Genomic DNA, 49,720 nt, shown 5'->3' with positions numbered 1-49,720 from the left:
CTCTGCACGCGGAGACTCTGCACGCGGAGACTCTGCACGCGGAGACTCTGCACGCGGAGACTCTGCACGCGAGGACGACCCGGAATCCACCACTCCGCCGGGACTCGCCTCGCTCGACACACTGATCGCCCACCACCGCACCGCCGGACTCCGGGTGGACCTCGACGTCACCGGCCCCGACTTCGCGCTCACCGTCACCAACCCCGTGCGCGGCGCCCCTCACCGGGCGGACGGCCACGGCGTCATCGGCATGCGCGCGAGCCACCCTGGCCGGCGGCACCCTCGACGCCACCAGGCTGGAGGACGCCTACCGCCTGCACGCCCGGCTCCCCTACGGAGGCTCCCCGCCACGACCCGCGTCCTGATCGCCGACGACGACCACCTCATGCGGGCCGGCCTGATCGAGCTGCTCACCGCCGGCCCCGGCATCGAGATCGCCGGCCAGGCCGCCACCGGCCGCGAAGCCGTCGAGCGGGCCGGCCGGCTCGCCCCCGACGTCGTGCTCATGGACGTCCGGATGCCCGATCTGGACGGCATCGCCGCCACCCGGCACCTCTCGCGGACGGCGCCGGAGGTGAAGATCCTCATCCTCACCACGTTCGAGCAGGACGACTACATCTTCGGCGCGCTGCGGGCCGGGGCATCGGGCTTCCTGCTCAAGCGCGCCCGCCGGAGGAGCTGATCGCCGCCGTGCACACCGTGGCCGCGGGAGACTCCCTCCTGTCCCCCTCCGTCACCCGGCGCGAGATCACCGCCGCCCTCGTCGTCGAGGAGTCGGCCACCAGGACCCACGTGAAGCGCATCCTGATGAAACTCGGCCTCCGCGACCGCGTCCAGGCCGTGATCTTCGCCTACGAGACCGGCATCAACCGCCCACGACCGTAAACCCTGGGCGACCGTGCGGCGGGCGCGGGGCCTCGTCCGGACGTAGCGCCACGCGTACACCGGGAATCACCGCCGCGCGGAAGGCGGCGTCCAGCTCGGCGGGCGAGGCGCTGGTCTCGCCGTCCACCCACGCCCGCATCAGCCCCATGAACGCCCCCACCACGCAGACCACCAGCAGGTCGAGCCCCGGCGACGGACGGGCGCCCGCGGCGACGAGCTCGTTCCTGACGGCGGCGGCGAGCAGCTCCTCACCCCGCGCCTGCACCAGCCCGCCGCTGCGCCGGCCCAGCAGCGCCCGCACCAGCCGCTCCTGCTCGCGCACGTGCTCGAACATCGGCCGGCTGAACGCGAACAGCTCCTCCGCCTCCCGCGCCGCCGGCAGCCGATGCAGGAAGGCCAGCTCGCCGAGGTTGCTGAACAGCACGTCCTGCTTGTCGGTGAAGTGCGCGTAGAAGGTGGAGCGGCCGACGTCCGCGCGGGCGATGATGTCGGTGACCGTCACCGCGTCGTAGCCCTTCTCCAGGATCAGCTCCACCAGCGCCTGCTGAACGAGCCGCCGCGTGCGTCGCACCCTCCGGTCTCCGGACACTTTCCCGCCCTCTGTTCGGTACGGCACACCACGTCCGATCTGCTCGTTGACCACGCTCCACGGGGAACGCATGCTTCATACCGAACACATCGTACGGAAACGGAGCCAACCACCATGGGACTCGGCAAGCTGCTGCACGGCCACCACGAACATGCCGACGGGGGCGGCACCATCGACCGGCCGCGCGCCTACGACGCCTTCGCCACGATCGGTTTCCTCGGCGCCCGCCGCGCCGCCTTCACCCGCCTGGCCACCGCCGCCCGGCCCCGCGCCGGCGACCGCGTCCTCGACGTCGGCTGCGGCACCGGCTACCTCACCCGCATCCTCTCCCCCGTGGTCACGCCCACCGGCCACGTCACCGGCCTCGACCCGTCCCCCGCCATGATCGACCACGCCCGCGACCGCGCCTCGGCGAACTGCACGTATGTCGTCGGGGAGGGCCAGAGCCTGCCCTTCCCCGACGGCTCGTTCGACCTGGTGGTCTCCAGCCTGGCCGTGCACCACATGCCTACCGGCGCCCGGCCGGAGGCGCTGCGGCAGATGTTCCGCGTGCTGCGCCCGGGCGGACGCCTGCTCATCGCCGAGTTCCGCCCACCGGCCAACCCGCTCGCCCGGCGCGTCATCGGCCTGCTCTCCGGCCCCGCCATGCGCCACGACCCGCAGGACCTGCTCGGCACCATGATCCCCGACGCCGGCTTCCAGGTGGAGGCCGAAGGCGAACTCCCCCACCTGCTCTACTACGTCCGCGCGACCCGCCCGCAGTGACCGACCCGCTGCGCGAGCCCGCAGATGTTCCTGGCGCGACCACCGCTCCCCGAGCGGGCTACAGCTCCCGGGCCGTGATCTGGGCCGCTGCTTCGAGCAGGCGTTTGGCCGTGCGTTCGACCTCCAGGTCCACCATCGACACGATGCCGAGGCTGGCCTCCAGCGGGTGGCCGTCGCTGTCGTACAGCGGCACCGCGACGCCCACCGCGCCCGGGGTCAGGGTGCCGCGGGAGACCGCGTAGCCGAGCTCGCGGGCCTCGACCACCGCTGGCGGGTCGCCGGCCTGGGCGGGGCGGGAGAGCATGATGGCCAGGCCGCTGGCCCCCTGGTCGAGGGGGTGGCGGGCGCCGCTGCGCTGGGAGAGGTGGAAGATGGCGTCGGGTGGCTCGACGACCGCCAGGACGACGGCGTCGGCGCCCTCCGCCACGACGCACTGCGTGGTGGCGCCCAGCTCTTCTGCCAGGGTGCGCAGGTAGGGGACGACGGCACGGCGGAGCTGCGGGTTGGCCTGCCTGGCGAGCTGGATCACGCCCAGCCCGAGCCGGTAGCGCCCCGAGCTGCCCTCCGCGGCCAGGCGGTGCAGGCGCAGCGTGGTGAGCAGGCGGTAGACGGCCTGCCGGTGCATGCCCAGCGACGTGGCCAGCTCGGCGACGGTCATGTCGCGGTCTTCGGAGGCGAGCAGCTCCAGCAGCCGCAGGCCCCGATCCAGGGTCTGCGAGCCACTGCCCTGACTCCCGCCCTCGCCGGCGCGATCACCAGTGCTCACGTCAAGCCATCCCTACCGCCGTCGGTGCCACGGACATCTGCTGTGTCTGCATGGAGCCGGCCTGATCTCACTTCGAGCGTCAACTTCCACCTACCCGGTCGGCTGCCGCGTTGCGTCCAGCGATCCGGCCGAATGCCAGGCACTCGGCGATGCTGCCACCGCCGGTCGGATAGAGCAGGCCGTGTAGTGATCCTAGCTCTCCGGCGGAGTAGAGATGGCTGATCGAACCTCCCCGTATCGACGCGACCCGAGCCTTCGCGTCACGGCGTGGACCGCCGACGGTGTGGGACCCGCCGGGCCAGAGCGGGACCGCGTAGTAGCGGTCGCCGCCGAGGGGGGTCAGCGTGACGGGGTCGCGGCCGAAGTCGGCGTCGTGGCCGTTCGCGCAGTGCTCGTTGTAGCGCGCTACGGTCTGCTCCAGCGCGGCGGCGTCGAGGCCGCAGACTTCGGCCAGCTCCTTGACGGAGCCGGCCGGCTGGATCCAGCCCTTGCGCAGCTCGGCGACGTTGTCCTCGCTCCAGGTGTAGTCGCCGACCGGCCCGGCCGGGCCCGAGTACGTCGGGACGAGCGTCGCCCGTTCGAAACGCTCCTGGTCGAAGATCCACCAGGTGGGGATCCTCGGGTACGTGAGCGAGTCGGCGTCCATCGCCAGCAGCTCCAGGTTGGCGGCGTGCTGGCGGCCGGGCTCGCGGATGAAGCGCCGGGCCGTGCCGTCCACGAAGATCGAGCCCGGCGCCCGCTCGTCCCCCGGCCCGAACCGGCCTGATCCCCACAGATCGATGCCCGTTCCTCCGGTGTAGCCGTCTCCGGGGAACCTGGCCACGAAGTGCCCCGGCCAGACGTTCATGTGCCACAGCTCCGCGCCGGCCTCGATCGCCATGGTGATGCCGTCGCCGGTGTTGTGCTCAGTGCCGTAGAAGTGCGCGGGGGTGATCGGGAGGTACTGCCTCTTGAGTCGTTCGCTGGACTCGTAGCCGCCGACGGCCAGGACGACGCCGCGGCGCACGCCGATCCGCTCGATCCCGCTGTCATGCTCGGTCTCCACGCCGATGACCGCGCCCGTCGCGTCCGTGAGGAGCCATCGGGCCGCCGTCCCGTATCGGACCTCGATGCCGCGCTCGGCGACCAGGCCGCGCAGGAAGCCGTGCATCGGGCAGCCGGCGTAGCCCTCCGGCTCGCCCGCGGGCCGCGCCTTGTAGACCCTGATCGACTCGTGGCCGGGCAGCGACGGGTGCTCGCCGCGGATGTCCATCTTGACGTATTCGCCGCCGTGCCGGTCGAGCCAGGCGGGGTTGGCCGCCGTCTCCTCGGCCCAGGCGCGGATCAGGGCGGGATCGACCGTGGACAGCTCGCCGTTGACCGCGTACATCGCCGACAGGTATTCGACCGCGCCGTCCACGTCCTCGGGCACGCAGAAGAAGCCGGCCGCGTAGCGGCTGTTGGGGCGGTGCCCCGCGGCCTGCTGCTTCTCGACGACGAGCACCTCGGCGCCCGCGTCGTGGGCGGTCACCGCGGCGACCGCGCCGGCGTCGCCCAGGCCGAGCACGACGACGTCGACGGTCCGGTCAAACGGACCGGTGTAGTGCATGGCGACCTCCAGGACCGGGTTTCATGCCTTGCCGGTGAGTCCGAACAGCCGGGCCGCGTTCTCCTTGAGGATCTTCGGCCGGACCTCGTCGCGGATGCCGATCTTGGCGAAGTCGGCCAGCCAGCGCTCCGGGGTGATCATCGGGAAGTCGGACCCGAAGAGCACCTTGTTCCTGAGCAGCGTGTTCGCGTACTGGATGAGCTGCGGCGGGAAGTACTTCGGCGACCAGCCGGACAGGTCGATGTAGACCTCCGGCTTGTGCATGGCGACCGCGAGCGCCTCGTCCTGCCAGGGGAACGACGGGTGCGCCAGGATGATCTTCAGGTCGGGGAACTCGGCGGCCACGTCGTCGATGTGCATCGGGTTGGAGTACTTCAGCCGCAGCCCGCCGCCGCCCGGCGTGCCCGCCCCGGCGCCGGTCTGGCCGGTGTGGAACAGCGCGACCAGGCCGTGCTCGGCGATGACCTCGTACAGCGGATAGGCCATCCGGTCGTTCGGGAAGAAGCCCTGCGAGGTGGGGTGGAACTTGAAGCCGCGCACCCCGTGCTCCTCGATCAGCCGCCGGGCCTCGCGCACGCCGGCCGCGCCCCGGTGCGGGTCGATGCTGGCGAACGGTATGAGCACGTCGGCGTGCAGGGCCGCCTGCTCGGCGATCTCCTGGTTGCCCGGCACCTGCTCCCGCCCGCTGACGTGCATGGAGTCGACGCCGAAGACGATCGCGGCCATGTTCCGCCCGCGGTAGTACTCGGCGATCATCGGGACGGTGAACTTCCTGACCTCGCCGGCCTTGAAGTAGTCGGCCATCGCGGCGAACCGGTCGTTGCCGTCGCCGGGCTCCTGGGCCTCGTGGACGGAGGTGTGCACGTGGGTGTGCACGTCGATCGCGTCCAACGAGGTCACGTCGATGCTCATCGCTCCTCCTCGTCGATGATCGCGGTGGCGGTGCCGGACAGCACCTCCACGCCGTCGGCGTTCACCGCCGTGAGGGTGAGCTCGGCGCGCCGCTGCCCCTCCACCGTCCGGACGTCGGTGACGACCGCCGTCGCGGTGATGGTGTCGCCGGGCCAGACGGGGGCCTTGAACCTGGCACGGTAGCGCCGTACGTTCTCGTGCCCGAACCAGTCGGTCAGCACCCGGCCGGCCAGGCCCATGGTGAGCATCCCGTGGGACATCACGGTCGGATGCCCGGCGATCTCGGTGGCGAACGGCTCGTCGGTGTGCAGGGGGTTGTAGTCGCCGGAGGCGCCGGCGTACATGACGATCTGGGTGCGTTTGAGGTCCGTCACGACGACCTGGGACACCTGATCGCCTGCCTTCACCGTCATGAGGACTCCTCCTGGGTGATGCGCACCGAGACCGAGGTGGAGCGGGCCACCAGGTTGCCGTCGGCGTCGTGGAAGTCGACGTGGCGCTCGGCGAAGTTCAGCACGCCGGCCCGGCCGCTCTTGTGCCAGGTGCGGCCCTGCCGCTTGCGGGCCGTCAGCGTCTCGCCGACGCGGATCGGGCGGAAGTACTCGAACTCCTGCTCCGCGTGCAGGCCGCCGGTTCCGCCCGACGAGCGGCCCGCGTCGGCTCCTGAGCCGTTCCAGGGCTCGCCGGGCTTCATGCGCAGCGGCCAGTCCGGGTCGAACTGGGAGAAGGCGATCGGGAAGGTGGGCACGACCACGTCCGCGTCCTCCCCCACGGCGCGGGCGAACGCCCGCACGTGACCCTGCTCGATCGGGAAGGGAACGTCAGTCACTGTGTCGCCTCCTTGGTGGCCGGGCGCAGGTGGCCGACGGCCAGCTCTCTGGCGGACGGCCGGTTGATCTTGCCGGCCGGGCTGCGGGGGATGGCCTCGACCCGGACGATGGCGCGCGGGCGTTTGTACCCGGCCAGCCGCTCGCCCACGTGCCGGCTCAGCGCCTCGTCCTCGACCTCGGCGAGCGCGTCCGCCGGCGCGACGACGGCGACCACGATCTGACCCCAGCGCGGGTCGGGCACGCCGACGACCACGGCCTCGGAGACGCTCGGGTGGGTCACCAGCGCCTCCTCGACCTCCTCGGGGAAGACCTTCTCGCCGCCGGTGTTGATCACGCCGTCGCCGCGGCCGAGCAGGATCAGCCTGCCGTCCGCGTCCAGCGAGGCGAGGTCGCCGGGGACCGCGTACCGGACGCCGTCGATGGTCCGCCAGACCCTGGCGGTCCGTTCCGGGTCCTTGAGGTAGCCGACCGGCTGCGGCCCGGCGCTGGCCAGGACCCCGACCTGCCCGGTGCCGGGCTTGATGTCCTGGTCGTTCTCGTCCAGGATCCGGGCGACGGGGGCCAGCGTGAACCGTCCGTCGGCCACGTCGGCCTCCGAGCGGGCCAGCGCCTGGCCGAAGGGCCCGCCCTCGGAGGCCGAGATGTTGTCGATCAGGGTCATCCCGCCGCGCCGCAGCAGCTCCCGCTTGACCTCGGCGCTCCAGATGACGCCTGAGCTGGTCATCGAGCGCAGGCTGCCGATGTCGTACGGACTCCCCGCCCGCTCTGCGGCGGCCAGCGCGTCCACCAGCGGCCGGCCGAACGCGTCTCCCACGATCACCATCTCGGTGACCGCGCGCCGCTCGACGGTCCGCCACACCTCGTCCGCGTCGAGGGAGCGGGAGGTGCAGAAGCAGATCGTCCCTCCGGCCAGCAGGGTGCGCAGCGCGTGGAACAGGCCGGTGCCGTGCATGAGCGGCGACATCGGCAGCACGACCGGCGTGCCACCCTTCTCGCGCAGCTCGCGGACCCGCGTGCGCACCTCGTCCGGCGTCCGCGGCGGTTCGAGCCCGGCCTGGCGGAAGACGCCGCGCAGGATGCCGAGCAGGCCGTCACGGTCCCAGATGACGCCTTTGGGCCGGCCTGTCGTGCCCCCGGTGAGCAGGATGATGCCGTGCGGCGAGCCGGCGGCGGCGTCGCGGTGGACCGGCTCGTGCTCGACGGCCCGCTCGAACGGCACGACCGGCGCGAGCGGCTCCGCCTCGGCGCCGACCTCCAGGAGCAGCCGGTCACCCGGCACCTCGCGGACGTGGGCGGCCAGGCTCGTGTCGTGCACGAACGCCGCCGCGTCGGTGTAGTCGAGCACGTAACGCAGCTCGGGGGCGCGGTAGCGGTAGTTGATGTTGACCGGCCGCGCGCCCAGCTTGAACGCCGCGACGATGGTCTCCAGGTACGCGAAGGAGTTGTACAGGCCGATGGCGACGGTCGAGCCGGGGCCGATCCCGCGCGCGGCCAGCGCCCCGGCCAGCCGCGCCGCGCGATCGTCCAGCTCGGCGTAGCTGACGGCTCGGTCGCCCTGGATCATGGCGGGCCGATCGCCCGCCGCCTGCGCCGCGGCGCGCAGGGCGGTCGCGACGCTCATCTTCAGCTCGGCGGGTTCTGGCGGGTCGTTCGGCTCGTGAGCCATCCGGTCTCCTTCGATGCGGTACGCGGCCAGCCGCTCATCCGGCGCGGGGTGGGAGGTCATGGGTCCGTACATTGGAGATCATCGCAGCGTCCATCATCCAGTCGCGCGCCCGCTGCGGAGCCGCCGCGATCTCCGACATCTGGCGCTGGTACTTGCGCCGCTCCACCTCGTCCTGCTCGGCCATGGCGGTGGTGGTGCGGTGGGTGAGCTCCTTGACCGCCTCGATCGCGGCCTTGCGTCTGCGGTGCGCCCAGGCGTCCAGCACGTCCGGGCCGGCCTCGCCGGTCAGCACCGCGCCGAGCTGGATGGACAGGTCGAACGCGTCGTGGATGCCGCCGTTGAGCCCCATGCCCCCCATCGGGCTGTTGACGTGCGCGGCGTCGCCCAGCAGCAGCACCCGGCCGTGGCGGAAGGCGTCGGCCACGCGCTGGTGCACCGAGTAGATCTTCCGTTCGCGCAGCGGCAGCTCGGGGTGGTCGCCGAACAGGCCGCGCAGCCGTTCGGCCACGTACTTGCCGGAGACCGCCTCGTCGCTGGTGACGTGGGGCGGCACCGAGATGACGACCCGCCACAGGTCGGGCACCCGCAGCACCAGCAGGTGCTCCTCGGGGTCGGCGATGTAGTTGACGTCGCAGATGCCGGGCAGCAGGGTCTCCACCGGGTAGTCGATGCTCAGCACGAGATACCGGTGATCGTAGGTGAGCCCCTCGAACGGCGTGCCCAGCGCCTTGCGGATGGTGCTGCGCGCCCCGTCGGCGCCGAGCACCCATCGGGCCGCGACCCGTTCCCCGGACGCGGTGGTCAGCGCGGCCTCGCCGTCGCTCTGGCGCACGCCGACGACGCCGGTCCCGAGCCGGATGGCGACCCGGTCGTGCCGCTCCTCGATGGCGTCCTTGATGATCTGGGTGTACTTGTACTGTTCGAGCTGCAGCCTGAACGGGTACGCGGTCTCGTCGGCCAGCAGCCCGAAGTCGAACTCCGCGATCAGCCCGTCGCGCCGGTCGCGCACCTGGTACTTCCTGGCCACGATGCCGCTCGACAACATCGTGCCGACGACACCGAGGTCGCGGGCGATCTCGATGGTGGGCGGGTGGAACGTGGAGGCCCGCCACTCGGTGCTGAGCCGCTCGCTCTCCTCCAGGACGACGACCGACGCGCCGCGCCGGGCCAGGGCGAGCGCGGCGGTGAGCCCGACCGGCCCGGCGCCGACCACGGCCACGTCGTGAACGGCCATCATCGGCTCCACTCGGCGAGGTGGTCGCACATGGTCCTGGCCAGGTCGGGGCGGCCCTGGAAGTAGTGGTCCGCGCCCTTGATCTCGACCAGCTCGCGGCGGTCGTGGGCGACGGCCTCGTACATGGTGCGGGCGTGGCTGGGGAAGGCCGCGCAGTCGGCCGATCCGTAGACGACCATGACCGGCGCCTTGACATGGGGAAGGGCGCGGTAGGCGTTGGCCCGGCCGCGGTCGTAGCTCCACTGGCTCAGCCAGGAGCGCAGGCTGGTGAGGTGGCCCAGCGACGCCGGCTGGAAGTTGGCCACCCACGGGGAGCCCCACAGGGTGCCGGTCTTCCGGTCGGACGGGTCGAGGGCCAGGTCCAGGAAGCGCGGGTCGGCGGCGGTGCCGTGGACGACGAAGGGCAGGTCGTCGGGCGCCTCCTTCCGGCCGTCCTGCGACTCCCTGGTGTGCTCGCGCAGCGCCTCGATCTGCTCGGCGGCCCAGCCGGTGATCCGGCGGTTGCGCTCGATCTGGGCGGCGCGGTAACGCTCGACGAACTCCGCGCCGTACGCGGGGCCGTTGGCCGGGTCGAACATGTCGAGCGAACGGTGGCGGTCGAAGGGCCGCCGCTCGTCGGTGATGGCCGGGTCGAGCCCTTCTGTGTAGACGATCGCCCGGCCGGGGTGCGCCATGGCCATCACGATCTTGTCGGCCGGAATCAGGTCCGCGCTGGTCAGGTCCACGGGGTCGCCGGCCGGTGTGTGGGTGATGGTGGGGTGCTCGGCCTGCTCCTGGTAGAGCGCGGCCAGGCCGCCGCCGCCGGAGTTGCCGACCAGGACCACCCGCTCGTAGCCCAGCTCGCGCAGGCGCCGGATCGCCGCGCCGACGTCCAGGACGCAGTTCTCCATGATCAGCGCCGAGTCGTTGCCGACGTACCGGGTGGCCAGGCCGACCGCGGCCACGCCTCGGGAGGCCAGCTCCTCCAGTGCGTAGTGGCCGATGAAGTTGGAGGCGGGATGCACGATCAGCACGGCGGTCGTCGGCTGCCGCCGGTCGTCCTTCCAGAGGGTGGCCCAGATCTTCCCGCTCATCCGGGCGACGCCGGAGTTGATGTCCAGGCGTCCGCCTTGGGACATCGGGATGGGCAGTAGTTCGCGGGACAGCACGGGCGGCTCCTGATCAGCGCGAGTAGGGCAGGTGACGGGTCGGCGGCGAGCGCGCTACCCGCGTGCGGTCCACTTCCGCAGCGTCTCGACGCCCGCTTTCGCGTCGTCGTCGTTCAGCTCGCGGGTCTGGTACGTCAGCTCGATCCGCACGCCGTTGGGGTCGAAGATGTAGAGGGACTCCCAGACGCCGTCATGGTCGACGATGCCCACGGTCTCCACGCCCTTGGCGGCGAAGTGCGCCTTCCACTCGTGCAGCTCCTCCATCGAGTCGACGTTGAGCGCGATGTGCCGCACCCACGACGGCACCGAGTCAGGGCCAGGGTCAGGCATGTCGTCGACCTCGAAGAAGGCGATGGCGCTCCCGTCGCCCAGCCCGAAGAAGGTGTGCAGGTACGGCGTCTTGGCGCCGTTCGACGGGACCTCGTCGAGCTGGATCGCGGTGAGCAGCTCACACTTCAGCACCTCGGTGTAGAAGTCGTGCGTCGCTTGGGAGTCCCAGGTCGGATAGGCGATGTGGTTGAGCGAGCGCGGAGTGCGGAGATCGGCTGTGGCCATCATCTGATCCTGTCTGTGTCAATTATCGGACAAACAGTCCGAAATTTGAGTTGATTGTCGGTTGGTGGATGTCCGCTTGTCAACTGCCCTGAGGATCGGACGTTCAGATGACCACCACGCTGCGCAGCGCCTTTCCGGCCAGCAGCCGGTCGAAGCCCTCCTGCGCGTCGGTCAGGCCGAGCGATCCGGAGACGTACTCGTCCAGCGGGAGGCGGCCGTCCAGGTAGAGGCTCGCCAGGAGGGGCAGGTCACGGGAGGCGACGCAGTCTCCCCAGATGGAGACCCTGATCGAGCCCGCGTTCAGGAACAGCCGGCGCAGCGGCAGCTCGACCGTGTCGCCCCGCCGGGGCGCGCCGACGATCACCAGCCGCGAGCCGGGCCCGCGCAGCCCGTCGGCCGTGGCGAAGGTGGCGGGGCCGCCGACCGCGTCCAGGACGACGTCGGCGCCCGCGCCATCGGTCAGCTCCCGTACCCGTTCGCCCAGGTCCTCGCCGAACGCGTCGATCACGTGGGTGGCGCCGAAGCGCGCGGCGGCGTCTAGCTTGTCCGGGTTGGTGTCCACGGCGATGATCCGCCGCGCGCCCGCGTACGCGGCGCCGGCGACGGCCGCGATCCCCACGCCACCGCACCCGATCACCACCACGTCGTCGGCCGGCCCGACCCGCGCGGTGTTCACGGCGGCGCCGAACCCGCTGGGCACGCCGCAGCCGAGCAGCGCGGCGATCTTCGGCGGAACCCTCGGGTCGATGGCGATCGCCTGCCTGGCGGGCACGATGACCCGTTCGGCCAGGCCGCCGATGCCGAGCACGGGGGTCGCGGCGGCGCCGTCGCCGAGCCCCACCTTCGGCCGGCGCGGCAGCCTCGACGGACACGCCTCCGGCCGTCGCGCGAGGCAGTGACGGCACTCGCCGCAGGCCACCATGGGCGCGACGACCACGCTGTCCCCCACCGCGACGCCCGTCGCGTCCGGCCCCAGGGCCTCGATCACGCCGGCCACCTCGTGCCCGACCAGGTACGGGAAGTCCGTCCCCGACGTGCCGTGCATGAAGTGCACGTCGCTGTGGCACAACCCGCAGGCGCTCACGCTGATCAGCACCTCGTCGCCGGTCGGCGCGCGCAGGGGGATGTCCTCGAAGCTCAGCGGGCCGAGCGGCTGCCGGACGACGGCGCCTCGATAGTGTGCTGCGGGCATGGGCGGCTCCTCCAGATCGGTGCGGGTCACATCGGTACGGCAAACGGGGTTCGGGTCAGTACCAGCGGGGCGCGTCGGCGGCGGCGGTGTCCACGATCACCGTCTTGAGCTCCGTGTATGCCTCGTGGCCCACCCGGCCGAGCTCCCGGCCCACCCCTGACAGGCCGACGCCGCCGATCGGGGCGTCCAGCGCCAGCGCCCCGTAGGAGTTGATCCAGAAGTAGCCCGACCGCACGGCTCTGGCGGTGGTCAGCGCCCGGTCCAGGTCACGGGTCCAGCAGCCGCCCACCAGCCCGAACGGCGAGTCGTTGGCCAGTTCGACGGCCTGCCGGGCGCCGCTGAAGCGCTGCACGGTGAGGACCGGCCCGAAGACCTCGTCGTAGACGATGTCGGGCACCCGCGACAGCCCGGCGGGGATCTCCAGCACGGTCGGCGCGACGAAGGCGCCATCGGGGTGGACGCCGGGCGGCCGGTCTCCGCCGGCCAGGACCCGGGCCCCCTGGCCGACCGCCTTGTCGATCATCGCCCGCACCCGGGCGGCCTCCTCGGCCGAGATCAGCGCGCCGAGCCGGGTGTCGGCCGCGAACGGGTCACCGACCCTGATCGAGCGCGCCGCCTCGACCACCCGCGCGGGCGCCGCCTCGGCGACCGGCTCCTCGACCAGCAGCCGCGAGCCGGAGAAACATCGCTGCCCGGCGTTGCGGAAGACGCCGCCGACAGTGGCGTGCAGGGCGGACTCAAGGTCGGCGTCCGCGTAGACGATGTTCGCCGACTTTCCGCCCAGCTCCAGCAGCACGCGCTTCATCCCGTACGCCGCCGAGCCCATCACCTGCCGGCCGACCGCCGTGCTGCCGGTGAACGACACCATGCTCACCTCGGGGTGCTCGACCAGCCGGCGGCCGACGTCCCCCGCGCCCTGCACCACCTGGACCAGCCCGGCGGGCAGGCCGGCGGCCGTCAGGATCTCGGCGAACACGGGCACCGCCAGCGGGCTCAGCTCGGGCGCCTTGATCACGATCGCGTTGCCCGCGGCCAGCGCCGGCCCCGCCTTCTGCGCCGCGAACATGAGCGTGGTGTTGAACGGGATGACCGCCGCCACCACCCCCACCGGCTCGCGGAACGTCATGCGCAGGGTGGACCCGTCGGCCGGCAGCGTGACACCTTCGAGCGTGGCCGCCCATCCGGCCCCGGCGCGCAGGTGGGCCGCGGCGACGAAGACGTCCCCGCGCGCCTCGGCCAGTGTTTTGCCGTTGTCCAGCGCGACGAGGTGGATCAGCCGCCGGACCTGGGTCTCGACGAGGTCGGCCGCCGCGCGCAGGATCCGCGCCCGCTCGTGCGGGGAGGTGCGTGCCCAGTCCGGCTGGGCCGCGACGGCCCCGGCGACGGCCTCGTCCACGAAGGCGTCCGTGGCCGCCTCGACCGTCGCGATCACCGAGCCGTCGCCGGGGTGGCAGGTCGTGAACTCGGCCCCGCCGCCACCGCGCAGGGCTCCGGCGAGGAAGCTGTGCGCGGGCGGGAGGTCCGCGACGGCGATGTGATCGGACAGGTCTGGGCTCATGGAGCAACCTCCTTGGCAATGCCCGGGCGACCAGCGCTCTTTACCTCGCCTACGCGCCAACGCTACCATCAGTATTCACATATAGGACTCATCGTCCGATAAATGGAACTCCTAACGTCAGGGGACCCTCGTGGAATTCACCCACCTCGGCCGCAGCGGCCTGACGGTCAGCCGGCTTGTCCTCGGCACGGACAACTTCGGCACGCAGACGACCGAGGAGGACGCGTTCGCGATCATGGATCGGGCCCACGAGCTGGGCATCAACCTGATCGACACGTCCGACGTGTACGGCTGGCGGTTCGGCGAGGGCCTGACCGAGCAGATCATCGGCCGCTGGCTGGCCACCGGCGGAGGGCGCCGCGAGCGCACCGTGCTGGCCACCAAGCTCTACGGCCGCATGTCCACGTGGCCGAACAACGCGGGCCTGTCCGCCCTGCACATCCGGCGCGCCTGCGAGGCGTCGCTGCGGCGGCTGAAGACGGACCACATCGACCTGTACCAGATGCACCACATCGACAGATCGACCCCATGGGAGGAGATCTGGGAGGCGATGGACGTGCTGAAGACCCAGGGCAAGATCGTCTACGTGGGCTCGTCCAACCATCCCGCCTGGCACATCGCTGGCGGGCAGGAGAGGGCCGCCCGGCGCGGGCACACCGGCCTGGTCAGCGAGCAGACCATCTACAACCTGCTCGAACGCACCGCCGAGCTGGAGGTCCTGCCCGCCTGCGCGCACTACGGCGTCGGCTTCATGCCGTGGTCGCCGCTCGACGCGGGCCTGCTCGGCGGCATCCTGCGCAAGGAACGGGAGAACGCGATGGGCACGCCGCTGCCCGGCGCGAAGGTGGCCACGCACCGGGGCAAGCGGCTGATCAAGCTGGACCGGCACCGCGCCCAGATCCAGGAGTACGAGGACCTGTGCGACGAGCTCGGCCACAGCCCGGCGGACGTGGCCATGGCCTGGCTGCTGAGCCGGCCCGGCGTGACCGCGCCGATCATCGGGCCGCGCACGCTGGCGCAGCTCGACGCGGCCACCCGCGCCTTCGAGGTGAGCCTGGACGACAAGACGCTGGAGCGGCTGGACACCATCTTCCCCGGCCCTGGACCGGCGCCGGAGGCCTACGCCTGGTAGGCCCCCGGCCTGGGGCTCAGCGGAACGTCTGCTGGAGCCCCAGCAGCCGCCGGGCGCCCAGCTTGTCCAGGTATCCGAGGTGGTCGTCCACCGAGTACACGTACTTCTCCAGGTACTCCTTGGTCCGGTCCTGGGCCGCGAGGTCCCGGTACTCCACGAGCTGCTCCCGGTCGTAGCCGTAGTGTCCCGGCGAGGACAGCGGGTGCGAGCCGTACGGCGCGTGGGCGACGCTCTCGACGATCGCGCCGGGGATGGACACCAGGCGCGGATCGGGGGCCGGGGCGTACTCGTCCAGGATCTCGTCCGAGCTGATGATGACGTGGTCGCTCGCCTTGGCCATCACGTCCTCGAAGCGCCGCTGGCCGAAGATCTGCGCGTTGCCCTTCCTGTCGGTGACCTGGGCGTGGAACAGCCCGTAGTCCGCGCGCAGGGCGGGGATCGTGGTCACCGTGTTGCCCGTGTACGGGTCGGTCGTGGTCCTGATGCCGTCGTTGACCTTGGGCAGGTCGGTGCCCTCGTAGAGCGCGGGCAGCGGCAGGAACGGCAGCTTGCTCGCCCCCGCGCGGAAGCCGTAGACGATCCACGCCTCGTCCGCCTCGACGATCTCGATGGTCTTCCCCTCGGCGGCCCGCCGGTAGTTCGGCGCCATGCCGAGGAACTCCAGCCCCACGTACGACACGTGCAGCCGGCGGACGCAGCCGGCCGCGATGAGCATGTCCACCGGCGCGCCCCCACTCGGCGTCGGGATCAGCTCCAGGTCCTTCACCCCGCGCCGGATCAGCGCGTTGACCAGCGCCATCGGGCCGTTGTGCGAGTGCACGCCGCCCAGCGCGATCGTGGCTCCGTCCGGGATGCCGGCGACCGCCTCCTCCGGGGTCGTCACCTTGCTCGCGCTCATCGCCTGAGTCCCTCACCCTCGCTGGTCGTCGCCTCTCCGAGCAGGCGCGTACCGGTGACGCGCTTGAGCTCGGCCCTTCTGATCTTGCCGCCCTCGTCGACCGGCAGCCCGGTCACGAACTCCACCTCGCGCGGCCGCTTGTACCCGGCCAGCCGCTCGGCGCAGTAGTCGAGCACCTGCTGCTCGGTCAGGTCCGCGCCGGGCACCCGCTGCACGAGCGCCTTCACCGACTCCCCGAACCGCTCGTGCGGGACGCCGATCACGGCCGCGCGCTCGACGCCCGGGCACGCCTGCAGCACCGCCTCGACCTCGCCTGCGTACACGTTCTGCGCGCCGGAGCGGATGACGCCCTGCGCGCGATCGGCGAGGTAGATGTAGCCGCGCTCGTCGCGCCAGGCCATGTCGCCGAGCCGGAGCCAGCCGTCCTTGAGCACGGCGCGGGTCGCCTCCGGCTGACTCCAGTAGCCGGAGAACACGCTGGCGGCCCGGATCCGCATCTCGCCGGTCTCCCGTACGGCCGCCTCCTTGTCCTCCGCGTCGAAGATCTTGACGTCGGCGAACGCGGCCGGCCTGCCGACCGGGACGATCGAGGCGGTCTCGGCCCGCAGGAAGTTGCGGTGGTCGTCGGGGGTGAGCAGCGCGACGAATCCGCCCGCCTCCGTCGCCCCGAACGCGTGGTAGAACTCCAGGTCCAGCGCCCCGGCGAGGGAGCGGATCAGGCTCCACGACACCGACGCGCCGCCGTAGCCCACCAGCTTGAGCGGGCTCGCCCTGGTCAGGTCGAGGTCGGGCAGCGCGCGTACGAGGTCGACCAGCATCGTGGGCACCAGGAACGCGTGCTCGACCCCGTACTTGCCGACGTCGTCCACGAAGCCGGCCGCGTCGAACCGGCGGCGCAGCAGCAGCGGGACGCCCAGGTAGGCGGTGGTCGTGACGAAGGACGCGCCGACCCCCAGCGTCAGCGGCACCGAGATCCAGGTGGGGCCGCCGCGCGGGACGTCGACCTCGCACAGGTAGTTGGCCGTGCTGGCGACCTGCTGGTCGTGCGTGGCCATGCAGCCCTTGGAGGCGCCGGTGGTGCCGCTGGTGTAGCGCAGCGAGCGCAGCTCGTCGCCGGTGCCCGTCTCCGGCACCTCGTCAGGGGCGCCCGAGGCGACCAGGTCCGTGAACGACTCGCCGTCCATGCCGATGGTGTAGACGCCGCGGACGCCGGGCACCGTGCTCGCCGCCTCGGCCGCGGCGGGCGTGTCGCAGATGAGCAGGGAGGCGCCCGAGTGGGCGAGGATCCTGGCGATCTCGGGCGCGGTCAGCCTGGTGTTGATCCCGACGGTGACCAGGTTGGCCTTCCACGCGCCGTGGAAGCCCGTCACGATGTGGTGGCAGTTGGACAGCACGAGCGCGACCCGCTCCTGGGCGCGGTACCCGAGCGCGATCAGCGCGTTGGCCAGGCGGTTGGACTCGACGTCCAGCTCGGCCCAGGACAACCGGGTCTGGTCGCAGATGACGGCGGTCATCGGGCCGCGCCGCACCGCGTTCTGGCGCAGCAGTCGCTCGATTCGCATGATGGGTTCCGTTCGTCAGCGGCTGAGTGCCCGCTCGACCAGGTCGGCGACCAGATCGGGGCGTTCGATGTGGACGTCGTGCCCCGCGCCGGGCAGCACGGTGACCGGGTGGCCGAGGACCTCGGCCAGGTCCGCCGGGTCGATGCCGGGGTCCTGGTCGCCGCAGGCGAGCTCGACGGGGCAGGTCACCCGGCTGATGCGCGCGGCCAGCTCGGGGCCGCCGGCGGGGGCGGCCCTGGTGATGCCGGGGTCGGCCGACAGCCGGTAGCCGCCGTCCGAGCGGACGATCCCACCGGCGCGGTCCTCGTCGGTGAACGCCGGCCCGCGCACCCCCGACACCCGGCCGAACAGCTCGCGCGCCTGCTCCTCGTCGCCGAAGATCCGGGGCGCCTTGGCGGCCAGGGCGGCGCGCCGGGACAGCTCCTCCTCGGTCCAGGCCACCTTCATCGCGATCACGGTCAGGGAGGCGACGGCGAGTCCGCGGGTGCCGTCCGCGAGGGTCATGCCGACCAGCCCGCCGAGCGAGTGGCCGATGACGGTCAGCGGGGAGCCAGCGGGCAGCGCCTTGGCCACGGCGTCGGCGTACCCTTCGGGCGAGTAGTCCTGGCGGTGGGCCGAGCGGCCGTGCCCCGGCAGGTCGGCCACCAGCCACCGGAACGGGGTGCGGCGCCCGCGCAGCTCGTCCAGCACCGGTCTCCAGACGGCGCCCGAGGCGCCCGAGCCGTGCAGGAACAGCACCGCGGGCCCGTCGCCGCCGGATTCGACGTGCACCTCACCCATCACGCCTCGTCTCCAGCCGTGCCCTTGAGGAAGTCGAGCACCGCGTCGAGGAACGCGCCGGCCCGCTCGATCTGCGGGTAGTGGCCGCTGCCGCCGATCGTCACCGTACGCGCGCCGGGAATCTGCCCGGCCAGCTCCTCCCACGTCCGTGCGGGCACCAACTGGTCGTGCTCCCCCCGGACGAGCAGGGTGGGCACGGCGATGCCGCCGTAGTCACGGGCGGGCGGACGGACGTGCGAGCGCCGCTCACCGCCGTCCCGCCCCGGAGCGCGCAGGCCCGCCGCCGCGGCGGTCTCCCACGCACCGGGGACCATGCACGACTCGTGGCGGCGACGCAGGTAGCCCTCGCTGTCGCGCCAGCGCGGGTCGTGGAAGAGCACGTCCATGGAGGGCCGCAGGCCGTCGAGGGTGCCGTCGAACCGCTCCAGCGTCAGGCGGGCCGCCTCGGCAGGGGCGGCCAGGCCGGTGCCGACCACGGCCATCGCCCGGATCGGCCACTCGGCCGGGCGCCGGTTGGCGATGTCGAGCAGCATCCGCCCGCTGAGCGACGTGCCGATGAAGTACGCCGGCTCGGCGCCCAGCGTGCGCAGCACCGAGGCGACCTGCCGGCGCATGAGCCGCCGCTGACCGCCGCCGAAGTCGCGCAGCTTGTCGCTGAGGCCGAAGCCGACGAAGTCGATCGCCAGCACCCGGTGCCGCTCGGCCAGCGCCTCGATGCAGTTCTCCCAGGTGAGCAGGGCCGAGGCCCCGTACTCGCCGCCGTGCAGGAGGACCAGCGGCGGGCCGTCCCCTGCCTCCAGGTAGTGGGTGGTGCGGCCGTCGGCGCGGACGTACCGATCGGCCCAGCCGCGGGGGGTGCCCACGCTCAGGCCGCGGACGGGTAGCGGCGCAGCACGCCTTCGCGATCGACCTGGGTCCTGAGCAGGTCGAGCTCGTGGTCGTCCGGCGCCTCGACGATGTGCAGGTCGTCGGCGATCAGCAGCTCGAACCCGGTCGCCGCCTGGATCTTCTCGACGCTGGTCCACGGATGAACCTTGATCAGCCGCATCCGCTTGCTCTCCGGCTCGAAGTCGAAGACGCCCAGCGGGGTGAACACCCGGCGCGGCCCGTCGGACTCAGGGCGGAAGACCTTGCTGCGGGAGTCGCCGCCGTCGAGCCAGCCGGCGCCGCTGATGAAGTCGACCTTGTCGACGAAGATCTTCGGCGAGTGGTGCTCGGTGTAGATGTAGCTGGTCTTGAAGCCGCCGAGGAAGATCAGGCCGATCGTGCCAGGACCACGCACCTTCGGCTTGTCCCAGTCGCCGATCATGGCCATGTTCAGGTTGCCGTGCTTGTCTATCTGCATGCCGCCGAGGAACGCGAAGTCGAAGCGCATCGCGGTCTCGAAGTCCACCACGTCGTCGAGGCTGAAGTGATACTCACTGGTCACCAGGTTGCGGTAGTCGGCCGACGACTCGGTCAGCCGCTGGATCCTGGGGTTCATCGCGCCGCTGCCGCCGCAGAAGAAGGACAGGTTGGGCGCGTGGGTGAGCTGCGCGAGGCGCAGCGCGGCGGCGGGAATGTGCGACGCGGCGCCCACGGAGCCGAAGTCGCCGTCCTGCATCTCGTGCGAGATGGAGATCGCCATCATCTCGGCCCAGGTGTAGCTCGGCTCCGGCACGTGGCCCCCTCTTACTTCTTGTCAGACCATCGATTCACAATTATCGTACAGTAAGTCCGTAATTTGTAACAATGCTCTCGCAGCGGGGTCCATGTCAAGGGTCTCCGCCCGTGGCCGCGCAGGAGGAACAACCATGACCCGACCCGCCATCGAGCGAGTCCTGCACGGCCTCGTGGACCTGCACTGCCACTCCGGGCCCAACCCGCTGCCGCGCCGCTTCGACCACGTCGAGGCCGCCCGCGACGGCGAGCGCCTGGGGATGCGGGCCTTCCTGGCCAAGTCGCACCACCACAACACCGTGATGGACCTGCTGGCCATGGCCGACCGGCTGGCCGGCGTGAGCACCGCCGTGTACGGCGGCATCGCGCTGAACGCCCAGGTCGGCGGCATCAACCCGTACGCGGTGGAGATGTCCCTGCGCATGGGCGGCCGGTGCGTGTGGTTCCCCACCATCTCCTCCAGCGCCCACATCGACCACCACAACTCGGGCGGCGGCTTCCCCAGGCCGACGGTCCCGCTGACCATGTCGCAGGTGGACGTGCGCGGCCCGGACGGCGCGCTGCTGCCCGAGGTCGGCCGGGTCATCGAGATCATCGCCGAGACCGGGGCGCTGCTGTCGGCCGGGCACATGGCTCCCGACGACATCCGGGAGGTGTTCGGCGCCGCCCGGGAGGCGGGCGTGCGCCGGATGGTGGTCAGCCACCCGAACTTCGTGATCGGCTCCGACCCCGCGCAGTGCCGCGAGTTCGTCGAGCTCGGCGCCTACATCGAGCACGAGACCAGCATGTACGACCCCGAGGTCGCGCAGAGGAAGTGGGGCCCGGAAGTGCTGATGGACTGGATAGAAAAGGTCGGCCCCGAGCACACCGTCCTCGCCTCCGACCTCGGGCAGGCCGGCCGCCCGTTCCCCGTCGACTCCTTCATCCGGGTCGGGTCCGCGCTGCTCGACCTCGGACTGCCTGAGAAGGACCTGCAGCAGATCGTCCGCGTCAACCCCTCGTACCTGCTCGGCCTGGACGACTGACCTTTCGCCCAGGACCGGCCAACAGAAGGACGCATCGTATGTACAGCCCCAGCGACCCCCGTTCCGCGCTCAACACCGCCACCGCGACCACGACCGACCCGAACGCCCCGGTGGCGGCCTTCGCCACCTACGAGTTCCTGACCCTGCCGCCCACCGAGGAGAGCGAGCTGGGCAGCAGGACCTGGTACGTCCGCGGCCAGAACTTCGTGCTCGCCTTCAGCCGCCTGACCGCCGGCGACACACTCCGGCGCGGCGCGGCCGGCCAGCGCGACGAGTACGTGATCGTCCTGCCCCACGACGGCGCCACGGTCGAGGTGGCGGCCGGGGCCGACAGCCGGAAGGTGAGCGGGGCGGGCGTGGTCATCGTGCCGCCCGGCGACAGCGCCGTCACCGCCCACACCGACGCCGAGGTGGTCAGGCTGTTCGACGTGCGGACCGCCGACGTGCTGCCGCGCTGCGTCAACGCGGACGACTACGCCGAGCCCCACCCGCGGGTCGCGCTGCTGGAGCCGTGGCCCGAGCCGCCCGCCGGGCACCGCCTGCGGGTCTACCGCAACGCCGACCATCCGCTGGACAAGGGCCGGTTCGGCCGGATCTTCCGCTCCAGCGCCTTCATGGTCAACTTCGGCGACCCCAGGAACGGGCCGCGTGACCCCGACCGGCTCTCGCCGCACCACCACGACGACTTCGAGCAGTGCTCGCTGACCGTCGCCGGCGACTACGTCCATCATGTCCGCACACCCTGGACCTCGAAGCTGTCGCAGTGGCGCGACGACGACCACGTGAGCGTCGGCAGCCCCGCCGTCGCGATCATCCCGCCGCCCACCGTGCACACCAGCCAGGCCCTCGGCGAGGGCGCCCACCTGCTCATCGACATCTTCAGCCCGCCGCGCGCGGACTTCTCCGCCAAGCAGGGATGGGTGCTCAACGCCGACGAGTACCCCGCCCCCGATCACGTCACGGTCGGCTGAGCATGGGTTTCTTCGACACCGCGACGGCGCGGACGCCGCGCCTCGGCACGTGGATCAAGCTGGCGACCGTCGAGAGCGTCGACATCATGGCCAGCGCCGGGTTCGACTTCGTGGTCATCGACCTGGAGCACTCGCCGCTCGACCTGTCCATGACGGCGCGGATGATCAGCGCGGCCTCGGCGTACGGCGTCGATCCGCTGGTCCGCGTGCCCGACCACCAGGGCTCGACGATCGGGCGGATCCTGGACGCCGGGGCCAGGGGCATCCTGGTGCCCCGCGTGGACTCGGCGGCCGACGCCGAACGCGTCGTCGCGGCCACCCGCTTCCCGCCCCTCGGCCAGCGCGGGGCGGGCGGCACCAGCCGGGCGGGCCGGTGGGGGCTGACCCCGCGCGCCGAGTACGTCAGGACCGGCAACGAGGACGTCGTCTGCGTCCCGCAGCTGGAGAGCCCGGCCGCCATCGACGCCGCCGCGGACATCCTGGCCGTGCCCGGGGTGGACGCGGTCTTCCTGGGGGCCGGCGACCTGTCGCTCGCGCTGGGGGTCGGCATGAACGACCCCACGGTGCGAAGCTCGCTGGAGCGGGCCCGTACGGCGGCCGCCGCGGCGGGCAAACCCTGCGGCGCGGCCTGCGTGGACGCGGCGTCGGCTCATCGGGCCGCGGCGCTCGGGCACCAGTTCCTGATCATGGGCAACGACGCGACCATGCTCGCCCGTACGGCCCACTCGATGACGGAGGCGTTCAGGAAGCAGGCGACCGAGTGATCGTCGGCACCTGGCGGCTGGCGGACTACTACATGGAGGGCGCGCCGGGCGAGGCCGTCCGCCCGCTCGGGGACACCCCGCTCGGCCTGCTCATCTACGGCCCCGACGGCTACATGTCGGTCCAGTACATGGCCGGGGACCGTCCGCCCCTGGCGTCGGAGAACTGGCGCTGGACCACCGACGAGGAGAAGCTCGCCGCGGTGCGGACCTTCGGCGCGTACGCCGGCCGCTACGAATGGCTCGGGGACCGCATCGTCCACGAGGTGGAGGCCGGGATCTACCCCAACTGGATCGGCACCAAGCTGGTCCGCCTGGCCGTCGTGGAGGGCGACCGGCTGACCCTGCGCGCCGAGCGTTCGGACGGCCGGCCGCCCACCCCCGTCCTGCTCTGGGAGCGCATCCGATGATCGACTCACACGCGCACCTGGTGACCGATGACCCGGCCTACCCCTACGACCCGCCCGGCGGCACGGTCAGCGCCGCCGTGCGCGAGGACCCGATGACGGCGGAGCGGCTGCTGACCGCGCTGGACGCCAACGGGCTGTCGGCCGCCGTCGCGGTCCAGCGCGCGCACGTGTACGGCTACGACAACAGCTACGTCGTGGACGCGGCGGCCCGCCACCCCGACCGGCTGCGCGCCATGTGCGTCATCGACGCCCAGGCCCGCGGCTCCGCCAAGACCGTGCGGCGCTGGGCCGAGCGCGGCGCCGTGGCCATGCGCCTGACCTCGCCCGGCGGCAACCAGCACGGCGGCACGCCGGGCGCCGGCTGGTTCGCCGGGCCGCCGGCGCTGGAGGTGTGGCGGCAGGTGAGCGAGCTGGGCCTGTCGATGTGCCTGCACCTCTACCGCTGGAACCGCGACGAGAGCCTGCGCGCCCTGCCCGCGGTCGCCCGCGCCTTCCCCGGCACGCCGGTCGTCCTCGACCACGTCGCCAGCGTCGAGGCCGACCGCGCCGAGCCCTTCCCCGGCGCCGCCGGGCTGCTCGCGCTGGCCGACCTGCCGCAGGTGCACGTCAAGGTGACCACCTTGAACTTCGCCCGGATCATCGCCGCCGGCGTCGCGCCGTCGGGGGTGGTGGAGTGGCTCGTGTCCCGGTTCGGCGCCGAACGGGTGCTGTGGGGATCCGACGTCACGCAGACCGCCGGCACGTACGCCGATATGGCACGGATCGCCCGGGAGTCGGTCGCCGGCCTGCCCGAACGAGACGCCGCCCTGGTCCTCGGCGGAACGGCCGCCGCCCTCTACGGCCTCCCCACGCTATCGGAGACCGATGGCCAGGCCCGGTGACGACGTGCCGCCGGGGTCCGGGGACGACGTGCGGGTGAACGGGCCCGGTGGTGCGGTGCCGCTGGTGGACGCCCACGTGCACCTGTTCACCAGCGCGCTGCCGCTCGCGGCGCGTGCCTGGACCCGTCCCGACGTCGACCTGCCCGTCGGAAAGTTCCTGACGACGATGGACGAGTACGGCGTCGGGCGCGCCGTGATCTCGGCGATGAGCCTGCTCGGCGACCTGAACGACTACACGATCGCCGCCCTGCGCGAGCACGACCGGCTGCGCGGCACCGTCATCGTCGAGCCCGGCGTGGACCGGTACGTGCTCGAACGCATGCGCTCCGACGGCGTGCGCGGCATCCGGTTCCAGTGGCGGCGCCTCGCGGAACTGCCCGACCTCGACGACCCGGCCTACCGCAGGCTGCTGTTCCGGGTCGCGGACCTCGGCTGGCACGTCGAGCTGAACATCGAGGGCGAGCGACTGCCGCCGGTGCTCGACCGGCTCGTCCGCTCGGGGGTGCGGGTCGTCGTCGACCACTTCGGCGACCCCGGCCGCCGCACCGGATACGCCGGGGAGTCAGGGGCGGCGCTGCTGCGCGCCCTGGACAGCGGCCGGGTGTGGGTGAAGCTGTCGGCGGGCTACCGCTTCGGCGTCGGCACGGACACGCTGACCGGCTACGCGGCGACGCTGCTCCCCCCCGCCGGGCCCGAGCACCTGTTCTGGGGCAGCGACGCGCCGTTCGTCGGCGCGCGACAGCCGGTCACCTATCGCGACGCCGTGGAGTCGTTCGCCCGGATCGTCCCGGACGCGGCTTTGCGCCGGCGCATCTCACAAGCGGCGCACGCGTTCTACTTCGACTGATCGCACACCGCCCCCGCCACCCCCGCCGGCCCCGCCGGGCCGCGTGGATCCCCCACTGGGCCTGCGCTGGGCCCGCGCGCGTCGCTTCGCCGGCACGCCTGAGCCCACCCCGGCCCGTCAGAGCCGGGGTGGGCTTCAGCGTGCGGTCACCGGCCGGGCGGGGTGTGGCTCTGCAGGTGCTCCGCGAACCCGGCGAAGTCCTCCGCCAGCTGGTCGGCGCTCCACCCGCCGTCCCGATGCGTCACGAACGCCTCCTTCGGATGCGCCCAGATCGCGAACTTGTCGCCGCCGAAGCCGAGGTACTGCCCGGTGACCCCGGCCGCCTCGTCCGAGGACAGGTAGACCACCAGGGGCGCCACGTCCTCCACCGTGCCGATCCCGCGCCGCCGCAGGTCGGCCGGGACCGGGCCGCCGGCCTCGACCGCGGCGACGGCCTCGGTCAGCGCGGGGATGGTCGCGGCCATCCTGGTCAGAGCGGTGGGCACGATCGCGTTCACGGTCACGCCCAGCTTCGCCGTCTCGACCGACCACACCCGGACCATCGCGATGATGGCCGCCTTGGACGCGGCGTACGCGGTCTGCCCGAAGCCGCCGTACTGGCCGGCCGGCGAGCCGACCAGGATCAGCCGGCCGCCGCCGCCCTGCTCGCGGAAGCGGCGCACCGCCGCCCGGCCGCAGGTGAACGTGCCGCGCACGTGACTGTCCACCACGAGGTCGAACTCCTCGTCGGTGACTTTGACCAGCGTCCTGTCACGCAGCGCGCCGGCGTTGGTGCACATCACGTCCAGGCGGCCGAACTCGGAGACGGCCCGTCCCACCAGCGCGTCGGCCGACTCGGCCGAGCCGACCGCGCACACCTCGGCGACGGCCCTGCCGCCCGCGCCCCTGATCTCCTCGGCGGTCTTCTCGGCGACGTCCGCGTCGATGTCGTTGACCACCACGGCGGCTCCCGCGGCGGCCAGCGCCTGCACGTACGCGCGCCCGAGCCCTCGTCCTGATCCGGTGACGATCGCCACCTTGCCGTCCAGCCGCACTGGTTCCCTCTCCGTCATGTGCTGATCTTGATCGAGGCGAAGTCGTAGTCGCCCATCACCGGCGGCTCCATCCCGGTCACGCCCTTGCGGAAAGCCGCCACGTACGTCACGCCGCAGACCGGGATCACCGGCGGCCCCGCCTCGAACACCTTGGTGATGATCTCCCGCATGGGCGCGGAACGCTCGTCGTTCACGTCACTGACCCGCGCCTTGGCCAGCAGCTCGGGAACCCCCGGCAGGGTGAATCCCCCGGGGTTGTACGCGCCGCCCTTGGTGTAGAAGTCCTTGACGAACTGGGTCGGGTCGGGCCGTCCCGCCTGCAACAGCGCCACCGTGGCGGAGAAGTTGCCGGTCCTGCGGGCGGTGATCATCTGCTGGAACTCGAGGACCTTGATCTTGACCCTGATCCCCACCTTCTGCAGCTGCGCCTGCAGCGCCTGGGCCAGCGTCGAGAACTGGGTGTTGGGCCCGACCTCGATTTGGAGGTCCAGGCCGTTCGGCAGTCCGGCCTCGGCCAGGAGCTGCTTGGCCTGCTCCGGGTCGTAGTAGGGCTTGACGTCGTTCAGCTCGGGCACGTTCGCCCAGAAGCCGTTCTGGAACGGCTGCACCGCCGGCGAGCAGGCGCCCGCGTACAGGCTCTTGCTGATCGACTCGCGATCGATGGCGTACAGCAGCGCCCGCCTGACCTTCGGGTCGGCCAGCTCCTTGACCGCGGTGTTCACCAGGATCGCGTTGAACTGGGTGTTGGGCGCCTGGATGATCGTCATACCGGCCGCCTGCGCCTCCTTCATCTGCCCCGGGGTGATCGAGGTGCCGTCGGCCTGGCCCGACTTCACGGCCCGCAGGCGGGTCGCCTCGTCGGAGTAGACCGCCATCTCCAGGCCGCCGATGCCGGTCCGCGCGACGTCCCAGTAGCCGTCGAACTTCTTGAAGGTGACCTTGTCCTGGTTGAACGCCGACAGCTGGAACGGCCCGGTGCCCACCGGCTTGGTGCCGAGGTCAGGGTCGTTCAGCGCGCCGGGCGCGACCACGATCCCGGGCTCGCCCGCCAGCACGTTGATCATGTAGCCGGCGGGCTCGGAGAAGGTCAACTTCACCTCCGACGGGCTGACCGCCTCGACCTTGTCGAGCGTGGCCAGCGTCGTCACGAGGGCGCCGCTCTTCTTGTACGCCTCCAGCGACGCCTTGACCGCGTCGGCGTTGAACTCCTCGCCGTTGTGGAACTTCACCCCCTGCCGCAGCTTGAAGGTGATCACCTTGTTGTCGTCGGAGAGCTTCCACTCGGTGGCCAGGCCCGGCTTGATCTCACCGGCGGCGGTCCTGGCGACCAGGCTCTCGTAGACGATGTCGAGGAAGACCGGGTCCAGCGGCGCCGCCTTGCGCGGGTCGAAGGAGGTCGGCATGCCCGGCACGGCCCATTTCAGGATGGCCGAGCCGTCGGTGGCGCCGGTGGCGCCCTGCTGCGGGGCGGCCGTACCGCCGCCACACCCGGCGAGGGCGAGGCCGACGGCGAGGATCGCGCCGGCCGATCTGACTGCTGCTCGTTTCACGGCTTTGCCTCCATGTTTCAGAAGCGAGCTGATGTCCTTGGTGACCTGGCTTCAGCCGTGACGCTGAACTGTGCCCCGTCAGGTCGTGGTGCGTGATGAGTGGTGACGTGGTGACGTGGTGACGTGGTGCGGTGTGCGGGTCAGCCGGCCCACAAACGGTTACCGGCGAGCCGGGCGCCTTCGGCGAGAGCGGAGAGCTTCGCCCAGACGATCTCCTCGTGGCCCACCCGGGACCCGATCCCGCAGTCGGTCCCCGCCTGGAGGTTCTCCTTCCCGACGACACTGGCGAAGTTGGTCAGCCTCTCGGCGATGAGCTCGGGATGCTCGACCAGGTCCGTGGCGTGGCTGACCACGCCGGGGATGAGGATCTTGCCCTCGGGCAGCTTCACGTCCTCCCACACCCGCCACTCGTGCGCGTGCCGGACATTTCCGGACTCGATGGCGTAGCCCTGCGCATCGACCTTGATCAGCAGGTCCGCGATGTGCTCAAGCCCGATGTCCCGCGTGTGCGGACGGTGGCCGCTGCCCCAGCAGGTGTGCATCCGGATCTGCTCGGCGGGCAGCCCGTCGATGCTGTGGTTGATGATCTCGACGGCGGACTCCAGGTAGCGGCGCAGGTCCTCGACCGTCCAGGTGGGGTGGAACTGCCAGGTGGTGGCGAACTCCGGCTCGTCGATCTGCAGGATCAGCCCGGCGTCGGTGATCGCCTTGTACTCCTCGCGCAGCGCCTCGGCGACGGCGAACATGTACGCTTCCTCGCTCGGGTAATGAGCGTTCCTGGCTCCCGCGCCCAGGCTGAGCGGGCCGAGCGCGGCGATGAAGCCGTCCACCTCCTGGCCGGCCGCCTCCTTGTCCGCCACCGCCTTCTTGAGCGCGGCGATGTCGGCCGCGATGGCGTCGTGGCCGATGTAGGTGATCGGTGAGGTGCACACGCGGCCCTTGGCCGGCGGCTTGGGCGCGGCGCCGGGGGTCGCGAAGCCCGGCCTGACCGGCCCTCCCGATCCGGACAGCCAGAGGCCGGAGACGTACGTGCCGGGGAAGTCCGCCTTGTCGCGCGCCGCGACGTACTCGCGCTTGGGCGGGAGGTCCGGGTCGATGGGCAGCGTCTCCCAGCCGGTCACGCGGGCGTGGATGTAGCCGGCGTAGCCGGCCATGTTCGCGGCCTTGACGTACTCGCCGTCGTTGACCGTGTCCAGGCCGCACGCGAGCTGCCGGTCCACGACCTCGCCCACGGCGCCGGGCAGGCGCGCGTCGATCGCCTCGCGGTCCCCTTCGGCGATCAGCTTGTCGAGGTCGGACGGGCGCGGCAGGTTGCCGCCGTGTGTGGTGAGGATCCGCCGGTTTCCGCGCCTCATGCGTGTCTCCTAGCCGAGGTTTCCGCTCCCGCGCCGACGCGCGGGAACTTCTGCAGTTGGTGCCGGCCGCACGACCGCGCGACCCGGCCGGGTCTGATGGCGAAGCTGTAGGTGACCTCCGCGACGTACAGGTCGCCGCGGGAGTCCAGCGCGATCCCGTGCGGGGCGATGAAGTAGCCCGCCTCGGTGCGGTGCTCCGAGGAGTCGCCCCACCGCTCGATCACCTCGCCGTTCGGGTTCAGCACGGTCAGCCGGCCGGGCTGGTCCCGCTCGGCCGTCCCGTGCGTGAAGGAGCTCCGGCCCCGCGGCCGCCACAGCTCGGCGACGTACACCGAGCCGTCCGGGGCGATGGTGAGGTCGCACGGCCGGCGGATGTCGGTCCATTCCTCGATGAACGTGCCGTCCGGGGTGAAGATCTGGATCCGGTCGTTCTCGCGGTCGCCGACGAACACCCGCCCGTCGGCGGCGATGTCCAGGCAGTGGGGCAGATGGAACCGGCCGGGGCCGGTGCCGGGCTCGCCCCACGAGCCGATCAGCTCGCCGTCGGGGGTGAACCGGTGGACGCGGCTGTTGCCGTACCCGTCGGTCACGTAGAGGTCGCCGCCCGGTGCGACGGCCAGGTTGGTGCACCGGTTGAACGGCGGCCCGCCGTGGCGGACGCCCTCCACGCTGTGCACGCGCACGGGTCGTCCGGAGACGTACCCGGTGTCCGACGCCGCCCCTGGCGTGCCCAGTGTCATCAGCAGCTCGCCGCCGGGGGTGAACTTGCGCACGGTGTGGTCGCCCGCGTCCACGCAGTAGACGCTCCCGTCGGGCCCGACGGTCAGGCCGTGCGGGGTGGTGAAGACGCCCTTTCCCCAGCTCCGCACGTACGTGCCGTCGCGCTCGTACACGATGACCTGGCCGTCGAAACGGGTGAACAGGTAGACGCGGTCGTCGGCGTCCACGTCCACCGCGGCCACGTCCGCGTGGGCCAGGCCGTCGGGCAGCCGCTCCCAGCCGGCGTCCACCTCGAACCGCCGCTCGCGCCCGCGTGTGATCGTCATGATGCCGCCCCCGACCGGGGCGCGGGCAGCCAGCCCCACGGATGAGTCCCCCACACCGGCGGGACCAGGACGCCGGCCCGCACGGTGTGGACCGGCCGCAGGCCGAAGCCGCCGTGGAAGACGTCCTGCGTGGTGTCCGCGAACTCGAAGTCGCCCTCGACCAGGTCGATCACGGTCAGGTCCGCCTCCCTGCCGACCGCGACGGCGCCCAGCTCGTTCGCGGCGCCGATCGCGCGGGCGGCGTTCGCCGTGGTCATCCTGACCACCTCGGCCAGGTCGTAGCCGACGGCCATGAACTTGGCCATGCACTCCAGCAGGGAGTGGAAGCTCTCCCCCGCCGCGGTCAGGTCGCTGCTGATCGTGTCGGGAGCCAGGCCGAGCGCGCGTTGCTCGCGGGCGACCTGGTGGCCGAAGTTGCCCCGGCCGAGGGCCGCGTCCAGGACGACCCCGCGCTCACGGGCGGCGAGCAGGGCGGGCAGCATGCGGTCCGCGGCGTCGGTCACGCCGCCGTGGTTCGGGGTACACAGGTGGGTGAGGATGTCCCCGGCGTCGAGCCGCTCGATGGCGTACCGGGTAGCGGGCTCCAGCAGGTGCGGATCGGGGCGGCGGCGCGCGGACAGGTCGCCGATGTGCACCATGAGCGGCACCCCGTGCTCGCGGGCCACCGCCTTCGCGGCGGCGACGACGTCCTTGCCCTTGTCCGCGATCAGCGGCCCGACCAGCCGCAGCTTGATGCCCTGGACCAGCCCGGGGTTGGCGGCGACGCACCTGGCGATGGCGGCCGGGTCGATCTCGTCCATGCTGCCGACGTCGACCATGGTCGGCATGGTGTGGGCGTGGCTGCCGATGTTGAGGAACGGGATGACGCGGGTGCGGGCGTTCGGCTGGATGTAGGCGGAGAAGACCCCGATGTTCGCCACCCCGACGGACCCGGCGTCGACCAGCGTCGTCACCCCCGACCCGACCCCGATGACGTCCGGGTCGCAGCCCTCCATGCCCACGCCCGGGGTGATCGCCCCGTGCGCGACGTGCGTGTGGACGTCGATCAGCCCGGGGACGACGTAACGCCCGGCGCCGCTCACGTCGATCACCCGGCGCGCCGCGTCGGCCGGCAGGTCCGGGCCGATCGCGCTGATCCGCCCGGCGGTGACGGCGACGTCCATGACGCCGTCGAGCCCTTGACCGGGGTCGAGAACCCGTCCGCCTTTGATCAGCAGATCGCACCGGGTGGCCGGGGCGTCGTCCATCAGTCCTCCTGTCGGGGGTCCCGCTCAGCGAGCCGGGGGGTGCTGTCGGTTGCTCGTCGCGCGGTCAGAAGTGGTCCCAGCCCCCTGGCAGAGCGGTCAGTTGCACGGCCCAGGCCCGTTCGAGCGCGTCGGTGGAATCGGCCAGCCCGATCCCGGCCAGCACCTCCCGCCCGTCGGCGCCCGGGCGGCGCACCGGGTGTCCCAGGCGGGGCGGGTGGTGGCGGGCCCGGATGGCGATCCCGGGCATCACCACCTCGCCGGCCTCCTCGGAGACCTGGGTGACGGCCAGCCCTCGCGAGCGGGCGTACGGGTCGGTCATCAGCTCGGCGAGCGGCGTGACGGCGTGCGCGCCCGCCCCGGCCGCGGTCAGGCGCTCGACCCACTCGTCCGCGTCGCCGGTGCGGAAGACGGCCTCAAGGGCCGCTTCCGCGTCATCCTCCGCCAGGGCCCGCTTGAGGGCGGGCAGCGCCGAGAGCTGCGCGCGGGTCGCCCCGAGGAAGAACCAGCGGTCGGCGGCCCGGTGGAAGCGGTGCCACGGGTCCGTCCCGAGGGCCTCCGGGCCGCGCGGCTCGGCTCTCGTCGCGGTCCCGGCGCGCACCGCGTACCTCGCCTGCTGGTAGAGGCCCGTCTGGGTGAGGGAGGCGTGCACGTGCCCGCCCTCGCCGGTGACCTCGCGGTGGTAGAGGCCCAGCGCGGCGGCGAAGGCGGCCAGGGTGCCGGTGCCGTAGTCGAGCAGGTTGTACGGACCGAGGACGGCCGGGGGACCGTCTCCTCCGGTTCTGGTCATGATGCCGGTCGCGGCCTGACCCTGGGTCTCGTATCCTCGGCGGCTCGCCCACGGGCCGCCTGGTCCGTAGCAGCTCACCGAGACGTAGACGATGCCGGGGCGGCGGGCCCGTACGTGCTCGTGGCCGAGGCCGTAACGTTCGGCCGTCCGCTCGGGGAAGTTGCAGGTCAGAACGTCGGCCTCGGCGATGAGGCGCCACAGGATCCGCTGCCCCTCGCCGGACTTCACGTCCACGAGGACCGTGCGCTTGCCGCGGTTGACGAAGCCGTGCGCGCCGACGCGCCGCTGCGGTGCGTTGATCTTGACGACGTCGGCGCCGAACTCGGCCAGGATGCGGCCCGCGCTCGGGCCGGCCAGGATCTGGGTGAGGTCCACCACGCGCAGGCCCTTGTACGGAAGCCCACCGGCCGCGCCGGCAGGAGGCGACTGGGGAAGCGGCGTGTCCAGCTCCGCCAGGATGCCGGCACGGTCGGCGTCCGGCAGGTGGCGCGCCCTCGCCCGGAGCGCAGGCGCCGCCGGCACGCACACCGCCGACCCCGGCATCACGGTAGCCCCGAGCAGCGGATCCTCGACCTCGACGACCTGCCCGGCGGCGCGGGCGTGGCCGTTGTCCAGCCACTCGTCCGTCGTCCGCACGGCGGCGAGCGGCACGCCGGCCGCGTTCGCGAGGTCCTCCCACTCCTGCGCGGCCCTGGTGCCGAACAGCGCGGTCAGCCGCTCCCGCAGCAGCGACCGCAGCTCCGGCTCACGATCCAGCCGGGACCGGTCGGTCAGCCCCTCCCCCGCCCAAGCGGTCATCCCGGCCGCGTCGAGGAACCAGGTGAGGAAGCGGGTCGTCGCCCCGATCGGGTTGAACTGGACGTACCGGCCGTCCGCGCAGCGGTAGGTGCCGCTCCCGTTGCCGCTGATCGCCCGCTCCTGCGGCAGCCCGCGCTCGACCGGGTACGCGCCGCTCCCGCCGATGGCCTCGAACATGGCGTCGAACAGCGGAACCTCGATGCGATCACCACGGCCGCTGCGGTGCCGGGCGGTCAGGCTCGCCACGATCGCGAAGGCCCCGCAGAAGGCGGCGAAGTTCGACGCGACGGGAATTGCGGTATATGTCGGGCGGGTGGTGTCCCAGCCGTCGGGCGCGTACCCCGCCCGGATCCGGCAGTTGCCGGTCGCGGCCGCGATGACGCCCTCCCAGCCCGGCACCCCGGCCCGCGGGTCGTCGGCGGCGAAGCCCGGCATCGAGCAGTAGACCAGCCGCGGATCGGCCGCGCTCAGGTCCGCCCAGCCCAGGCCGAGCCGGTCCATCACCCCCGGCCGGAAGTTCTCGACGAGGACGTCGGCCCGCCGGACGAGGTCACGCGCGATCTCCAGATCCCGCCCGCTCTTCAGGTCGAGGGTGATGCGCCGTTTGCCGCGGTTGAAGAACGCGTCCTCGACCGGCGGCTCGACCCCGGGGCGATCGACGTGCACGACGTCGGCCCCCTGGTCGGCGAGCAGCAGCGCGGCCAGCGGCCCGGCCACGTGATGGCCGAAGTCGACGACCCTGACGCCGCGCAGGGCCCCCGCGGAGCCGGTCATCGTGCCGTCTCCTGGGGATCCGACGAGTACTCGCCGAACATCGCGCCGTCCTCCACTGACTGCGAAGGCGCGGCGGGTGCCGGACGGTGCAGCACGCACGCGACGCTGTGGTCCCCGTCGATCCGCAGCAGCGGCGGGTCCAGGTGCGCGCACTCGTCCTGAGCGACCGGACAGCGGGTACGGAAGCGGCACCCCGACGGCGGGCTCGCCGGATCGGGCAGCTCACCGTGGAGCACGATGCGCCGCCGCGCGCGCTGCGCGTCCGGATCGGGAACGGGCACCGCCGACAGCAACGCCTTGGTGTACGGGTGCCGCGGGCTCTCCGCGATCTGCGCCGCGGGCCCCTCCTCGACGATCCGCCCCAGGTACATGACCGCGATCCGGTGCGACAGGTGCCGCACGGTGGCGAAGTCGTGCGACACCAGCACCAGCGCCTGCCCGGTCTCCTCCTGGATCGACAGCAGCAGGTTGAGGATCTCCGAGCGGGTGGACAGGTCCAGCGCGGAGGTCGGCTCGTCGGCGACCAGCACGCTCGGCGAGAGCGCCAGCGCGCGGGCGATGCAGGCCCGCTGGCGCTGCCCGCCGGACAGCTCGTCCGGATACCTGTCCGCGAACGCCGGATCCAGCGTGACCCGGCCGAGCAGCTGGGCGGCCCTCTCGCGCATCTCGCCCCGGCCGATCCGGCCGTGGACCAGCAGCGGCTCGGCGACGGCGTGGCCGACCGTCTTGGTCGGGTCGAGCGCCCCGTACGGGTCCTGGAAGATGACCTGAAGCCTGCCGCGCATCTCCTTCAGCTCCCGGCCGCGCGCCCGGCTGACGTCCTTACCCTCCACCTCGACCGTTCCGGCGTCCGGCCTGAGCAGCCTGGCCATCAGGCGCCCGACCGTGGTCTTGCCCGACCCGGACTCGCCGACGATGCCGACCGTGGTGCCGGCCTTGACCCCCAGGTCGACGCCGTCCACGGCCCGTACGCTCTCCAGCGTCCTGCCCAGCAGGCTGCGGCGCAGCGGGAACGACTTGGTCAGGCCGCTCACCCGCACGACCACCTGATCCTCAGCCACGGACGGCCCCCTTCAGAGTCAGGTCACCGCCGGCGACCCGGCCGCACCGCGTCCTGCGGTCATCGGTCAGGGCCGTGTCGGCCTGTGGTCGCGTGCAGAAGGAGTCGACGCTGTGCTCGCAGCGGGGCTCGAACCGGCAGCCGGTCGGGAACTGCCCCGCCGACGGGACCCGTCCCCGGATGACGGTCAGGCTGGTCCGCGCCCGGCCCGACTGCGGCACGGCGCTGAGCAGAGCGCTGGAGTACGGGTGCTTCGGTTCGTAGAAGAGTCCGTCCACGGGGGTCCGTTCGGCGATGTGGCCGGCGTACATGACGACCACGTCGTCGCAGAAGTCCGCGACCACGCCGAGGTCATGGGTGACCAGCAGGACGGCCAGGTCGAGGTCGCGGCGCAGGTCACGCAGCAGTTCGAGGATCTCGGCCTGGATCGTGACGTCGAGCGCCGTGGTCGGCTCGTCGGCGATCAGCAGCTTCGGCTCGCAGGCGATGGCGGCGGCGATCATGACGCGTTGCTGCATGCCGCCGCTCATCTCGTGCGGGTAGGAGCGCAGCCGCTTGTCCGCCTTCGGGATGCCGACCCGCTCCAGCAGCTCACGTGCCTGCTCGAGCGCCACCGAGCGGCGCTCGCCCAGGTGCAGCCGGCGTACCTCGGCGATCTGGTCGCCGACGGTCATCGTCGGGTTGAGGCTGCTCATCGGCTCCTGGAACACCATGCCGACCGGCCCGCCGCGGATCCGGCGAAGCTGGCGCTTGGTGCAGGTGAGCAGGTCCACGCCGTCGAAGCGGACCGAGCCCGCGACGACCCGTACGGCGGCGGGCAGCAGCCCGAGGATCGCCATGGAGGTCAGCGACTTGCCGCAGCCCGACTCGCCGATCAGCGCGACCGCGCGGCCTTTGTGCACGTCGAACGTGACGTCCTCGACGAGTCCGCGCTGCACGGCGCCGCCGGGCAGATCGATGGTGAGCCCTTTGACGGCCAGCAACGGCTCGCCGCCCGACGGCGGCCGGGCCGTGGCGGCGGCGGCGCCGTCGTGCTGTTCCGGTCCCGGGGTCATGTGCGCCTCCTGAGGCCGACGGCGTCACGGATCGAGTCACCGATCGTGTTGAACGCGAGGACGGTCAGCACCATCGCGACCCCGGATGGCACCACCGAGAAGGGGGAGTCGAACTGGTTGGTGTACGCGGCCTTCAGCATCGATCCCCAGCTCGCGTCCGGCGGCTGGACCCCGAGGCCGATGAAGCTCAGGCTCGCCTCGGCCAGCAGCGCGACCCCCATCAGGATCGTCACCTGGACCAGCAGCGGAGCGGCGATGTTGGGCAGGATGTGCACCCAGAGGGTGCGCCGGGTGGAGGAGCCGATCGCCACCGCCGACTCCACGAAGGTCTCCTCCGCGACCGCCAGCGTCGCGCCGCGCACGACGCGGAACAGGCCGGGCGCGAAGATGATGCCCACCGCGAGCATGGCGTTGACCAGCCCGGGGCCGAGCACGGCGACGATGGCCAGCGCCCCGACCAGCGCGGGCAGGCTCAGGATCGTGTCGGCCAGCCGCCCCGCGACGGCGTCCACGACACCGCGGCGCAGCCCCGCCCACAGCCCGAGCGGCAGCCCGATGAGCAACGCGACGCCCACCGAGATGAGCGGGGCGATGACCGCGATGCGCGAGGCCTGGATGATCCGGCTGGCCACGTCCCGGCCGAACTCGTCGGTCCCGAGCAGATGCGTCGAGCTGAGGCCGGCGAACCGGTTGCCCAGATCCTGGACCTCCGGGTCGTGCGGCGAGACCAGCGGCCCGGCGACCGCGAGAAAGACAAGGAGAAGAACGAATCCGACGGCGACCGCGCTGGCCGGGCGGCGCACGATCGAGCGGACGACGTTGAGCGGGCGGGACCGCCGCGTGGCCGCCGTGGTCATCGTGGTCATGCGGTACGCACCTTCGGGTTGATCCAGCCGTAGGCCAGGTCCACGATGAGGTTGATCAACACCACGATCAACGCGCTGAGCAGGACATATCCCTGGATCATGGGATAGTTGCGTTGCAGCACCGAGTTGATGGCCAGGGAGCCTAGGCCGGAGATCCCGAACACCGCCTCCACCACGATCACTCCGCCGAACAGCCGTCCGGCTTGCAGGCCGAGCACGGTCACGACGGGGATGGCCGAATTACGCAGGATGTGCCTGCGGACCAGCCAGGCGCCGGAGGCCCCCCGCGCTCGCGCCGTGCGTACGTACGGGCGGGTGAGCACATCGGCGACGCACCCCCGGGTGTGCCTGGCGAGCTCGGCCGCGGTGGCGAGCCCGAGCGCCGTGGCCGGGAGTATCACGTGCGAGAGCCAGATCCCGAACCCCTCCCTGATGTCGACGTATCCGGTCGCCGGCAACCAGGGATTGGTCAGCGCGAACAGCGACACCAGCACCATCGCCAGCCAGAAGCTCGGCATCGCGATGCCCAGCGTGGCCAGGGTCGACACCGCGCGGTCCATCCAGCTTCCCTGGGTCAGCCCCGCGACGACCCCGGCCGTGACACCGACCACGACCGCGACCAGGAGCGCCATCGTGGTGATGACCAGCGTCGCCGGCGCCGCCTCCGCGATCGTCGAGACGACGGATCGGTTGGTGGACAGCGAGCGGCCGAGGTCTCCGTGCAGGACGCCGGAGAACCAGGTGAAGTACTGCTCCAGCACCGGCTTGTCCAGGCCGAGCTCGGTGCGGATCCGGGCCACCTCTGCCACGGTGGCGTTCTCACCCGCGATCACCTCGGCCGGATCGCCGGGGATCAGCTGTACCAGCAGGAAGGTGAGTATCGACACAAGCCACAAGACCAGCAGACTGCCGCCGAGCCGGCGAATGATCATGCGTGGGCTCACCGTCACCTCCGTCCACCATGGGCGGAACGAAGTTCGCGCTACTTCGATCCACAGGACTCTGTCCGATAATGGGACAAATTGTGCAATAGTTGTAAACGCCATGCTGCCCTGCGGGTAAGTTGGCGTCAAGAGGGGGCCGTAGCGTAAATGGCCGGTTTCAGGATCGTTACTCGGCCCCTGCCGCAGGGCGCTGACCACTTGAAACGCCGCCGTGTCAGACGCCGGCGGCAGGCGGGGCAGAGGTGGGGGCAGGTTGGGGGCAGGCGAGGAGCAGGTGGGGGTCGCCCCACGTAGCGGACAATGCCAGGCAGCGCCTCGGGGTCATGGCGCAGGAGGCCACCGTACTCTTCGGCCCCGGACGCACCGCAGTGCCGGCGCGTCGGCCCCGGACGCACGGCAGCGCCGGCGTGCGACCTCAGGACGCGCTCATGGCCGGCCCCACCGCACCGGACCGGGGTGGCCGCATCAGCGGCCGCGCAACGCAAAAAGGCCAGCCGACCTGGAGCTGAGCCACTCCAAGACCGCCTGGCCTTTTACAACCGTCGGGACGACAGGATTTGAACCTGCGACCCCTTGACCCCCAGTCAAGTGCGCTACCAAGCTGCGCTACGTCCCGGTTGTGTCGGCCGCCCCCTGCGGGGCGGGACGTCATAACCTTAGCGCACATCGGAGGTGTACGCGTACACGGAGAACGGGAGCGAGGGGGTCAGGTGGGGCGCAGGGCGACCATCGATCGCAAGGAGCTGGCCAGGCTCGTCGCCGAGGGCAGGAGCGTGCAGGAGCTGGCCGCTCACTTCGGGGTGAGCGAGTCGGGGGTGCTGCAGGCCAAGCGGGCCGCCGGGCTGGCCAAGCCGATGATGGACCACAGTGCCGCCCTGCCGTGGAAGCTGGCCCGCGAGCACTCCCAGTCCGGGCCGGCCACGAATCTGCGCAACCTGTCGGCGGCGGCGCAGGGCAGGCCGCCGGCGGCCGAGCGGCTGAACACCGCGCTGCGGTGGGCCGAGCGGCTGGTCGCCGCCGGGCTCGACGTGCGCTACGACCCCGCCGAGGGGTTCAGTGAGGTGGCCGCTGGGGAAGGCGGGTCGCACGTGGCGTCGGTGCTGGCCGCGGCCAGGAAAGCGCTTGACGGTCGCTGAATCCGGCGTTTCGACCCGCTGGTGGAGGGCAGTCGCTGGTCTCGACACGTAGACCGGAGGCGAACAACATGACCACCTGGGCATGGGTGGCCGTCGTCGTGGTCGCGGTGGTGGCGCTCGCCGCAGTGGGTTACTTCATGCTGCAGCAGAAGCGCCGCTCCCATCTCCGCGAACGCTTCGGCCCTGAGTACGAACGCATAGTCGCCGAGCACGACAACAACCGCCGGGAGGCCGAGCAGGAGCTGCTCGACCGCGAGCAGCGGCACGCGGAACTCGATATCAAGCCTCTGTCGGAGGAGTCGCGCGACTCCTACGCCACCCGGTGGACCGAGGTTCAGGAACGCTTCGTGGACGCCCCTGGTTTCGCGGTGACCGAGGCCGATCAGCTGGTCACCTCGGTCATGGCCGAGCGGGGTTACCCGACGGAGGACTTCGAGCAGCGCGTCACCCATCTGTCGGTGGGGCACGCGGCGACGCTCGACCACTACAGGAGCGCGCACGAGATCAGCGGGCGGGCCGCCAGGAAGGAGGCCTCCACGGAGGATCTCCGCCAGGCCATGGTCCACTACCGCGCGCTGTTCGAGGAGCTGCTGCACGAGACCAGCCGAGGACGGTGAAGGATATGAACAGCGACGAGCTGAAGGTGCCGTCGCAACGCCACGACGCCAACGACATCGACGACGAACAGGCCGGCGAGAAGAGGGTCCATGAGGATCGGCTCGTCGCCGGTGACCGGGATCCGCTGCCCGGGGACGACGTTCCCGTAGCGGACGGTCCGGCCGTTCCCTCTGACGGTGCCGCTCCCCGAGACGGCGCCGCCCCGTACGACGAGGACGACGCGTCCTACCGGGACCCGTACGCCAGGACCGGCGGCGACATGCTGGCCGACCCCGGCCCCGGCCCGGCCCCCGGACATGAGCCCGAGCAGTCCGTCCCCTCAGCCCCCGGCGAGGTTCCGGCGCACGCCGCCCCCGACGACATCGTCCTGTTCGAGCAGGACCCCACCCAGGTGCAGGCCCGCTGGCGTGACCTTCAGGCGTCGTTCGTGGACGATCCCGGCGAGGCCGTCCAGCGCGCGGACGGGCTGGTCGGCGAGGTCGTGGACTCCCTGACCAGCGCACTGAACAACCGCACGGACGCCCTGCGCGACCGCTGGAAGGACACCGGAGGCGGCGACACCGAGCAGCTGCGCCTGGCGCTGCGCGAGTACAGGACCGTCCTGGAGCGGCTGCTCGCGCTCTCCGGCCAGTCCTCCCCGCAGTCTTCTGGGCAGTCTTCTGGGCAGCCTTCTGGGCAGCCGTCCGTGCCCACTCCGGTTTCGAGTGAGGGAATGAGGTGACCTGACATGCTCGCGATCGTCGCAGCGATCGTCTTCGGGCTGGGCTTCCTGCTCGACCTGATCGGCGTACGGATTCCCGGCGGGTTCTCCGGCATGACGTTCGTCCTGCTGGGGCTGACCCTGCTGGCCCTGCATCAGGCAGGCGTCGGCACGGCCGGCATCCGCACCGGGTCCGGCAACTGGCGCGGCAGGGCCCGCCGATAACAGCCGACGACAGACGACAACAGCCGATGAACGGACAGCGCGCCGTCCCCCTCAACGGGCGGGGGCGGCGCTTTGTTCGTGTGGTCGCCCCGCCGTCAGGACTTGCCGGGGAAGCGCATGATGACCGTGCTGCCGCTGTTGCCCACCCGCAGCGTCAGGTCGGAGGAGAGCAGCCGGGCCACCCACAGCCCCATCCCGCCCACCGCGCCGGGCATCGGCCCCGGCTTCCAGGTGCCCTCGTCGTGCACCTCCACGACCAGGTCCCCGCCGCTCACCCAGGTGCGCAGGGCGGCGCGGTCGGCGCCGTGGGTGACGGCGTTGGTCGCGACCTCGTTGACGGCGATGACGAAGTCGCCGATGGCCTCTTCCGGCATGCCGGCGGCGCGGGCCTCGTCCTCGGCGAACTGCCGGACCTGGGGCAGGTCCGGCAGCCGGAAGTCGAGGTCTTTCACGGGCGCGCCGGGTGGCGGGCTCGTGTGGCCCGACTGAGGCTCGACGTCCTCGTTCACCCGGCGACCGTCCTTGTCAGCCGACCAGCTCGGTGCGCAGCTGGTCGAGAACCTTGCGGAGAATACGTGAGACATGCATCTGTGAGATCCCGAACTCGGCCGCGATCTCGGCCTGCGTCATGTTGCCGAAGAAGCGCAGCAGCAGGATGTGCTTCTCGCGGGAGGGCAGCGCGTCGATGAGCGGTTTGACGGCTTCCCTGTCGACCATGTTGCTCAGCGTATCGTCGTCCTCGGGGATGACGTCGCCCAGCGAGGCGGCGTCGTCGTCGGTGCCGAGGGGCGCGTCGAGCGACAGGGTGCTGTACGCGGCGGAGGCGTCGAGCGTGAGCAGAACGTCCTCCTCGGTGATGTTCATCTTGGCGGCCAGCTCCGCCACGGTCGGGGACCTGCCGAGGTCCTGGCTGAGGTCGGCGACGAGCCGGTTGAGCTCGGAGCGACGCTCCTGGTAGAGGCGGGGCACCCGGATGGCCCAGGTGCGGTCGCGGAAGTGACGCTTGACCTCGCCGGTCATCGTGACGACGGCGTAGCCCCTGAAGGCGTGGCCCAGGGTCGGATCGAAGCCGTTGACGGCTTTCATCAGGCCAACATACGCGGCCTGGAGGAGATCCTCCAAGGGTTCGCCCCGGTAGCGGTAGCGCCGGGCGATCTCCATGGCGAGCGGCCGGTGCATCTCGACGATGCGCTCACGCAGGCGCTCCCTGTGACTGCCGGGCGTGTCTTCCCTGACCATCTCGGCTAGGAGCTCTTCTGCGGTCATCTCCTCGAGGATGTATTCCTGCACAGCCATCGCTGCTCCTCATATGGTCGCAGGCGGGCCGCTACACGCGAAAAAGCCCATGCAGAGGCACGCCTCGCTCGACTCTCGAGACCGAAGCCCTCTGCTGGACTTCGGTCCCAGTGTCCCCCATCTCGCGGGAAGTATTCCTCGATCGCGCGGTGACAGTAGGGTTGCCCCGTGACAATGCCGGAGAACGGCGGGGAGCCCGTGGCCGCCCTCAGCCTGACGTCGTCGACCGTGGACGAGATCACCGTGGTCAAGGTCGACGGCGTGCTCGACGCCACGACACGCGAGCAGTTCGCCGACTGTCTCGTGATGGCGGGCTCCGACCTGATCCTCGATCTGGCCGGGGTGACGTTCATGGATTCGCGCGCGCTCGGGCTGATCGTTCATCACTGGCAGACGAGCCTGGCCTCGGGCGCCAAGTTCGCGCTGATCGGCGTCGAATACTCCAAGTCGAAGGTGATGTGGATCACGGGGCTGGCGCAGCGCCTGCCGCTCTACGACACCCTGGACGACGCGCTGGCCGCCATCAAGTAGAGAGCCGTCAGCGTTTGGCCGACTTGCGCTGGTGCTCGTCCACCAGAAGCCGGGCCAGGTCGGCCACCTTCACCTGGTGGTGCTGGGAGATGCGCCGCAGCTCCTCGAACGCGGCCTCGGCGCTGCATCCGCTGGTCTGCATGATGATGCCCTTGGCCTGGTCGATCACGGAGCGCCCGGCGAGGGCCTCCTGAAGCTGCGCGGCGTCGGTGCGCACCTCCTCGAACTCCGACATGTTGGCCATGGCCACGCCGAGCTGCTCGGTCAGCATGTCGGCCAGGGAGTGGGCGCCCTGGGGCGAGAACGCGCCCGGCCGTACGGAGTAGAGGCCGACGACGAGCATGGCCGGCGGCGCCTCGATGGGGACGATCAGCACGGAGCGCACTCCCCAGCGGGTGGCCAGGGCGTCGTAGCGGGGCCAGCGGGTCTCTTCGAGCACGTCGGTGATGGTGGCGCGGCCACTGCTCTGACGGGCTTCGATGGACGGGCCCTCGCCGAGCTGGCGTTCGCCCTCGACGAGCATGATGAGCTCGCTGTGGGAGCCCGAGACCATGACGCGGTGGTCGCGCCAGTGCTCGGCCGAGGCTCCGGAACAGCCCGGGACTCCGGCGGTCAAAGCCGTGGTGAGTCCGCGCAGGACGCTCTCCGTCGAGGTGTCCTCCCCGAGTCTGCCGAGGGTGGCGAGGTCGCGGGCGAGGCCGGGGGTGATCATCGCGGTCGATTCCATAGCAACAAGGCTCTACCCCTTATGGCTAGCATTATCCCGAGTGGCGTAGCGTCAGACCATGACCATGCCGGACCTCGAACACGCGCTTGACGCACTGGCCGGGCGCGTCTCCTCGTTGCGCGAGGCGAGGGCCGCCTACCCCGCCGATCTGGCGCCCACGCTGGACGCCGCGCTCGCCGAGCTCGACACCGCCGCCGAGCTGCTGGCCGAGGCGCGCGAAGAGCTGCGCAAGGCCCCCAAGCGGGCGGGGAGCAAGAAGGACGGGACGCAGCGTGAGCTGAAGCTGCTGCGCCAGGTCTTCCGCGCCTTCCCGGTGCCCGTCGTCGTGCTCGACGGCGGCGGCGTCGTCCGGCGGATCAATCCGGAGACCTCGCGGGTGCTGGGCAGCCCCGACGGCTACCTGGTGGGCCGCTCGTTCCCGCTGCTCGTGGACGTGTCGCGGCGGGCGGCGTTCCGCTCGCACCTGACGTCGGTGCTGCAGACGGGGCAGCCGGCGGCGTTCGAGACGCGGCTGGCGCATCAGGGGCGCACGCACACCGTGCAGATCGCGCTGACCAGGCTGACGATGCCCGGCGAGCCGCAGCAGATGGTCGCGGCGGTGGCCCTGCCGACGGAGGTGCAGCTGCCCGAGCCGGGCGCGCGCCGGGCCGAGCAGACCGACGGCGCGCTGCTGCTGGCCACGGCCAAGCGGCAGGACCTGCTGGTCAAGATCGCCAGGCTGCTGCTGGACGAGGAGGCGCTGCTGCGGCCGGTGGCGCTGCAGCGGGCGACGCGGCTGCTGGCGGCGGAGTGGGCCGACTGGGTGATCGCCGACATGGTGCGCGACGGGGTGCCGCGCCGGTCGGTCGTCATGGCGCCCAAGAACCATCCGCTGGGAGAGCTGGTGCGGCGGGTGGAGACCGCCGATCCGGCGACCAGCCAGGTCGTGCTGCAGGTGCTGGAGCGCGGCTCCGGCGTGGTGCTGGAGATGGTGGACGACGAGACGCTGCTCGGCTTCTGCGCCGAGGGGCCGCTGCTGACCGTGATGGGCGCGGGCTCGGTGCTGAGCGTGGCCATCGGCCGCTCCGACGGCGTGCTGACGCTCGTCCGCGGCCACGACAGGCCGCCGTTCTCACTCGCGGATCTGGCCGTCATGCAGGAGGTGGGGCTGCAGATCGGCCTGGCCGTACGCGCTCAGAGCAGTTTCCAGAGCCGCTCGCGCGCCGCGGACGCCCTGTCGGCCAGCGTCGCCCCGCGCAACCTGCCCGACGTGCCCGGCTACGAGGCGGCGGCCGTCTACCACCCGGGGTCATCGGTCGGCGCCGAGTTCTACGACGTGTTCCCCGTCTCGGGAGGATGGGGCTTCGCGCTGGGCGGGGCGGCGGGCAAGGGCGAGGAGGCGGCCTCGGTCAGCGCCATGGTGCGCGGCGGGCTGCGCGTGCTCAGCGCCTGGGAGTCCGATCCCGACCTGGTGATGCGCAAGGTCAACGAGGCGCTGGTCGCGCAGGGCACCGGCATGTTCGTGATGGCCGCGGCGGGCTTCGTGAAGGGGCGCCAGATCCGGCTGTCGTCGGCCGGTCACCATCCCGCCGCGCTGCTGCTGCCCGACGGCGGCGTACGTTTCGCGGCCGGCGGCGGCGTGCCGCTGGGCATCGGGCCGGAGGCGGAGACCGGTGTGGAGGTGCTGACGATCTCCCCCGGCGAGACGCTGGTGTTCTACTCGGAGGGTCTGATCTCCTCCAGGAACGAGCGCGGCGAGCCGTACGGGGAGGAGCGGCTGGCCGACGTGCTCGGCCGGTGCGCGGGGCAGGCGCCGTCGACCGTGGTCAAGGCGGTGGAGGCGGACCGGCACGCGTTCTCGGGCGGCCAGGTTTGGGATGAGATCGTGGTGTTCGCCCTCAGAGGTGTCTGATCTGTGGGGGTTTGCGAGCGCGGGAAAACTGGGTAAGGTCAGAGACAGAGTAACGACGTGCCTAAGACGCAGGCACACCTTGAAGGCTTTCCACGCTGAGGTGTGCCATGAATATCGCGATCGTCGCTTCCACCACCGGCAACCAGCGCCACCGCATCCTGTCGGTCGCGCGTGAGCTGGGCCGCGATCACCACGTCACCATTTACTCCCGCCGTGACAACGCCGAAGGCAAGCCCAAGACGCGGGTGGCCCCCGGCGTCACGGTGGAGCACATCGACGTGGGCCCGGCACAGCCACTCACCGGTGACGACGTGGTCCCCTACCTCAACGAGGTCGGCAACCACCTGTCACGGCGCTGGAGCGAGGACAGGCCCGACGTGATCCACGCCCACTCGTGGACCGGCGGGCTGGTCGCCGTGGCGGGCGCCAAGGGAATGGGCGTGCCGGTCACGCAGACGTTCCACGCGGTCGACACCGCGCACAAGGAGCTGGAGCGGGCGCTCGGCCGCCGGGCCGACGCGGTCATCGCGGGCTCGGGCGACGAGGAGTCGGCGCTGATCCGGCTGGGCGTCCCCCGCAACAACATCGCCGTCGTGCCGTACGGCGTGGACACCGAGCGCTTCCAGCGCCGGGGCGCGGTCGCCACGCGCGGGTCGCGCAAGCGCCTGCTGCACGTGGGACCGCTCACGGTCGAACGGGGCGCGCACACGATCGTGCGGGCGCTGCAGGGTCTCGGCGACGTCGAGCTCGTCATCGCCGGCGGGCCCGAGCCCGACGACCTCGACCAGGACCGGGACGCGCGCCGCCTGCGCGCGCTGACCGAGCAGCTCGGCGTGGCCGACCGGGTGACGCTGCTCGGCCAGGTCAAGCGGGCCGCCGTGCCCAAGCTGATGCGCAGCGCGGACGCCGTGGTGTCGGTGCCGCGCGAGGCCGGGACGGGCATCGTCGCGCTGGAGGCCATGGCCTGCGGCGTGCCGGTGATCGCCTCCGCCGTGGGCGCGCACATGGACTCCATCATCGACGGCGTCACCGGGCTGCTGGTCCCGCCGGACCGCCCCGCGCGCACGGCGCGGCTGGCCCGTGAGCTGCTGTACGACCCCACCCTGCGTACCGCCCTGGGCTACGCGGGCGCCGACCGGGCGCGCTCGCGCTACTCGTGGGAGCGGGTGAGCCAGGAACTCGTCCGGGTGTACGAGGCGACCTGCGCCTGACGGCGCATCACCCCCATGAACTCCGGCAGGTGGCACCGCCACCTGCCGGCATCATGTCGGGCCCCGTCCGGGTGACGAAAGTGATTAATGGGACGGGTGGGGTGTTATCTGAGGGAGATCTTTGCTTCGATGGTCCGCATGTCTCAACGCAGCCCGATCGTGGCGGCGGCGATGCTCACGGGCCTCGCCGTGCTTCCCCAGACCGCGCACGCGCAGACCCCGGCTCCGAAATGGGGAGCCCCCGTCCTGGTGGAGAACTTCTCCGGCTCCTCGATCGACACCAGCCGATGGATGATCTACCACTCGCCGCGGGCCGAGCGTAACCCCCGCACCGGCCGCGCCTCGACCGTCTCGAACGGCGTGCTGCGCCTCAAGGGCGGCCGGTACGACGGCAAGGACCTGTCCGGCGGGGTGGCCACCAGACTCGCGCAGCGGTACGGCCGCTGGGAGGTGCGCTTCAAGGCGGAGGCCGGGGCCGGGTACACGCCGGTGGCGCTGCTCTGGCCGACCGCGCAGGGCGAGGGCTCCGGTTACTCCGAGGTCGACTTCGCCGAGATCGTGGACCCGCGGCGGCAGGGCGGCGGCATCTTCGTCCACGGCGGCCACGGGCGGGCCAGGAAGGTGCTGCGGGCCGACTTCACCCGGTGGCACACCGTGGCGGTGGACTGGCTGCCGGGGCGGCTGACGTTCTGGCTGGACGGGAAGAGGCTCTGGGACTACCGCGGGCCGCACGTCCCCGAGGGGCGGAAGATGGGGCTGGCGCTGCAGAACGACGTGGTGTGCGAGCCGAAGTGCCGCGACTCCACGACGCCGCGGACGGTCTCGATGTACGTGGACTGGGTCAAGATCTACCGCGCCCCATGACCTGACGCGACGACGTTCCTGTCGGTTCAGCCGCGATCAGGTCACGGAAAGACCCGGGCCGCCCGGCGTTCGCTAGCCTCACCGGCATGGTCTCAGCCGCGATTCCCAGCCCTTCCGAATCGGTCTGGCATCTCGGGTTTCTGCCGATCCGGGCGTACGCGCTCTGTTTCATCGTCGCCATCCTGTTCGGCGCCTGGCTGAGCGACCGCCGCTGGCGCGCCCGCGGCGGCGAGCAGGGCACGATCGCCGACATCGCCGTCCCAGGAGTGATCTTCGGGCTGATCGGCGCCCGGCTCTACCACGTCATCGTCGACTGGCAGACCTACTTCGGCCCGCGCGCGGTCAAGGAGCCCTACCAGGCGCTGTTCATCTGGGAGGGCGGGCTCGGCATCTGGGGCGCGGTCATCCTGGGCGGCGTGGCCGTGGCGCTGGCCTGCCGCCGCCGGGGCGTCTCCGTCGGCGCGATGGCCGACACGGTCGCGCCCGGCATCGCGTTCGGGCAGGCGATCGCCCGCTGGGGCAACTGGTTCAACCAGGAGTTGTACGGCAGCCCGACCACACTGCCGTGGGGCCTGGAGATCGACCAGGCGCACGGCGGCGAGCCGGGTGTGCTCTACCACCCGACCTTCCTGTACGAGTCGCTCTGGGACGCGGCGCTCGGCTTCGCCCTGATCCTGGCGGGACGGCGCTTCGCGCTGCACCACGGCCGGCTGTTCGCCCTGTATGTCGCCGGTTACACGTTCGGGCGGTTCTGGATCGAGGGCCTGCGCGTCGATCCGGTCGGCGGGGTGGATCACGCGGTGCTGCTCCTGGGGCTGCGGGTCAACCAGTGGACCTCGATCGTGCTGTTCGCCGGGGCGCTGGTCTACCTCTGGGTACGGCGCCGCGCGGACGACGAGGAGATCGTGGCCCCCGGCACTCGGCACGTCACCACGCCCTGAGGCCGAGAGGGGCGCCCCGGCTGCTTCCCCACAGCCGGGGCGCCCTGGTGGGGTGGGCAATCGATCCCTACGGACTCCTACCCATTCTGTCCGCCTTGTATGCATTTGTCCGTTTTTCCAAGCTTCAACTGATCTCGAAGCGTCAGCACGAAACGCGGCGGTGGCGATACCATCTGGCGCCATGCATCCGCCCCAGCCACCACCAGGGCCACCACCAGGGCCACCACCAGGACCACCCGGGCCGCCTCACGGACCAGGCCTCATGCCACCACATGGATGGAGTCAGCAGCCCGGGCCTATGCCCCAGGGGCCGCAAGGGCCGCAGGGGCAGGTCGTCCTCGACATCCAGCGCCACTGGCTCGGCTTCATGCTGTCCATGATCACCCCCACCGTCGTCGTCGACGGGCGCCCGACGCACGGCCGCTGGGGCCGCAACGCCATCGTGCTGCCCGCCGGCCAGCATCACCTGCACGTCCACCTGCCGTACTTCCTGCCCTCGCAGATCGGCCCGGCGGATCTGACGATCTGGCTGCAGCCCGGCATGTCGCTCGACGTCGAATACCGCGCGCCCCTGTGGGCCTACTCGCGCGGCGCGCTCGGCCCACCGCCGCAGCAGTGGAACGGCATGGGCATCACGATCGCCCTCATGGCCGTCCCGCTCGGCCTGCTGGCGTTCTTCTTCCTGCTGATCCTCATGTCGGTGTTGTGGGCCTGAGCACGTTCCAGGGGCATGATGGGTCGCCGTACCGATGAGTTTCACCGCGCCCGGCGGTCCGCACATCGTCATCGAGAAGGAGCGACCCATGACCGACCCCAAGACCCACACCATCGAGGTGCCGGGAGCGACCCTCCACTACGACGTGCGCGAGCCCGAGTCCGGCTCCGGCCGGCCGGTGCTGCTGATGATCGGCTCGCCGATGGACGCGACCGGCTTCACCACTCTGGCCGGCCACTTCCAGGACCGCACGGTGGTCACGTACGACCCGCGCGGGATCGGGCGCAGCACCCGCACCGACGGGCTCATCGAGTCGACGCCCGACCTGCACGCCGACGACCTGCGCCTGCTGATCGACGCGCTCGGCGCCGGCCCGGTGGACATCTTCGCCAGCAGCGGCGGCGCGGTCAACGGGCTGGCGCTGGTGGCCCGCCATCCGGAGCAGGTGCGCACGCTCGTGGCGCACGAGCCGCCCGCCGCCCAGGAGCTGCCCGACCGCGAGCGGGCGCTGGCGGCCATCGCCGACATCCGCGCCACGTACGACCGCGACGGGTTCGGCGCGGCGATGGCCAGGTTCATCGGCACCTCCGGCTGGCGCGGTGAGCTCCCCGCCGACTTGTCCGAGCTGCCCGCCCCCGATCCGGCCCAGCTCGGGATGCCGGCGGAGGACGACGGGTCGAGGGACGACGTGCTGTTCGCGCAGAACCTCATCACCTGTACGCACCACCGGCACGACTTCGAGGCACTGCGGTCGGCCTCCACCAGGATCGTCGTCGGCGTCGGCGTCGAGTCGGAGGGTGAGATGGCCTGCCGGTCGGCCGTGGCGGTGGCCGGGCGGCTCGGGACGGAGCCGGTGACCTTCCCCAGCAACCACGGCGGCTTCCTCGGGGACGAGTTCGGCATGCGGGGTGACCCCGACGCCTTCGCCGTCACCTTGCGCCGGGTCCTCGACGAAAGTGAGTGACGCCGACGACTGACGGCGAGGCACGAGTCACGCTTCGCGAGGCGTCGGGGCGCAAGTGACGCTCTACGAGGTGTCGGCGCCGCGCAGCCGGGCCGCCTTGAGACCCAGGTGGACGGCCAGGCGGTCGTCACCGTCCGACAGGTCCCGGTGCGTCAGGCGCTCGGCCTTGCCCAGCCGGTAGTAGAGCGTCTGGCGGTGGATGCCGAGCTCGGCGGCGGTCTTCTGCACGTGGCCGCCGCGATCCAGGTAGACCTCCACGGTCTGGGCCAGCTCGGCGTCCAGCGCCGCCGTCTCCTCGGCCAGCTCGCGCAGGTCCGTCTGGCTCAGCCGGGACAGCAGGCGATGCACACCCAGGTCCTCCCAGCGGGCGACGGGGGCGTGGCGGGGGAAGTGCTCGGCGATGCGCAGCGCCTGGCGGGCCTCGCGCCAGCTCAGCCAGGCGTCGGCCGGGTCGGCCCTGGGCGCGCCGATGCCGGCCGCGGTGCCGTACGCGCTCTGCACGGTCTGCGCCACCTCCCCGGCCAGGTGGGCGGGGGCGAGCAGGGCGACCGGCGAGCCGGTGCGGGCCAGGACGCCGCGCGGGAGCGTCCAGAGGGCGGCCACCCGTTCCTCGGACTCGCGTACGGCGATGGCCACCACCGGCCCGGGGACCTCCAGCGAGGCGCCCGCGCGCACCTCGGGGTCGGGCGACAGCAGCGCGCGCAGGCCGCGCCCGAGGTCCTGCCTGCTCCTGGCCTCCTGGGCGAGCGCGGCGGCGGCCCTGGCGACGAG

50 protein-coding genes, 1 tRNA gene and 1 pseudogene are annotated in these 49,720 nt (G+C 71.8%); 20 read left to right on the top strand and 32 right to left on the bottom strand.

Features of this window, described 5'->3' with window-relative positions; genetic code table 11:
* Positions 1-385 precede the first annotated feature (385 nt).
* Positions 386-885: pseudogene (locus tag ABFX54_RS14845) on the top strand (response regulator).
* Here ABFX54_RS14845 and ABFX54_RS14840 read toward each other — a convergent pair.
* Positions 866-1,456, bottom strand: a complete 591-nt coding sequence (locus ABFX54_RS14840) for a TetR/AcrR family transcriptional regulator (protein ID WP_346105141.1) — start codon at positions 1,454-1,456, stop codon at positions 866-868. The pseudogene ABFX54_RS14845 and the gene ABFX54_RS14840 overlap by 20 nt on opposite strands.
* Before the next feature lie 132 nt (positions 1,457-1,588).
* Between ABFX54_RS14840 and ABFX54_RS14835 the strand changes: the two genes are divergently transcribed.
* On the top strand, positions 1,589-2,239 hold the full coding sequence (locus ABFX54_RS14835; RefSeq protein ID WP_346105140.1) for a class I SAM-dependent methyltransferase: 651 nt from the start codon (positions 1,589-1,591) through the stop codon (positions 2,237-2,239).
* Positions 2,240-2,297: 58 nt separating this feature from the next.
* Here the strand turns inward: ABFX54_RS14835 and ABFX54_RS14830 are convergent, their stop codons facing one another.
* The 11 genes from ABFX54_RS14830 to ABFX54_RS14780 all read right to left on the bottom strand — a co-directional run bounded on the left by ABFX54_RS14830 (position 2,298) and on the right by ABFX54_RS14780 (position 13,688).
* Positions 2,298-3,005, bottom strand: coding sequence for an IclR family transcriptional regulator (locus ABFX54_RS14830; RefSeq protein WP_346105138.1), 708 nt, complete (start codon positions 3,003-3,005; stop codon positions 2,298-2,300).
* A gap of 79 nt (positions 3,006-3,084) precedes the next feature.
* The gene (locus ABFX54_RS14825) at positions 3,085-4,593 is read right to left on the bottom strand and encodes an FAD-dependent oxidoreductase (RefSeq protein ID WP_346105136.1); all 1,509 of its coding nucleotides are present in this window, start codon (positions 4,591-4,593) and stop codon (positions 3,085-3,087) included.
* A 21-nt stretch (positions 4,594-4,614) separates the two neighbouring features.
* Complete coding sequence (locus tag ABFX54_RS14820) at positions 4,615-5,505, bottom strand: amidohydrolase family protein (RefSeq protein WP_346105134.1); 891 nt, start codon at positions 5,503-5,505, stop codon at positions 4,615-4,617.
* Positions 5,502-5,918: a MaoC/PaaZ C-terminal domain-containing protein gene (locus ABFX54_RS14815; RefSeq protein WP_346105133.1), complete on the bottom strand. Its 417-nt coding sequence runs from the start codon at positions 5,916-5,918 to the stop codon at positions 5,502-5,504. Before ABFX54_RS14815 ends, ABFX54_RS14820 begins: the two co-directional genes overlap by 4 nt.
* Positions 5,915-6,334: an FAS1-like dehydratase domain-containing protein gene (locus ABFX54_RS14810; RefSeq protein WP_346105131.1), complete on the bottom strand. Its 420-nt coding sequence runs from the start codon at positions 6,332-6,334 to the stop codon at positions 5,915-5,917. Before ABFX54_RS14810 ends, ABFX54_RS14815 begins: the two co-directional genes overlap by 4 nt.
* On the bottom strand, positions 6,331-8,061 hold the full coding sequence (locus ABFX54_RS14805; protein WP_346105130.1) for an AMP-binding protein: 1,731 nt from the start codon (positions 8,059-8,061) through the stop codon (positions 6,331-6,333). The genes ABFX54_RS14810 and ABFX54_RS14805 overlap by 4 nt, the downstream gene beginning before the upstream one ends.
* Complete coding sequence (locus ABFX54_RS14800; protein ID WP_346105129.1) at positions 8,036-9,238, bottom strand: FAD-dependent oxidoreductase; 1,203 nt, start codon at positions 9,236-9,238, stop codon at positions 8,036-8,038. The genes ABFX54_RS14805 and ABFX54_RS14800 overlap by 26 nt, the downstream gene beginning before the upstream one ends.
* Positions 9,235-10,383 carry an alpha/beta hydrolase gene (locus ABFX54_RS14795; RefSeq protein ID WP_346105127.1) on the bottom strand — a complete coding sequence of 383 codons (1,149 nt, stop codon included), beginning with the start codon at positions 10,381-10,383 and terminating at the stop codon, positions 9,235-9,237. Before ABFX54_RS14795 ends, ABFX54_RS14800 begins: the two co-directional genes overlap by 4 nt.
* 54 nt (positions 10,384-10,437) lie before the next feature.
* Complete coding sequence (locus tag ABFX54_RS14790; RefSeq protein WP_346105126.1) at positions 10,438-10,941, bottom strand: VOC family protein; 504 nt, start codon at positions 10,939-10,941, stop codon at positions 10,438-10,440.
* A gap of 100 nt (positions 10,942-11,041) precedes the next feature.
* Positions 11,042-12,130 carry a zinc-binding dehydrogenase gene (locus ABFX54_RS14785; protein WP_346105124.1) on the bottom strand — a complete coding sequence of 363 codons (1,089 nt, stop codon included), beginning with the start codon at positions 12,128-12,130 and terminating at the stop codon, positions 11,042-11,044.
* A 55-nt stretch (positions 12,131-12,185) separates the two neighbouring features.
* Positions 12,186-13,688, bottom strand: coding sequence for an aldehyde dehydrogenase family protein (locus ABFX54_RS14780; RefSeq protein WP_346105122.1), 1,503 nt, complete (start codon positions 13,686-13,688; stop codon positions 12,186-12,188).
* A gap of 130 nt (positions 13,689-13,818) precedes the next feature.
* On the opposite strand from ABFX54_RS14780, the gene ABFX54_RS14775 reads away from it, so the two are divergent.
* On the top strand, positions 13,819-14,820 hold the full coding sequence (locus ABFX54_RS14775; protein ID WP_346105120.1) for an aldo/keto reductase: 1,002 nt from the start codon (positions 13,819-13,821) through the stop codon (positions 14,818-14,820).
* A 16-nt stretch (positions 14,821-14,836) separates the two neighbouring features.
* Here ABFX54_RS14775 and ABFX54_RS14770 read toward each other — a convergent pair whose 3' ends face one another.
* The 5 genes from ABFX54_RS14770 to ABFX54_RS14750 are packed head-to-tail and all read right to left on the bottom strand — an operon-like array spanning position 14,837 to position 19,720.
* Positions 14,837-15,718, bottom strand: coding sequence for a CoA transferase subunit A (locus ABFX54_RS14770; protein ID WP_346105118.1), 882 nt, complete (start codon positions 15,716-15,718; stop codon positions 14,837-14,839).
* Positions 15,715-17,280, bottom strand: a complete 1,566-nt coding sequence (locus ABFX54_RS14765; RefSeq protein ID WP_346105117.1) for a class I adenylate-forming enzyme family protein — start codon at positions 17,278-17,280, stop codon at positions 15,715-15,717. The genes ABFX54_RS14770 and ABFX54_RS14765 overlap by 4 nt, the downstream gene beginning before the upstream one ends.
* 15 nt (positions 17,281-17,295) lie before the next feature.
* Complete coding sequence (locus ABFX54_RS14760) at positions 17,296-18,060, bottom strand: alpha/beta fold hydrolase (RefSeq protein WP_346105115.1); 765 nt, start codon at positions 18,058-18,060, stop codon at positions 17,296-17,298.
* Positions 18,060-18,923, bottom strand: coding sequence for an alpha/beta fold hydrolase (locus tag ABFX54_RS14755; RefSeq protein ID WP_346105113.1), 864 nt, complete (start codon positions 18,921-18,923; stop codon positions 18,060-18,062). The genes ABFX54_RS14760 and ABFX54_RS14755 overlap by 1 nt, the downstream gene beginning before the upstream one ends.
* Before the next feature lie 2 nt (positions 18,924-18,925).
* Positions 18,926-19,720: a CoA-transferase subunit beta gene (locus ABFX54_RS14750; protein ID WP_346105111.1), complete on the bottom strand. Its 795-nt coding sequence runs from the start codon at positions 19,718-19,720 to the stop codon at positions 18,926-18,928.
* Between the two features lie 133 nt (positions 19,721-19,853).
* Between ABFX54_RS14750 and ABFX54_RS14745 the strand changes: the two genes are divergently transcribed.
* From ABFX54_RS14745 to ABFX54_RS14720, 6 genes are read left to right on the top strand one after another with little or no spacing between them, the layout of a single operon-like run.
* Entirely contained in the window at positions 19,854-20,744 is an 891-nt protein-coding gene (locus tag ABFX54_RS14745; RefSeq protein WP_346105109.1) for a DUF6282 family protein, read from the top strand.
* A gap of 38 nt (positions 20,745-20,782) precedes the next feature.
* Positions 20,783-21,715, top strand: a complete 933-nt coding sequence (locus ABFX54_RS14740; protein ID WP_346105107.1) for a cupin domain-containing protein — start codon at positions 20,783-20,785, stop codon at positions 21,713-21,715.
* A 2-nt stretch (positions 21,716-21,717) separates the two neighbouring features.
* Positions 21,718-22,479, top strand: coding sequence for an HpcH/HpaI aldolase family protein (locus ABFX54_RS14735; RefSeq protein ID WP_346105106.1), 762 nt, complete (start codon positions 21,718-21,720; stop codon positions 22,477-22,479).
* Positions 22,476-22,886 carry a lipocalin-like domain-containing protein gene (locus ABFX54_RS14730; RefSeq protein WP_346105104.1) on the top strand — a complete coding sequence of 137 codons (411 nt, stop codon included), beginning with the start codon at positions 22,476-22,478 and terminating at the stop codon, positions 22,884-22,886. Before ABFX54_RS14735 ends, ABFX54_RS14730 begins: the two co-directional genes overlap by 4 nt.
* Positions 22,883-23,767, top strand: a complete 885-nt coding sequence (locus ABFX54_RS14725; protein WP_346105102.1) for an amidohydrolase family protein — start codon at positions 22,883-22,885, stop codon at positions 23,765-23,767. The genes ABFX54_RS14730 and ABFX54_RS14725 overlap by 4 nt, the downstream gene beginning before the upstream one ends.
* Positions 23,751-24,614: an amidohydrolase family protein gene (locus tag ABFX54_RS14720; RefSeq protein ID WP_346105100.1), complete on the top strand. Its 864-nt coding sequence runs from the start codon at positions 23,751-23,753 to the stop codon at positions 24,612-24,614. The genes ABFX54_RS14725 and ABFX54_RS14720 overlap by 17 nt, the downstream gene beginning before the upstream one ends.
* 146 nt (positions 24,615-24,760) lie before the next feature.
* On the opposite strand, the gene ABFX54_RS14715 is transcribed toward ABFX54_RS14720, so the two are convergent.
* The 11 genes from ABFX54_RS14715 to ABFX54_RS14665 form a co-directional block, all read right to left on the bottom strand.
* Complete coding sequence (locus ABFX54_RS14715) at positions 24,761-25,666, bottom strand: SDR family NAD(P)-dependent oxidoreductase (protein WP_346105098.1); 906 nt, start codon at positions 25,664-25,666, stop codon at positions 24,761-24,763.
* Complete coding sequence (locus tag ABFX54_RS14710; RefSeq protein WP_346105096.1) at positions 25,663-27,198, bottom strand: ABC transporter substrate-binding protein; 1,536 nt, start codon at positions 27,196-27,198, stop codon at positions 25,663-25,665. Before ABFX54_RS14710 ends, ABFX54_RS14715 begins: the two co-directional genes overlap by 4 nt.
* A gap of 140 nt (positions 27,199-27,338) precedes the next feature.
* Positions 27,339-28,553, bottom strand: a complete 1,215-nt coding sequence (locus ABFX54_RS14705; protein WP_346105094.1) for a cobalamin-independent methionine synthase II family protein — start codon at positions 28,551-28,553, stop codon at positions 27,339-27,341.
* A complete protein-coding gene (locus ABFX54_RS14700) occupies positions 28,550-29,599 on the bottom strand; it encodes a peptidyl-alpha-hydroxyglycine alpha-amidating lyase family protein (RefSeq protein ID WP_346105092.1) in 1,050 nt (349 codons plus the stop codon). The genes ABFX54_RS14705 and ABFX54_RS14700 overlap by 4 nt, the downstream gene beginning before the upstream one ends.
* A complete protein-coding gene (locus ABFX54_RS14695) occupies positions 29,596-30,846 on the bottom strand; it encodes an amidohydrolase family protein (RefSeq protein ID WP_346105090.1) in 1,251 nt (416 codons plus the stop codon). The genes ABFX54_RS14700 and ABFX54_RS14695 overlap by 4 nt, the downstream gene beginning before the upstream one ends.
* Positions 30,847-30,910: 64 nt before the next feature.
* Complete coding sequence (locus ABFX54_RS14690; protein ID WP_346105088.1) at positions 30,911-33,205, bottom strand: CaiB/BaiF CoA transferase family protein; 2,295 nt, start codon at positions 33,203-33,205, stop codon at positions 30,911-30,913.
* Positions 33,202-34,266, bottom strand: coding sequence for an ABC transporter ATP-binding protein (locus ABFX54_RS14685; RefSeq protein WP_346105086.1), 1,065 nt, complete (start codon positions 34,264-34,266; stop codon positions 33,202-33,204). The genes ABFX54_RS14690 and ABFX54_RS14685 overlap by 4 nt, the downstream gene beginning before the upstream one ends.
* On the bottom strand, positions 34,259-35,320 hold the full coding sequence (locus ABFX54_RS14680) for an ABC transporter ATP-binding protein (RefSeq protein WP_346105084.1): 1,062 nt from the start codon (positions 35,318-35,320) through the stop codon (positions 34,259-34,261). The genes ABFX54_RS14685 and ABFX54_RS14680 overlap by 8 nt, the downstream gene beginning before the upstream one ends.
* Positions 35,317-36,186: an ABC transporter permease gene (locus tag ABFX54_RS14675; protein WP_346105082.1), complete on the bottom strand. Its 870-nt coding sequence runs from the start codon at positions 36,184-36,186 to the stop codon at positions 35,317-35,319. Before ABFX54_RS14675 ends, ABFX54_RS14680 begins: the two co-directional genes overlap by 4 nt.
* The gene (locus ABFX54_RS14670) at positions 36,183-37,130 is read right to left on the bottom strand and encodes an ABC transporter permease (protein WP_346105080.1); all 948 of its coding nucleotides are present in this window, start codon (positions 37,128-37,130) and stop codon (positions 36,183-36,185) included. Before ABFX54_RS14670 ends, ABFX54_RS14675 begins: the two co-directional genes overlap by 4 nt.
* A gap of 542 nt (positions 37,131-37,672) precedes the next feature.
* A tRNA-Pro gene (locus ABFX54_RS14665) sits at positions 37,673-37,746 on the bottom strand.
* Positions 37,747-37,840: 94 nt separating this feature from the next.
* Between ABFX54_RS14665 and ABFX54_RS14660 the strand changes: the two genes are divergently transcribed.
* From ABFX54_RS14660 to ABFX54_RS14645, 4 genes are all read left to right on the top strand, one after another.
* Positions 37,841-38,266 carry a hypothetical protein gene (locus tag ABFX54_RS14660; protein ID WP_346105078.1) on the top strand — a complete coding sequence of 142 codons (426 nt, stop codon included), beginning with the start codon at positions 37,841-37,843 and terminating at the stop codon, positions 38,264-38,266.
* 68 nt (positions 38,267-38,334) lie between these two features.
* Positions 38,335-38,883 carry a hypothetical protein gene (locus ABFX54_RS14655; RefSeq protein WP_346105077.1) on the top strand — a complete coding sequence of 183 codons (549 nt, stop codon included), beginning with the start codon at positions 38,335-38,337 and terminating at the stop codon, positions 38,881-38,883.
* Between the two features lie 5 nt (positions 38,884-38,888).
* Positions 38,889-39,605, top strand: a complete 717-nt coding sequence (locus tag ABFX54_RS14650) for a hypothetical protein (RefSeq protein WP_346105075.1) — start codon at positions 38,889-38,891, stop codon at positions 39,603-39,605.
* Positions 39,606-39,611: 6 nt separating this feature from the next.
* Positions 39,612-39,809: a hypothetical protein gene (locus tag ABFX54_RS14645; protein WP_346105074.1), complete on the top strand. Its 198-nt coding sequence runs from the start codon at positions 39,612-39,614 to the stop codon at positions 39,807-39,809.
* 95 nt (positions 39,810-39,904) lie between these two features.
* On the opposite strand, the gene ABFX54_RS14640 is transcribed toward ABFX54_RS14645, so the two are convergent.
* Positions 39,905-40,318, bottom strand: a complete 414-nt coding sequence (locus tag ABFX54_RS14640; protein ID WP_346105072.1) for an ATP-binding protein — start codon at positions 40,316-40,318, stop codon at positions 39,905-39,907.
* Positions 40,319-40,334: 16 nt separating this feature from the next.
* Entirely contained in the window at positions 40,335-41,105 is a 771-nt protein-coding gene (locus tag ABFX54_RS14635; protein ID WP_346105070.1) for a SigB/SigF/SigG family RNA polymerase sigma factor, read from the bottom strand.
* 174 nt (positions 41,106-41,279) lie between these two features.
* Between ABFX54_RS14635 and ABFX54_RS14630 the strand changes: the two genes are divergently transcribed.
* Positions 41,280-41,636: an STAS domain-containing protein gene (locus ABFX54_RS14630; RefSeq protein ID WP_346105255.1), complete on the top strand. Its 357-nt coding sequence runs from the start codon at positions 41,280-41,282 to the stop codon at positions 41,634-41,636.
* Positions 41,637-41,643: 7 nt separating this feature from the next.
* Here the strand turns inward: ABFX54_RS14630 and ABFX54_RS14625 are convergent, their stop codons facing one another.
* A complete protein-coding gene (locus tag ABFX54_RS14625) occupies positions 41,644-42,363 on the bottom strand; it encodes an ANTAR domain-containing protein (RefSeq protein ID WP_346105069.1) in 720 nt (239 codons plus the stop codon).
* Positions 42,364-42,421: 58 nt separating this feature from the next.
* On the opposite strand from ABFX54_RS14625, the gene ABFX54_RS14620 reads away from it, so the two are divergent.
* From ABFX54_RS14620 to ABFX54_RS14595, 6 genes are all read left to right on the top strand, one after another.
* Positions 42,422-44,254 carry a PP2C family protein-serine/threonine phosphatase gene (locus ABFX54_RS14620; protein ID WP_346105067.1) on the top strand — a complete coding sequence of 611 codons (1,833 nt, stop codon included), beginning with the start codon at positions 42,422-42,424 and terminating at the stop codon, positions 44,252-44,254.
* Positions 44,255-44,361: 107 nt separating this feature from the next.
* Entirely contained in the window at positions 44,362-45,465 is a 1,104-nt protein-coding gene (locus ABFX54_RS14615; RefSeq protein WP_346105065.1) for a glycosyltransferase, read from the top strand.
* A gap of 138 nt (positions 45,466-45,603) precedes the next feature.
* The gene (locus ABFX54_RS14610) at positions 45,604-46,329 is read left to right on the top strand and encodes a glycoside hydrolase family 16 protein (RefSeq protein WP_346105064.1); all 726 of its coding nucleotides are present in this window, start codon (positions 45,604-45,606) and stop codon (positions 46,327-46,329) included.
* 86 nt (positions 46,330-46,415) lie between these two features.
* Positions 46,416-47,270 (top strand): prolipoprotein diacylglyceryl transferase, encoded by an 855-nt coding sequence (gene lgt, locus ABFX54_RS14605; RefSeq protein ID WP_346105062.1) that lies wholly within the window; start codon positions 46,416-46,418, stop codon positions 47,268-47,270.
* A gap of 298 nt (positions 47,271-47,568) precedes the next feature.
* On the top strand, positions 47,569-47,985 hold the full coding sequence (locus ABFX54_RS14600) for a hypothetical protein (protein WP_346105060.1): 417 nt from the start codon (positions 47,569-47,571) through the stop codon (positions 47,983-47,985).
* A gap of 88 nt (positions 47,986-48,073) precedes the next feature.
* Positions 48,074-48,949 (top strand): alpha/beta fold hydrolase, encoded by an 876-nt coding sequence (locus ABFX54_RS14595; RefSeq protein WP_346105058.1) that lies wholly within the window; start codon positions 48,074-48,076, stop codon positions 48,947-48,949.
* Between the two features lie 63 nt (positions 48,950-49,012).
* On the opposite strand, the gene ABFX54_RS14590 is transcribed toward ABFX54_RS14595, so the two are convergent.
* Positions 49,013-49,720 (bottom strand): PucR family transcriptional regulator (locus tag ABFX54_RS14590; protein WP_346105056.1); only part of this gene is annotated, 708 nt, incomplete at its 5' end.

Source organism: Nonomuraea maheshkhaliensis, assembly GCF_039529435.1.
Taxonomy (GTDB): domain Bacteria; phylum Actinomycetota; class Actinomycetes; order Streptosporangiales; family Streptosporangiaceae; genus Nonomuraea; species Nonomuraea maheshkhaliensis.
This window is presented reverse-complemented; position numbering and strand designations above follow the sequence as displayed.

Bases quoted from the DNA above. Each gene is read 5' to 3' on its own strand.
- ABFX54_RS14645 (WP_346105074.1), top strand. From the start codon at position 39,612: ATGCTCGCGATCGTCGCAGCGATCGTCTTCGGGCTGGGCTTCCTGCTC.
- ABFX54_RS14820 (WP_346105134.1), bottom strand. From the start codon at position 5,505: ATGAGCATCGACGTGACCTCGTTGGACGCGATCGACGTGCACACCCAC.
- ABFX54_RS14790 (WP_346105126.1), bottom strand. From the start codon at position 10,941: ATGATGGCCACAGCCGATCTCCGCACTCCGCGCTCGCTCAACCACATC.
- ABFX54_RS14610 (WP_346105064.1), top strand. From the start codon at position 45,604: ATGTCTCAACGCAGCCCGATCGTGGCGGCGGCGATGCTCACGGGCCTC.
- ABFX54_RS14620 (WP_346105067.1), top strand. From the start codon at position 42,422: ATGACCATGCCGGACCTCGAACACGCGCTTGACGCACTGGCCGGGCGC.
- ABFX54_RS14805 (WP_346105130.1), bottom strand. From the start codon at position 8,061: ATGACCTCCCACCCCGCGCCGGATGAGCGGCTGGCCGCGTACCGCATC.
- ABFX54_RS14615 (WP_346105065.1), top strand. From the start codon at position 44,362: ATGAATATCGCGATCGTCGCTTCCACCACCGGCAACCAGCGCCACCGC.
- ABFX54_RS14740 (WP_346105107.1), top strand. From the start codon at position 20,783: ATGTACAGCCCCAGCGACCCCCGTTCCGCGCTCAACACCGCCACCGCG.
- ABFX54_RS14745 (WP_346105109.1), top strand. From the start codon at position 19,854: ATGACCCGACCCGCCATCGAGCGAGTCCTGCACGGCCTCGTGGACCTG.
- ABFX54_RS14700 (WP_346105092.1), bottom strand. From the start codon at position 29,599: ATGACGATCACACGCGGGCGCGAGCGGCGGTTCGAGGTGGACGCCGGC.
- ABFX54_RS14780 (WP_346105122.1), bottom strand. From the start codon at position 13,688: ATGAGCCCAGACCTGTCCGATCACATCGCCGTCGCGGACCTCCCGCCC.
- ABFX54_RS14595 (WP_346105058.1), top strand. From the start codon at position 48,074: ATGACCGACCCCAAGACCCACACCATCGAGGTGCCGGGAGCGACCCTC.
- ABFX54_RS14680 (WP_346105084.1), bottom strand. From the start codon at position 35,320: ATGACCCCGGGACCGGAACAGCACGACGGCGCCGCCGCCGCCACGGCC.
- ABFX54_RS14735 (WP_346105106.1), top strand. From the start codon at position 21,718: ATGGGTTTCTTCGACACCGCGACGGCGCGGACGCCGCGCCTCGGCACG.
- ABFX54_RS14600 (WP_346105060.1), top strand. From the start codon at position 47,569: ATGCCCCAGGGGCCGCAAGGGCCGCAGGGGCAGGTCGTCCTCGACATC.
- ABFX54_RS14650 (WP_346105075.1), top strand. From the start codon at position 38,889: ATGAACAGCGACGAGCTGAAGGTGCCGTCGCAACGCCACGACGCCAAC.
- ABFX54_RS14690 (WP_346105088.1), bottom strand. From the start codon at position 33,205: ATGACCGGCTCCGCGGGGGCCCTGCGCGGCGTCAGGGTCGTCGACTTC.
- ABFX54_RS14705 (WP_346105094.1), bottom strand. From the start codon at position 28,553: ATGAGGCGCGGAAACCGGCGGATCCTCACCACACACGGCGGCAACCTG.
- ABFX54_RS14630 (WP_346105255.1), top strand. From the start codon at position 41,280: ATGCCGGAGAACGGCGGGGAGCCCGTGGCCGCCCTCAGCCTGACGTCG.
- ABFX54_RS14770 (WP_346105118.1), bottom strand. From the start codon at position 15,718: ATGAGCGCGAGCAAGGTGACGACCCCGGAGGAGGCGGTCGCCGGCATC.
- ABFX54_RS14800 (WP_346105129.1), bottom strand. From the start codon at position 9,238: ATGATGGCCGTTCACGACGTGGCCGTGGTCGGCGCCGGGCCGGTCGGG.
- ABFX54_RS14715 (WP_346105098.1), bottom strand. From the start codon at position 25,666: ATGACGGAGAGGGAACCAGTGCGGCTGGACGGCAAGGTGGCGATCGTC.
- ABFX54_RS14720 (WP_346105100.1), top strand. From the start codon at position 23,751: ATGGCCAGGCCCGGTGACGACGTGCCGCCGGGGTCCGGGGACGACGTG.
- ABFX54_RS14765 (WP_346105117.1), bottom strand. From the start codon at position 17,280: ATGCGAATCGAGCGACTGCTGCGCCAGAACGCGGTGCGGCGCGGCCCG.
- ABFX54_RS14835 (WP_346105140.1), top strand. From the start codon at position 1,589: ATGGGACTCGGCAAGCTGCTGCACGGCCACCACGAACATGCCGACGGG.
- ABFX54_RS14825 (WP_346105136.1), bottom strand. From the start codon at position 4,593: ATGCACTACACCGGTCCGTTTGACCGGACCGTCGACGTCGTCGTGCTC.
- ABFX54_RS14725 (WP_346105102.1), top strand. From the start codon at position 22,883: ATGATCGACTCACACGCGCACCTGGTGACCGATGACCCGGCCTACCCC.
- ABFX54_RS14625 (WP_346105069.1), bottom strand. From the start codon at position 42,363: ATGGAATCGACCGCGATGATCACCCCCGGCCTCGCCCGCGACCTCGCC.
- ABFX54_RS14655 (WP_346105077.1), top strand. From the start codon at position 38,335: ATGACCACCTGGGCATGGGTGGCCGTCGTCGTGGTCGCGGTGGTGGCG.
- ABFX54_RS14675 (WP_346105082.1), bottom strand. From the start codon at position 36,186: ATGACCACGATGACCACGGCGGCCACGCGGCGGTCCCGCCCGCTCAAC.
- ABFX54_RS14785 (WP_346105124.1), bottom strand. From the start codon at position 12,130: ATGCCCGCAGCACACTATCGAGGCGCCGTCGTCCGGCAGCCGCTCGGC.
- ABFX54_RS14760 (WP_346105115.1), bottom strand. From the start codon at position 18,060: ATGGGTGAGGTGCACGTCGAATCCGGCGGCGACGGGCCCGCGGTGCTG.
- ABFX54_RS14815 (WP_346105133.1), bottom strand. From the start codon at position 5,918: ATGACGGTGAAGGCAGGCGATCAGGTGTCCCAGGTCGTCGTGACGGAC.
- lgt (WP_346105062.1), top strand. From the start codon at position 46,416: ATGGTCTCAGCCGCGATTCCCAGCCCTTCCGAATCGGTCTGGCATCTC.
- ABFX54_RS14695 (WP_346105090.1), bottom strand. From the start codon at position 30,846: ATGGACGACGCCCCGGCCACCCGGTGCGATCTGCTGATCAAAGGCGGA.
- ABFX54_RS14635 (WP_346105070.1), bottom strand. From the start codon at position 41,105: ATGGCTGTGCAGGAATACATCCTCGAGGAGATGACCGCAGAAGAGCTC.